The 57,671-nt window shown below is 43.0% G+C and carries 54 protein-coding genes (2 of these 54 running past the window's edge); 31 read left to right on the forward strand and 23 right to left on the reverse strand.

Going from position 1 to position 57,671, the window contains the following annotated elements; all coding sequences use genetic code 11:
• From ACVBDU_RS16100 to ACVBDU_RS16115, 4 genes are all read right to left on the reverse strand, one after another.
• Window positions 1-363, reverse strand: partial view of a hypothetical protein gene (locus ACVBDU_RS16100; protein WP_447180748.1) — the start only. The gene continues 393 nt to the left of window position 1, outside the view; the window shows 363 of its 756 coding nt (coding positions 1-363); the start codon lies at window positions 361-363; its stop codon lies off the left edge, out of view.
• A gap of 243 nt (window positions 364-606) precedes the next feature.
• Window positions 607-1,326 carry an RloB family protein gene (locus ACVBDU_RS16105; protein WP_447180749.1) on the reverse strand — a complete coding sequence of 240 codons (720 nt, stop codon included), beginning with the start codon at window positions 1,324-1,326 and terminating at the stop codon, window positions 607-609.
• Window positions 1,319-2,608, reverse strand: a complete 1,290-nt coding sequence (locus ACVBDU_RS16110; RefSeq protein ID WP_447180750.1) for an AAA family ATPase — start codon at window positions 2,606-2,608, stop codon at window positions 1,319-1,321. Before ACVBDU_RS16110 ends, ACVBDU_RS16105 begins: the two co-directional genes overlap by 8 nt.
• A 228-nt stretch (window positions 2,609-2,836) precedes the next feature.
• Window positions 2,837-3,784, reverse strand: coding sequence for a helix-turn-helix transcriptional regulator (locus ACVBDU_RS16115; protein ID WP_447180751.1), 948 nt, complete (start codon window positions 3,782-3,784; stop codon window positions 2,837-2,839).
• A 751-nt stretch (window positions 3,785-4,535) separates the two neighbouring features.
• On the opposite strand from ACVBDU_RS16115, the gene ACVBDU_RS16120 reads away from it, so the two are divergent.
• The 5 genes from ACVBDU_RS16120 (at window position 4,536) to ACVBDU_RS16140 (ending at window position 14,406) form a co-directional block, all read left to right on the forward strand.
• Window positions 4,536-5,162 carry an RNA polymerase sigma factor gene (locus ACVBDU_RS16120; protein ID WP_447180752.1) on the forward strand — a complete coding sequence of 209 codons (627 nt, stop codon included), beginning with the start codon at window positions 4,536-4,538 and terminating at the stop codon, window positions 5,160-5,162.
• A 209-nt stretch (window positions 5,163-5,371) separates the two neighbouring features.
• Window positions 5,372-6,592 (forward strand): FecR family protein, encoded by a 1,221-nt coding sequence (locus tag ACVBDU_RS16125; protein ID WP_447180753.1) that lies wholly within the window; start codon window positions 5,372-5,374, stop codon window positions 6,590-6,592.
• Window positions 6,593-6,752: 160 nt separating this feature from the next.
• On the forward strand, window positions 6,753-9,980 hold the full coding sequence (locus tag ACVBDU_RS16130; protein ID WP_447180754.1) for a SusC/RagA family TonB-linked outer membrane protein: 3,228 nt from the start codon (window positions 6,753-6,755) through the stop codon (window positions 9,978-9,980).
• Window positions 9,981-9,990: 10 nt separating this feature from the next.
• Window positions 9,991-11,382, forward strand: coding sequence for a RagB/SusD family nutrient uptake outer membrane protein (locus ACVBDU_RS16135; protein ID WP_447180755.1), 1,392 nt, complete (start codon window positions 9,991-9,993; stop codon window positions 11,380-11,382).
• 120 nt (window positions 11,383-11,502) lie between these two features.
• Window positions 11,503-14,406 carry a M16 family metallopeptidase gene (locus tag ACVBDU_RS16140; protein WP_447180756.1) on the forward strand — a complete coding sequence of 968 codons (2,904 nt, stop codon included), beginning with the start codon at window positions 11,503-11,505 and terminating at the stop codon, window positions 14,404-14,406.
• Window positions 14,407-14,459: 53 nt separating this feature from the next.
• On the opposite strand, the gene ACVBDU_RS16145 is transcribed toward ACVBDU_RS16140, so the two are convergent.
• Both ACVBDU_RS16145 and ACVBDU_RS16150 read right to left on the reverse strand, forming a co-directional pair.
• Window positions 14,460-14,729 carry a DUF6520 family protein gene (locus ACVBDU_RS16145; RefSeq protein WP_187964532.1) on the reverse strand — a complete coding sequence of 90 codons (270 nt, stop codon included), beginning with the start codon at window positions 14,727-14,729 and terminating at the stop codon, window positions 14,460-14,462.
• Between the two features lie 54 nt (window positions 14,730-14,783).
• Window positions 14,784-15,266 (reverse strand): MauE/DoxX family redox-associated membrane protein, encoded by a 483-nt coding sequence (locus ACVBDU_RS16150; protein ID WP_447180757.1) that lies wholly within the window; start codon window positions 15,264-15,266, stop codon window positions 14,784-14,786.
• A gap of 595 nt (window positions 15,267-15,861) precedes the next feature.
• On the opposite strand from ACVBDU_RS16150, the gene ACVBDU_RS16155 reads away from it, so the two are divergent.
• The 3 genes from ACVBDU_RS16155 to ACVBDU_RS16165 all read left to right on the forward strand — a co-directional run bounded on the left by ACVBDU_RS16155 (window position 15,862) and on the right by ACVBDU_RS16165 (window position 17,907).
• A complete protein-coding gene (locus ACVBDU_RS16155) occupies window positions 15,862-16,359 on the forward strand; it encodes a MauE/DoxX family redox-associated membrane protein (protein ID WP_447180758.1) in 498 nt (165 codons plus the stop codon).
• Window positions 16,360-16,468: 109 nt separating this feature from the next.
• Complete coding sequence (locus ACVBDU_RS16160; protein WP_447180759.1) at window positions 16,469-17,500, forward strand: hypothetical protein; 1,032 nt, start codon at window positions 16,469-16,471, stop codon at window positions 17,498-17,500.
• 116 nt (window positions 17,501-17,616) lie between these two features.
• Complete coding sequence (locus tag ACVBDU_RS16165; protein ID WP_447180760.1) at window positions 17,617-17,907, forward strand: DUF6520 family protein; 291 nt, start codon at window positions 17,617-17,619, stop codon at window positions 17,905-17,907.
• A 63-nt stretch (window positions 17,908-17,970) separates the two neighbouring features.
• Here ACVBDU_RS16165 and ACVBDU_RS16170 read toward each other — a convergent pair whose 3' ends face one another.
• The 7 genes from ACVBDU_RS16170 to ACVBDU_RS16200 all read right to left on the reverse strand — a co-directional run bounded on the left by ACVBDU_RS16170 (window position 17,971) and on the right by ACVBDU_RS16200 (window position 29,444).
• Complete coding sequence (locus ACVBDU_RS16170; RefSeq protein ID WP_447180761.1) at window positions 17,971-19,413, reverse strand: TlpA family protein disulfide reductase; 1,443 nt, start codon at window positions 19,411-19,413, stop codon at window positions 17,971-17,973.
• Between the two features lie 20 nt (window positions 19,414-19,433).
• Window positions 19,434-20,849: a RagB/SusD family nutrient uptake outer membrane protein gene (locus ACVBDU_RS16175; protein ID WP_447180762.1), complete on the reverse strand. Its 1,416-nt coding sequence runs from the start codon at window positions 20,847-20,849 to the stop codon at window positions 19,434-19,436.
• 21 nt (window positions 20,850-20,870) lie between these two features.
• Complete coding sequence (locus tag ACVBDU_RS16180; protein ID WP_447180763.1) at window positions 20,871-24,221, reverse strand: TonB-dependent receptor; 3,351 nt, start codon at window positions 24,219-24,221, stop codon at window positions 20,871-20,873.
• 168 nt (window positions 24,222-24,389) lie between these two features.
• Window positions 24,390-24,869: a protein-disulfide reductase DsbD domain-containing protein gene (locus ACVBDU_RS16185; RefSeq protein ID WP_447180764.1), complete on the reverse strand. Its 480-nt coding sequence runs from the start codon at window positions 24,867-24,869 to the stop codon at window positions 24,390-24,392.
• A 154-nt stretch (window positions 24,870-25,023) separates the two neighbouring features.
• Window positions 25,024-26,232: a FecR family protein gene (locus tag ACVBDU_RS16190; protein ID WP_447180765.1), complete on the reverse strand. Its 1,209-nt coding sequence runs from the start codon at window positions 26,230-26,232 to the stop codon at window positions 25,024-25,026.
• 192 nt (window positions 26,233-26,424) lie between these two features.
• Window positions 26,425-27,033 (reverse strand): RNA polymerase sigma factor, encoded by a 609-nt coding sequence (locus tag ACVBDU_RS16195; RefSeq protein WP_447180766.1) that lies wholly within the window; start codon window positions 27,031-27,033, stop codon window positions 26,425-26,427.
• Between the two features lie 713 nt (window positions 27,034-27,746).
• Window positions 27,747-29,444 (reverse strand): helix-turn-helix domain-containing protein, encoded by a 1,698-nt coding sequence (locus ACVBDU_RS16200; protein ID WP_447180767.1) that lies wholly within the window; start codon window positions 29,442-29,444, stop codon window positions 27,747-27,749.
• 342 nt (window positions 29,445-29,786) lie between these two features.
• Between ACVBDU_RS16200 and ACVBDU_RS16205 the strand changes: the two genes are divergently transcribed.
• The 13 genes from ACVBDU_RS16205 to ACVBDU_RS16265 all read left to right on the forward strand — a co-directional run bounded on the left by ACVBDU_RS16205 (window position 29,787) and on the right by ACVBDU_RS16265 (window position 39,582).
• Window positions 29,787-30,476, forward strand: coding sequence for a hypothetical protein (locus ACVBDU_RS16205; RefSeq protein WP_447180768.1), 690 nt, complete (start codon window positions 29,787-29,789; stop codon window positions 30,474-30,476).
• Window positions 30,463-30,744 (forward strand): hypothetical protein, encoded by a 282-nt coding sequence (locus tag ACVBDU_RS16210; protein ID WP_447180769.1) that lies wholly within the window; start codon window positions 30,463-30,465, stop codon window positions 30,742-30,744. Before ACVBDU_RS16205 ends, ACVBDU_RS16210 begins: the two co-directional genes overlap by 14 nt.
• Before the next feature lie 32 nt (window positions 30,745-30,776).
• Entirely contained in the window at window positions 30,777-31,613 is an 837-nt protein-coding gene (locus tag ACVBDU_RS16215; RefSeq protein ID WP_447180770.1) for a helix-turn-helix domain-containing protein, read from the forward strand.
• A gap of 28 nt (window positions 31,614-31,641) precedes the next feature.
• Window positions 31,642-32,487, forward strand: a complete 846-nt coding sequence (locus tag ACVBDU_RS16220) for an RteC domain-containing protein (RefSeq protein ID WP_447180771.1) — start codon at window positions 31,642-31,644, stop codon at window positions 32,485-32,487.
• 278 nt (window positions 32,488-32,765) lie between these two features.
• Window positions 32,766-33,041 carry a helix-turn-helix domain-containing protein gene (locus ACVBDU_RS16225; protein ID WP_447180772.1) on the forward strand — a complete coding sequence of 92 codons (276 nt, stop codon included), beginning with the start codon at window positions 32,766-32,768 and terminating at the stop codon, window positions 33,039-33,041.
• Window positions 33,041-33,580, forward strand: coding sequence for a hypothetical protein (locus ACVBDU_RS16230; protein ID WP_447180773.1), 540 nt, complete (start codon window positions 33,041-33,043; stop codon window positions 33,578-33,580). The genes ACVBDU_RS16225 and ACVBDU_RS16230 overlap by 1 nt, the downstream gene beginning before the upstream one ends.
• Window positions 33,577-34,239, forward strand: a complete 663-nt coding sequence (locus ACVBDU_RS16235; protein WP_447180774.1) for an ATPase — start codon at window positions 33,577-33,579, stop codon at window positions 34,237-34,239. Before ACVBDU_RS16230 ends, ACVBDU_RS16235 begins: the two co-directional genes overlap by 4 nt.
• Before the next feature lie 2 nt (window positions 34,240-34,241).
• A complete protein-coding gene (locus ACVBDU_RS16240; RefSeq protein ID WP_447180775.1) occupies window positions 34,242-34,556 on the forward strand; it encodes a hypothetical protein in 315 nt (104 codons plus the stop codon).
• 374 nt (window positions 34,557-34,930) lie between these two features.
• Complete coding sequence (locus tag ACVBDU_RS16245; RefSeq protein ID WP_514372384.1) at window positions 34,931-35,329, forward strand: thioredoxin family protein; 399 nt, start codon at window positions 34,931-34,933, stop codon at window positions 35,327-35,329.
• 29 nt (window positions 35,330-35,358) lie between these two features.
• Window positions 35,359-35,559: a hypothetical protein gene (locus tag ACVBDU_RS16250; RefSeq protein WP_447180777.1), complete on the forward strand. Its 201-nt coding sequence runs from the start codon at window positions 35,359-35,361 to the stop codon at window positions 35,557-35,559.
• A 73-nt stretch (window positions 35,560-35,632) separates the two neighbouring features.
• Window positions 35,633-36,334, forward strand: a complete 702-nt coding sequence (locus tag ACVBDU_RS16255) for a GLPGLI family protein (protein ID WP_447180778.1) — start codon at window positions 35,633-35,635, stop codon at window positions 36,332-36,334.
• Window positions 36,331-39,003, forward strand: coding sequence for a carboxypeptidase-like regulatory domain-containing protein (locus ACVBDU_RS16260; RefSeq protein ID WP_447180779.1), 2,673 nt, complete (start codon window positions 36,331-36,333; stop codon window positions 39,001-39,003). Before ACVBDU_RS16255 ends, ACVBDU_RS16260 begins: the two co-directional genes overlap by 4 nt.
• Before the next feature lie 432 nt (window positions 39,004-39,435).
• Complete coding sequence (locus ACVBDU_RS16265) at window positions 39,436-39,582, forward strand: hypothetical protein (RefSeq protein ID WP_447180780.1); 147 nt, start codon at window positions 39,436-39,438, stop codon at window positions 39,580-39,582.
• A gap of 69 nt (window positions 39,583-39,651) precedes the next feature.
• On the opposite strand, the gene ACVBDU_RS16270 is transcribed toward ACVBDU_RS16265, so the two are convergent.
• The 3 genes from ACVBDU_RS16270 to ACVBDU_RS16280 all read right to left on the reverse strand — a co-directional run bounded on the left by ACVBDU_RS16270 (window position 39,652) and on the right by ACVBDU_RS16280 (window position 41,967).
• The gene (locus tag ACVBDU_RS16270; protein WP_447180781.1) at window positions 39,652-39,969 is read right to left on the reverse strand and encodes a hypothetical protein; all 318 of its coding nucleotides are present in this window, start codon (window positions 39,967-39,969) and stop codon (window positions 39,652-39,654) included.
• A 99-nt stretch (window positions 39,970-40,068) separates the two neighbouring features.
• Window positions 40,069-41,118, reverse strand: a complete 1,050-nt coding sequence (locus tag ACVBDU_RS16275) for a serine hydrolase domain-containing protein (RefSeq protein WP_447180782.1) — start codon at window positions 41,116-41,118, stop codon at window positions 40,069-40,071.
• A 177-nt stretch (window positions 41,119-41,295) separates the two neighbouring features.
• Window positions 41,296-41,967, reverse strand: a complete 672-nt coding sequence (locus tag ACVBDU_RS16280; protein ID WP_447180783.1) for an N-acetylmuramoyl-L-alanine amidase family protein — start codon at window positions 41,965-41,967, stop codon at window positions 41,296-41,298.
• Between the two features lie 193 nt (window positions 41,968-42,160).
• Here ACVBDU_RS16280 and ACVBDU_RS16285 point away from each other — a divergent pair, with 193 nt between their 5' ends.
• The 8 genes from ACVBDU_RS16285 to ACVBDU_RS16320 are packed head-to-tail and all read left to right on the forward strand — an operon-like array spanning window position 42,161 to window position 48,955.
• Window positions 42,161-42,448 carry a hypothetical protein gene (locus ACVBDU_RS16285; protein ID WP_447180784.1) on the forward strand — a complete coding sequence of 96 codons (288 nt, stop codon included), beginning with the start codon at window positions 42,161-42,163 and terminating at the stop codon, window positions 42,446-42,448.
• Window positions 42,448-42,732 carry a VirB3 family type IV secretion system protein gene (locus ACVBDU_RS16290; RefSeq protein ID WP_447180785.1) on the forward strand — a complete coding sequence of 95 codons (285 nt, stop codon included), beginning with the start codon at window positions 42,448-42,450 and terminating at the stop codon, window positions 42,730-42,732. Before ACVBDU_RS16285 ends, ACVBDU_RS16290 begins: the two co-directional genes overlap by 1 nt.
• Window positions 42,719-45,133, forward strand: coding sequence for a TraG family conjugative transposon ATPase (locus ACVBDU_RS16295; RefSeq protein ID WP_447180786.1), 2,415 nt, complete (start codon window positions 42,719-42,721; stop codon window positions 45,131-45,133). The genes ACVBDU_RS16290 and ACVBDU_RS16295 overlap by 14 nt, the downstream gene beginning before the upstream one ends.
• A complete protein-coding gene (locus tag ACVBDU_RS16300) occupies window positions 45,130-45,735 on the forward strand; it encodes a TrbJ/VirB5 family protein (RefSeq protein WP_447180787.1) in 606 nt (201 codons plus the stop codon). The genes ACVBDU_RS16295 and ACVBDU_RS16300 overlap by 4 nt, the downstream gene beginning before the upstream one ends.
• Window positions 45,735-46,562: a hypothetical protein gene (locus ACVBDU_RS16305; RefSeq protein ID WP_447180788.1), complete on the forward strand. Its 828-nt coding sequence runs from the start codon at window positions 45,735-45,737 to the stop codon at window positions 46,560-46,562. The genes ACVBDU_RS16300 and ACVBDU_RS16305 overlap by 1 nt, the downstream gene beginning before the upstream one ends.
• Window positions 46,563-46,584: 22 nt before the next feature.
• Entirely contained in the window at window positions 46,585-47,214 is a 630-nt protein-coding gene (locus ACVBDU_RS16310; RefSeq protein WP_447180789.1) for a conjugal transfer protein TraK, read from the forward strand.
• Between the two features lie 11 nt (window positions 47,215-47,225).
• Window positions 47,226-48,164, forward strand: coding sequence for a conjugative transposon protein TraM (traM, locus tag ACVBDU_RS16315; protein WP_447180790.1), 939 nt, complete (start codon window positions 47,226-47,228; stop codon window positions 48,162-48,164).
• Window positions 48,161-48,955, forward strand: coding sequence for a DUF4138 domain-containing protein (locus ACVBDU_RS16320; RefSeq protein ID WP_447180791.1), 795 nt, complete (start codon window positions 48,161-48,163; stop codon window positions 48,953-48,955). Before traM ends, ACVBDU_RS16320 begins: the two co-directional genes overlap by 4 nt.
• A 129-nt stretch (window positions 48,956-49,084) precedes the next feature.
• Here ACVBDU_RS16320 and ACVBDU_RS16325 read toward each other — a convergent pair whose 3' ends face one another.
• From ACVBDU_RS16325 to ACVBDU_RS16335, 3 genes are all read right to left on the reverse strand, one after another.
• Entirely contained in the window at window positions 49,085-50,257 is a 1,173-nt protein-coding gene (locus ACVBDU_RS16325) for a hypothetical protein (protein WP_447180792.1), read from the reverse strand.
• A gap of 866 nt (window positions 50,258-51,123) precedes the next feature.
• On the reverse strand, window positions 51,124-51,516 hold the full coding sequence (locus tag ACVBDU_RS16330; protein ID WP_447180793.1) for a transposase: 393 nt from the start codon (window positions 51,514-51,516) through the stop codon (window positions 51,124-51,126).
• A 385-nt stretch (window positions 51,517-51,901) separates the two neighbouring features.
• The gene (locus tag ACVBDU_RS16335) at window positions 51,902-52,258 is read right to left on the reverse strand and encodes a winged helix-turn-helix transcriptional regulator (RefSeq protein WP_447180794.1); all 357 of its coding nucleotides are present in this window, start codon (window positions 52,256-52,258) and stop codon (window positions 51,902-51,904) included.
• Between the two features lie 106 nt (window positions 52,259-52,364).
• Between ACVBDU_RS16335 and ACVBDU_RS16340 the strand changes: the two genes are divergently transcribed.
• Together ACVBDU_RS16340 and ACVBDU_RS16345 are read left to right on the forward strand one after the other, a co-directional pair.
• A complete protein-coding gene (locus ACVBDU_RS16340) occupies window positions 52,365-52,853 on the forward strand; it encodes a dihydrofolate reductase family protein (protein WP_447180795.1) in 489 nt (162 codons plus the stop codon).
• Window positions 52,854-52,901: 48 nt separating this feature from the next.
• Window positions 52,902-53,060: an SDR family NAD(P)-dependent oxidoreductase gene (locus ACVBDU_RS16345; protein WP_447180796.1), complete on the forward strand. Its 159-nt coding sequence runs from the start codon at window positions 52,902-52,904 to the stop codon at window positions 53,058-53,060.
• A 100-nt stretch (window positions 53,061-53,160) separates the two neighbouring features.
• Here ACVBDU_RS16345 and ACVBDU_RS16350 read toward each other — a convergent pair whose 3' ends face one another.
• The 4 genes from ACVBDU_RS16350 to ACVBDU_RS16365 form a co-directional block, all read right to left on the reverse strand.
• The gene (locus ACVBDU_RS16350) at window positions 53,161-53,883 is read right to left on the reverse strand and encodes a helix-turn-helix domain-containing protein (RefSeq protein WP_447180797.1); all 723 of its coding nucleotides are present in this window, start codon (window positions 53,881-53,883) and stop codon (window positions 53,161-53,163) included.
• A gap of 89 nt (window positions 53,884-53,972) precedes the next feature.
• The gene (locus ACVBDU_RS16355) at window positions 53,973-55,904 is read right to left on the reverse strand and encodes an OmpA family protein (protein ID WP_447180798.1); all 1,932 of its coding nucleotides are present in this window, start codon (window positions 55,902-55,904) and stop codon (window positions 53,973-53,975) included.
• Between the two features lie 24 nt (window positions 55,905-55,928).
• Entirely contained in the window at window positions 55,929-56,840 is a 912-nt protein-coding gene (locus ACVBDU_RS16360; RefSeq protein WP_447180799.1) for a PorP/SprF family type IX secretion system membrane protein, read from the reverse strand.
• A gap of 310 nt (window positions 56,841-57,150) precedes the next feature.
• Window positions 57,151-57,671: the 3' end of a T9SS type B sorting domain-containing protein gene (locus tag ACVBDU_RS16365; protein WP_447180800.1), read on the reverse strand. 718 nt of this gene lie beyond the right edge of the window; only the last 521 of its 1,239 coding nucleotides appear in the window; the start codon falls outside the window, past its right edge; it ends in the stop codon at window positions 57,151-57,153.

Below are 57,671 nucleotides of genomic sequence, written 5' to 3' on the forward strand. Positions count from 1 at the left end.
ATTGGTCCATTTCAAATTGTGCTTGGTCTCTGAAAAGAAAGCTAGGGCTTCTTGCACGATGGGAATCTGCTTCAATGCTTCCTGCTTTTCTTTTTTTTGGTCGAAGTAGCCTTGTAGATCTTCGAAATCTACATCTTCAATACTTGGTGCCAGTATATTATGATAATTTTTGTAAATCGGGTGCAGGAGAAAACCCCTATATTCCTTATCATCACAAACGCTTACATAACAGAAGTTGGTCATCTTTTCCATGAATGCTCTGGCCAGCATGACAGATTCATTGGAAAATGTTTCCGTCTGCACGGCCAATTGAAGTAATGCCGCTCCGGTTTGTCCACTACTTATCAAAAGTACACTTGCCATTTTTTGCCTTTCATCCGTGATCTTGGGAACAGCTTCTTTGAGCATGCTCAACTGCGCGGCAAAAAATTGTGATGATAGCCCGTGATACCCTTTAAGATCTTCAAGTGAATATCTGGATATACTCCTATGTGTATTGTTCTTTTTCAGAAGATTGAGATTATTTGTTAGATCATGCCAGGACCAAACATTTCATATGGTCCTAAGGTTGTTCCCCAATGCCGCTGGATGTGAAAACACAAACAATTATACCTGGTGTTGCTCCGTATATTCCTCCGTCAGTTCATTCAACTCCCGGATCAACAAGTGGACCTTGGTACAGGGGTTATGATTCGCATAACTATGATCTACATAAAGAGCTTCCAGTCGTTCGGAATTTTTAATGGCCGTTTGCTGGCTCCCATACCGATTGAGGATAGAGAACATCTGTTCAGAGTTCTTCTCATATTTATAATCCGTTCGACCTGATGCCCTGTTGACCTCCTGCTCCAACTTTTCCTGGTATTGATGTCTGGAAATTCCCGTATGATAATAATTAAAATGCAACAGATACCAGAGTTCGAAAGCTTCATTGGTCCATGCGCAGTGTATTTTGGGTTTGGCGTTTTCCCCCTTTATAATGGCATTATTAAAGTTTCGGGCCGGAAAACTATCCTTGTCGAATACCGCCCAGACCTTGTCTATTGTTCGCAGATACAAGTCTTCATACCGCTTTCGCAAATTCTTGGCCTCCTCAATAATGGAAACCGTATTTTTCCCGGTTCCATCAATATCAATGTTCGTGAGCTCCAGTACCCCTTTGGGCAATGAGGCCTTTAAGGATTCAAAATAATTGGGTTCGGTTTTTTCGCCTTCACAGACAATGAGATAGAATTTCCGTTTCGTTTTGAACTCAATCCTTCTTTTTTCTTCTTTTCGTGCACGTCTTTTAAGTACGGCATTGTCTATTTTAATAATATTAGCCATTTCCCAAAAGTTCTTCAAAGTTACCGATGAAAGGAATGGCCCCATACCTGCCATGGATGTAATCCTTTTCAAAGGACCTGTCCTTGCGTACTTTGGCCGAGGAACCCTCTTCCTTATATTCAATCAGGGAATAGAGATCGGTAGCTTCCATCCTATCCTTTTCAAGAAAATATATCTGGTCCCTTCTGAACCTTCCGTAATGCAATAGGTTGGTGTCGTGGGTGGCAAAAATCAATTGTGCATTCTTGGGATTGAATTCGGGGGAATTGAACAGGTTCGTAATGGCAGCTGTCATCAAAGGATGTAATTTGGCATCCAATTCATCAATGACCAGTACACCACCGTCCAATAGGGTATCAAAAATAGGTCCCGAAATATCGATGACCTTATTCGTGCCGGAAGATTCTTGGTGACGCAATTCGAAATCCCGCAATCCCACCTGTTTCCCTTCGGCATCGTATATTTTGTGGACCGTGGTGATCCGTGCCAAGGTCTTTCCTTGGAGGTCATTAATAATATCATTGTGTCGTTCAATTGGAATGTCCTTATCCAGCAAACCTTCATGAAACTTTTCCTTTCTGAATATAAGTTGGTCGAAACCAAGATCAAGGTCCTTGAAAAAATCCAAAAGCTTGTCCTTAGAGGTCTGTTGATCCAAAAGCGAGAAGGTAACTCTTCTATAATTTTCATGGCTCAAACCGGAAATAGTTGCCCATTTGTTGAACCACTTGACCACTGCTCCTGCAATCGCACCATTAAATTGATCTACTACGGATAGAAAAAGGGCATTATCACGGGTCTTGGCTTCCAATCCCTTGCCCTCATCAAATTCCTCCGAGACACCAATGCCCTCAAGCTCCCTAATGAACAAGGGTTGCTCTTCATTGTCCTCACATTGAAAAAGCCATTCCCCGTGTACAGCATGATTATCGATCTCAAAACCATATCTGTATCGAATTCCATGCCACAGGAACACTACTTCAAAAAATGAAGGCTTTTCTTCTGTCTCCGTATTGAGAAGAAAGGGAATGACCGGAAATGTTGATGCGGAGGATTTTTCAGCCGAGGTCAGTACAATCCTCCTCATAGTGGACATCGCCTTGATCAAATTTGACTTACCACTTGAATTTGCGCCATAGAGAACCACACTCTTTAACAGTTCATAGCTACCTACCTTGAACACAGAGGCTCTCTTATGCTCCGTGATCTTGGTAGCTTCCAGCGACAACGTTTTTTTATCCTTGAAGGACAAAAAATTTCCTACTGTAAATTCGACTATCATAGATTTCTTTTATGAGAATTTTTCTCATTACTTTGCAAACATACGAATTTTATGAGAAAATATCTCACAATCACAAACATATTAATGTTGAAATGAGCAAACTGGAATGTTCCAAAACTACTAACCCCATTTAACAGGTCCAGGAAATCCAACCAAGGAGCCATTCAAGACACTTGGCTATCCTGGAGAACCAACGGACAGCCTGTCCAGCACTGCTTCCCAACAGGTCTAGGTTTCCGGGGGGCTTTCCTCCCGCTTGACTTCCCCGGGGTTCATGCCAAACTTGCGCTTAAAAGCCCTGTAAAAACCGGAGCGGCTATGGTAACCTACGGATTCACAGACCCCATCGATCCCCAGGTTGGTCGTGCGTAACAGGTTCATGGCCCGTTCCAGTTTGCAATCCATATAATAGGCGTACGGGGTCCGCCCTACCAGTTTCTTGAACTTCTTGTTCAGCTTTTTTTCATTGATGTTGAACCGGTGTGCCAATTCCTTGATGCCGGGCAAGGGTTGGGAGGCATGGTCCTCGATATACCGGACGATCTTGTTCATGCGTATCTTTTCCATGGACTCCTTATGCCCCGATTCCTCCAGTTCGGGGAACATGGACCGGATGCTTTCCGAATGCAGGGAAATCCCCATCTCCCGCATCAGCAAATGGGCCTCTTGGGAGTGGTCCTTTTCGAAACTCCTGATCCGAATGGTACCATCGGCCAACTGGGCCACATAACAAAAACAACTGTAATACAACCAACCATTGACCTTGTATTCCAATGCCGTGCCCAATTCGAACGGGGCACGCCGCAGAAAGTTCCTGCGCAATTCCTCCCAGGTCTCCACGGACCTTTTGGTCAACAACTCACCTAAGGTAAGCCCCTTGAAATAGGCCCGGTCCTTGTGCAGCAGGTCAGGGACCTTCTCACCCACGCTTTTGATCAGCAGGGACTTGGACAGGTGAATCTCCAAAAGGGGGGGTAGGGACGGATCGAAATCCCTGGGCTTCCGCTTGCTAAGTCTCGCTCTGTGCAGCTCCCCTTCCAGGTTCAAATACTTCGCCACAAGATTATAGTAGTCGTGACGCTTGGAAAGCCGTAAACGGTAGCCCCAAATTCCCTCCGTCCTAGCCTGGAGCAAATGGCAAATGTTCTCTATGTGTTTCTTTTTGAAGACAAGCATTGGTAACAGCAAATTGGTGAAGCCCCTTTCTCAATAGTACAATGGTCCGTATCCGTTTCGCCACATATAGGGAGGTCCCGGGCATTTTAAGGAATCCTTTCCACAAGGGTATCAGTTGGGTCGCTGATCCAATAGGTGTTCGTCAGGGAACCGATTGGGTATCCCCTATTGGTATATCAAACCTGCCATTACTTGGTAACCGTAGTTTTGATCGGGCTCGTTTCCTGTCAATGGACGGCGTCCCACGGCCATGTCCACAGGTCTATCTCAAGTGCACGACCGGGCTCGAAGAATTGGGTTGCCCCGGTCGGGGGGAGCCGCACGAAATTTAATAGGGCCATTAAACCTGTTCAGAGATGCCCTACCCGCTAAAAATAAATCAAATAATCCAAAAACTGACTTTCTCCATCCAATAATTAATAGGTATATTCTGTATTTTAACATTTATCTATAGTACGTACTTTAAGGAATATTCCTAACCGATTCCGTATTTTACCTGAATTTGCACAACCAGAGAGTGCCTGGAGCTCCACCGGAAAGAAAACATTTAAAGGTCCCGACAACTGCTATTGCTTCCATGAAACCGTCCAGTGATGACGGTACTTTCAGGGCTAGTCAAAGCCAATAAAAATGACCTTCCTAAAATACATGATTTGTGTATTTAACAGTTGATTTGTGTACAGGTTAAATTTAATTTCTAATTTAACCCCCTGTTAACCATTGATTAACAATCTTTTATTAAACAACTATTTTGGCTTTTTCCCTCAGGCGAAAATCATCCGCACCAGATAGGGAGCCCCGAGAAATTCCCGGGAACGGGGAATCCATAGGTCAAAATCAAACCGATGTCGAGCTCTGGCAGGCATTCCGGGAAGGCAGTGAATCTGCCTTTGCCTCCATCTATGATCGCAATTTCAATGTCCTGTTCAAATATGGCCTCAAACAGGTCAGGGACCGGGAACTGGTGGGCGATGCCATACAGGACCTTTTTGTGGAACTTTGGGAGACAAGGGACCGCCTTGGGGAGGTCCGTATCATTACCCATTACCTCCTGACCTGTATCCGGAGAAAAGTGGTGGCCCGTGCCATAAAGGCCGGAAAAAGAAGCCTGGTCCCGGTGGATGAATTGCTGGAGGATGAACCCGTTCCGTCCCTGGAACACCTCTTGGTGGAGCGACAGGCGTTTGACCAGCGCCGCAAGGAGGTCAGCCATGCGGTATCCCAACTCAATACCAACCAGCAGGAAATCATTTTTCTGAAATACCATTGCCATATCGACTACCCCGAAATCGCCGAGATCATGGATACCGATACGAAATCCGTGTACAACCTCATGGCCCGGACCATGAAACGTTTACGGGACCATTTTGGGTCATAGCCCTCCCCTCTTTCTTGCACAGCTAACCCTCATAGACGAAATCGCTGCAAAAACATTACGGAAGCGGGTGTCCCTTGCCCTTTGACTGCTCTTGATACATGCTTGACAAATTTTTTATTCAATTTTTTCATTTTTTTTGAAGTGATCCGGAAAAAAATCCACTCCACTCTATAAAGGGGCTTGTTTCCTTCCCCTCAAAAAAAACAACAGTGACCTACAAGGATTACAGTTCGGAAGATTTCGCAAGAGACCATTATTTCCAGAAATGGGTATTGGAAAAGGACGCCGTTACCGCCAGTTTCTGGAATAACTGGTTGGCACAGAACCCGGAGAAAAAGGAGGTGGTGGAAACAGCCAGGGATATGGTCCGCTTGCTTGCCCGTGATGAGGACGACCCGGCTCCGCATGAAAAGGACCGGGTTTGGATGAAGATCATCGAAAAGCGCAACATCCGGGAAAGGGGCAGGATGAACAGCCCGAAATCCATCTTCGGTAAGACGGGAAAAAGATTTTTGAAAGTGGCCGCTGTAATTATTCCCCTGGTGGCATTGGCCTATGGCGCCTACCGATTGGACTTTTTGGGAAGCAAAGGGTCAATGACCCTTGATCCCAACCAGATTACCCTGGAATTACATGACGGCACCATCAAGGTGATGGACGAGGAAGCTTCCGGACTGATCATTACCGATAAAGGCAAGGCACTGGGGAAACAGGACAAGAAAATATTGACCTACCAAAGGTCAAAGGACAACGTAACGGAGCTGGTATACAATGAGCTGACAGTACCCTATGGTAAAAATTTTGAATTAGTCTTATCCGATGGTTCTCATATTTATCTCAATGCCGGCTCCAAGTTGCGTTATCCCGTACAGTTCCCCCATGGTAAACCCCGGAACGTTTTCCTGGATGGCGAAGCGTTCTTTGACGTGGCACGGGACTCCACACGCTCCTTCACTGTAGTGACTGACATGCTGAATACCCAGGTGTACGGTACCAGGTTCAATGTTTCGAGTTACAGGGACGAGAACAACACCTTTACCGTACTGGAAGAAGGGAGCGTGGGGGTTTACCACCCCAACAGTCCAAAAAAGGAAGAACCCGTGAAGATCGTGCCTGGACAACGGGCGGTCTTTGAGGACGGCTATATCCATGTCGAGACAGTGGACATCCGCAAGTACACCGCCTGGATAGACGGCGAGCTCTATTTTCTGGATGACCGTTTTGAACTCATCCTGAAGGAACTGGAAAGGCGTTTTGACGTGAAGATAGAGAACCGTTATCCGGAACTCGCAGAGGTAAGGTTTACCGGGACTTTTAGCCGGGAACCGCTGGACCAGATCTTAAAGTTGTTCCAGTATCAGACTCCTTTTGATTACGACATGAAAAAGAAAACCATAACCATCCAAAAGCCACAGCCTATGACAGAATGAAACTCAGATAAGATCAAAAAATCGAAGGGTGCTCGCAACACCCTCCGATACGATTGATTACAAGCCAAACAAAATAACTAATAATCAACTCAAAAGTATGAAAATTATCAGGAATGCCGTAAGGCACCGGGACAGTTCCCGCCTTAAAATCACCCTACGGATGAAACTGCTGCTCTCTCTTTTCTTTGCCACCTTGTTACAGATCAATGCCGGTCTGGAAGGAAACCGCAGTCAAAATATTACCCTCGACCTCAAATCGGCCACGGTCCTGGATGTCATCCGTGAAATAGAGACCACAACCGATTACCGCTTCCTTTACCGCAAGGACCAACTCGATACCTCCCGAAAAATGGACATCCGCGCCAAGAACGAGAAACTGGAACGGGTACTGCAAAAGGTATTCGGAAACAGTGGTATCGCTTATAAAATTGAACAAAAGCAAATTGTGTTGACCCCGAACAATGACATTCCTTCGGGATCTGATGTCAACTTAACCAATCCGGTACAGGAACAGCATACTGTTACTGGGACTGTTTCCGATGCACAGGGCCCTATGCCCGGAGTAAGCATCTATATTAAGGACAGCGATAGGGGCACCTTATCAAACCGGGATGGAAGGTACCAGATCATGGCATCGCCTATGGATATTTTGGTCTTTAGCTATATTGGATACGGGACCATTGAACGTACAGTGGGAAACCAAACAATTCTAAATATAGAATTGCTGGAAAATGTTACGGAATTGAACGAAGTGGTGTTAAATGCGGGGTATTACACCACGACTGAAAAGGAGCGAACCGGGAATATAGCCAAAGTTACGTCCAAGGAGGTCGAGTTACAACCCTTGGTCAGCCCACTTCAGGCACTTCAGGGACGTGTAGCAGGAATGGAAGTCACTCCTGGCGGTGACTTGCCCGGAACTGCACCTACGATCCGGATCCGTGGGCAGAACAGCTTACGCGATGAGGGAAACTACCCTTTATACATCATTGATGGCATGCCCATCAATGCCACTCCCGTAGAAAGTAACAATAGTAATTTGACATTAAAAGGTATTGATCCTTTAAGTACCCTTAACCTTTCTAATATTGAAAGCATCGAAGTGTTAAAGGATGCTGATGCCACCGCTATTTATGGTTCCAGGGGAGCAAATGGCGTGATTTTGATTACGACTAAGAAAGGGTTTGAGGGCAAAACAGCATTTCAGGCACGAATTTACAGTGGCGTATCCACGGTTCCCAACCGACTGGATCTGCTCAATACAAAGCAATACTTACAAATCCGCAATAGGGCATTTGAAAATGATGGCGTAGAACCAACAACAAGAAATGCATATGATTTACTCTTATGGGACCAAAACCGTGAAACGGATTGGCAGGACGTATTTTGGGGTGGCAATGCCTGGGTGACCAACGCCAATCTATCAGTTTCCGGTGGTAATGCTAATACCCAGTTCCAAATGAACGGTGGATATCAGGAACAGGGCACTGTCTATCCCGGAGATTCCAAATATCAGAAAGCCACGGTTGGTCTTTCCCTTGATCATAGTTCCAAGGATCAAAAATTTTCTCTGGGGTTAAGATTAAATTATGGTGTGGACATTAATTTTTTGATGGGAGTATCTGGCAACCTAATTTCTGGCCTTTCCCCAAATGCACCCCCAATATTTAACGAAGATGGAAGCCTACATTGGGAGGAATGGACAGAAGCTAGTTTAAATAACCCTATTCAGGGATATTTCAATACCAGCAAAACAAAATCCAATAATCTCATATCTAATATAAACTTCAATTATAGAATCATAAACGACCTAACGTTTAAGACAAGCATTGGCTATACTAGCTTCCAGAGTACAGAAATCGTAAAAATTCCCAAAAGATCTTACAATCCCGCAACCTGGCAAACCAGAGATCACAGATCAACGCATTTAGAAGGAAAGCGGGATTCTTGGATCATTGAACCCCAATTGGTATATAGCCCTAATATTGGAAGTGTTCACTTCGATGTTTTGGTTGGTACCACATTTCAACAAAGCCAAAATAACCAAATGCAGGTTACAGGATCCGGATACGTTTCGGAATCAATTATTGGTAATTTGGCTGCGGCAGAGACATTGACCCAGGGAATCAATCAAACTACTGATTATCGGTATCATGCTGTTTTTGGGCGTTTGGGGCTTAACTGGAACCAGAAGTATTATCTGAACCTTACAGGAAGAAGGGATGGTTCCTCCCGTTTTGGCCCGGGAAAACGATGGGCCAATTTTGGGGCCATCGGGGCAGCCTGGATTTTCTCCGAGGAAAAATGGGTACGAAAACATCTGGAATTTTTAAGTTTTGGAAAATTGCGCGGTAGTTATGGTACCACTGGGAATGACCAGATTGGGGATTATGGTTACTTGAATGCCTATGAGGCCACAGTGGCTCCTGGTGGACTATTCCCGACTAGCTTGGCCAATCCGGATTACTCCTGGGAAGTGAATAAAAAACTGGAAACAGGGATTCAATTAGGTTTTTTAAAAGATATGGTTAACATTGGGGTAAGTTGGTACCGTAATCGTTCATCTGACCAATTGGTAGGTTATCCCTTGCCAGGGTTAACCGGATTTAATACCGTTCAAGCAAATCTTCCGGCTACGGTACAGAATACCGGATGGGAAGTGGAGTTTTCTTCATTCAATTTACGGAGAAAACATTTTAGTTGGCAAACCACTTTCAATGTGAGCCTTCCTAGTAATAAATTGGTAAGCTACCCTGGATTGGAGGATTCATCCTATGCCAATACGTATCGGGTGGGCCATCCCTTGAATATTAACCTATTATATCAATACGAAGGCGTTGACCCAGAATCTGGTTTATATACTTTTACGGACATCAATGATGATGGTAGATATGATTACCAAGATCGAGTACTTATCAAGGACCAGACCAGACAACTCTTCGGAGGCATCAACAATACCTTAACCTATAAAAATTTTTCTCTTCAATTTCTTTGGCAGTTTGTCAAGCAAGAGGGTAAATTATCCTTATTTGATGCTGGTCGATATGGTGCTAAAAGGGCAGCTGTGGTTTCTGCCTTGGAAGAGGAAAGTCCTTTTCAGGATATTTCTCAATCCTCAAGTTCCTTTCAGGCATATTTGAACGCTCAGAACACAGATCTGGCTTATACAGATGCCTCATTTATACGACTAAAAACCCTCTCTCTAAGCTACTCTTTGCCACCAAGCACCCTGCGAACTATAGGTATTAATGGATGTAAAATATTTGTCAATGGACAAAACCTATTTACTCTTACCGGTTATGAAGGACTAGACCCGGAGTTTGCTTTAAGTGGAATGAGCTTTGGCAACTTGCGCACCATTACCGCAGGGCTTCAACTTAATTTCTAAAAATTTAATAATGAAAAAAAGTATTCATAAAACAACAATTGTACTAAGCCTCATAACGCTCCTAATTATCTCATGTGAAGACTTTGTGGAAGTGGATGCTCCAGTCGATAAACTGACTGTGACAAGTGTTTTTGGCAATGATGAAACAGCACGAAGCGCCATGCAGGGCATCTATAACGAACTGTTCCGAACGGCTACATTTTGCGGAGGAAACAATAGTGTAACCGCTTTAGCGGGCTTAAGTGCCAAAGAAATTTTTACTTTGAATGAAGCTTCAGACCAGGTTTCTCTGGAATATCAGGAAAATGAAATTCAGCCCAATAATACGGCCAACCTCTCTCTATGGAGCAGTGCTTATAATGTTATCTATATGTGCAATTCTTTATTGGAAGGGGTATTGGCATCGGAACAAATATCAGAAGAGGTCGGGGATCAACTGGAAGGAGAAGCCAAGTTTATTCGGGCCTTTACCTATTTCCAATTGGTCAATCTGTATGGGGAAGTCCCTTTAATTTTAAGTACAGATTACAGGATCAATGCGCAGATGAGCAGGACAGCTATTGAAGAGGTTTATACCCAGATAGTATCCGATCTTGAAAAGGCTGTTGGTTTGTTAACCGATGAATATTTTGATAGCGAACGTACGAATGTAAACCGATTTGTGGCAGAGGCACTTTTGGCAAGGGTATATTTATTCCAGCAGGAATGGTCTTTAGCGGAGATACATAGTTCAAATGTGATTAATCAATCAGCACATTATGAACTATTAATGCAATTGGACCAGGTATTTCTGATGAATAGTAGAGAGTCCATCTGGCAAATTTCCCCTGCGGGAAGGGGCAATATTTTTACTAATACGTATGATGGTTGGCTATTTGTTTCTCCAGTACCGAGACTAGCTCTAACTAATGAGTATGCAAATTCTTTTGAAGACATCGACAAAAGGAAAAATTACTGGATTGGATATAGCCAGGATAGAGAAGCCTACTATCCCTTTAAATATAAAGATGGCCAAAGTTTTAACAATATCACCGAATACTCCATGGTGCTCCGGTTGGCCGAACAGTATCTGATCCGGGCGGAAGCACGTGCCCGACAAGGTAATCTATCAGGTGGAATCTCAGATATAGATAAAATCAAAGAAAGAGCTGGTTTGGATTTGTTGTCGGAGACCAATCCGGAAATCGATCAGGCTAGTTTGATTGAAGAAATCCTTGACGAACGTAAAAAAGAGTTGTTCACAGAATGGGGACACCGTTGGTTTGATCTCAAAAGGACCGGTGAAGCTTCCGAAATCCTGGGACGCAATAATCCATTATGGCAAGATACGGATGTACTCTACCCTATCCCGGAACAGGAACGCATGAAAAATACCAATCTCGGGCAAAACAACGGCTACTAACTGACACAACTTAGGAATAAGAGAAAGCCCTTTAATTAAATTATTCAATCAATTTCCCCAACATTTTCTGGGTTGGGGAAGTTTTTCCATGACTTAATGTTTCAAAAATTCAAACAACTCATGAAATTCAATCATATTTATTTTATTCTAATATTGATAGGTACAGCATTTTCAATGCAATGCCAAAAACAACCAAATAATGACACCGTACCACTAGATCAAAGCATCCGTTATGGGAAACTTCCTAATGGTTTTACCTATTATATTAAACCTACTTCCTCCCCGTCCGATAAGATAAACATGAGCTTGATTCTAAAAGGAGGCTCAAGTATACAGGACATGGATCAGATTGACATAGCCCATTTTATGGAACATATGGCTTTCAAGTCCAGTGAGAATTTCCCATTGGGAATTAAGGCTCCAAACCAATTGGACAGTCTAGAAATGGAGTTTCGCGATATTACTGCTTTTACCTCAAAATATTATACACAATATGTTTTTGAAATTTCTGAAAAGAATCTATATGCCCTTAAAAAAGGGATATTATGGTTCAAAGACATTGTTGGTGGAGGCCTTAAACTTACCACCAAAGAGATTGATGCGGAAAGAGGAGTCTTGATACAGGAACGAATTGGAAAGAACTCCAACGGCGCCGACCTTAGGGAGATATCAAGAATTGAACTGCAATCAAAAATAGATCCCGGGGCAAGAAACTGGCAAAATGATTTGAATTATCACTTGGAATATTACAGAACTTTTGAGCCAGACATTTTAAGACGTTACTATAACGACTGGTACCGTCCGGACCTGGGTGCACTAATGATAGTGGGTAATATAAAGGATGTGGATGGTTTGGAAGCTATGGTGAAAAAAAGATTCTCAAAAATCCCCACGCCAAGAAATCCAAGGAGATGGAAGAATACGGATTCGATATACTTTAATCAAGAACCTCAGTTTGCAAAGGTAGCTTGCACCCCGGAGAATCAGGATAACATTGACAAGCAACAAGTAATACTTCATTTAGGGTATAGGGATCCCTATACCAAGGCTAAGCTCCATACCGAAGTAGGGTTGAAACGAGAATTGCTCTGGAACATCTTATCCGAAGCCCTTCTGATTCGTACCCGCCTTGAAGAAGAACAATATAATATGGATTTCAGTACATTCAACAAGTATCTGACTTATAACAAGGCTTTTGGCATATTCCAAGCACGAAATATGTTCACTATTTTTATAGATAACAAGAACAATAGTGCAAAAAAAGGAACTGAAAATGCCACCAGGCTTTTACGTCAGCTCTATCAATACGGATTGTTGGAAGAGGAATGGAAGATGCTGAAGAAAGAAGAGCTTCAGCAAATGGATAATGGCAAAAGTAAAAGTGGGTCCTCTTGGATTAAAGAAATGAGCTCTCATTTTATTTATGGCGAAGCACTGCCAGAAGATAAGAGTACATATTTAAAAGACTGGTTCCAAGGGTTGTCCTTAGCTCAGGTAAACGAGGAAATAAAAGCCTTGATCCCTGCTATGCCCGATGATATTGGTATTGCTGCCTACGAGGGCAACAGCGTTTTATCCTTGAATGAAAACGATATACGTTCCTGGATAAAAAATGCCTGGAATGCTCCGGTTGAAGCATATCGACCACCGGAAATACCTGAAAATATCATGCAGGAAAATAAAGTATTGTCGTTGACCAAACGAAATTTTACTGATAAAGGAATAAACCAGGATACCGGTGCTCATGAATTGGTTCTGGATAATGGAATTAAGGTTGTCCTACTGCCACTAAATGAAGACTCTAGAAAAGTCAAAATACACGGTTTCAATCCACATGGGGCCCAATGTTTTGAAGGAAGAGATTATTTTTCAGCAATACACGCCGCAGACATTGTACTTAACGCAGGAATTAGTGACAAGAACAAGTTTGAAATCAACCGGTATTTATCATCAATAAAAAACAAGGTAAAAGTACGTCCATACATCGATGTAGCTGAAACGGGTATAAATGGTGAGGCTATGGCCGAAAATATGGAAGCAATGTTTCAGCTAATATATTTATATATCCGTGAACCTCGGAAGGATCCTGATGCATTTTCTGATTGGAAGCAAAGTAGCATTGAGAATTATGTAAAATGGCATATGCCTCGCAATGATATGGCCAACGCAATGAAATCATTGACCGGGGATTATAACATTAATTATAACAATACGACAGCGATGGTGGATGGACTACCCGAGGTTACTATAGACAAAAGCTACGAGCACTACAAAGATCTCTTCGGTAGGACCAGGGATTTTACCTTTACAATAACCGGAGACTATGATAAGGATGTCGTTATAAATATGGTCCAGCAATATTTGGGCAATTTACCAGACAGAGCATCTAAAAAAGAAAGTAAATCAGATTATCAAAAGAGGATAAAACTGGACAATGGACCAATATTATATAGGATTCCTGTACCGGATTATGCCGAGGGGAACGAAGGTATGGTATATGCAGAAAAATATATTGTCACTGCAAATTTTGGCTGGAAAGAGAGAATAAAAGTGGATGCCTTAATTACAATGATCAGAAATCGTCTTCTTACTGTATTGCGAAATCATGATCTTTCAGTGTACACTCCTGCGGCTTCAGGGGGATATAATTTTGAGTGTGCCAGGTACGAAATTAGTTTAAGGATAGATTTCAATGCCATGGGAACTGAAAAGGAAAAAGACAAAAAATTCCGATTGTTGCAGGAGACGATTCACCAATTGTTGGAAGAAATAAAGAATGGCACAATTAATAAGAATGAGGTTGAACGGGTCTTTAAAGAAATCGATGGTAAATATTCCACTGGCTTCTTTAATAATTCAAGAATTGACGAGAGATTATATGAATATTATAAGTATGATGCTACGTGGTTAGACAAAACAGAAGTGGAAAATTACCTTAGATCACTAGATATTGAAGATGTAATGGAGACGGCAAAAAAATATCTGAACAAGAACCACCGTTATGAATTCATAATGGGTAAGTGATAAGATGATAAGGAGGTGCCTCGATTTGGGCACCTCCTATAAGAATTGAATTTTCAAGGTAATTCAGCCTCCACTTCTCCATTTCCACTTTTTGGATCTAATTCATTTGGTGAATCAAACACCTGATAAATTAATCCATCCGATTGTGATTCTCCTAAACAAGGTTGAGCATCGGGGGTACATGTGGTAACTTCAGGAATCATTTCCCAACCGTTCCTTTGAATATAATCAAAATTCGGATCGGCATTCAGATTCGCGGTCGCAAACGACATACCTGTGGCAAATATCAGTGCCAGTACAGGCAATAAAAATTTAGTTTTCATATCAAATTGTTTTAAGTTAATAATTAAGTGCCTACTCTATTACAGGTTTTCAGCTTACTCCTGGCTTTGCTGCGCAACAAAACGGGTTTTATATGTAGAAGTTCTCTTCGTCTTTGTCTGGTATAAGATTATGGCCAGAACAGTGATCACCAGGCACCCCAGGGTCAGGTACAAATGTCCCTGCCAATCCAATGCGGAGAAAAACGTGCGGCAGGTACAGGGTATGGTTTCACTGAAATACACATTGGCCACAATATAGGTGGTTATAATCAATAGCAGGCCCAGGGCCATGAATAGGCCCAGTTGTCTGGTTTTGGGCCATAACAGGGCCATTGCCGTCAATATTTCCAGGAATGGAAAGAGCCAGGAAACTACAAGGGCCGTGGTCTCCCCGCCAAATATGGGCGAATCAATAATGTTGTGGTAAAAAAGATCACCTTCCCAGATTTTGGTAAGGCCCGTGTACATTAACAACATGGAAAGCAAAAGTGCAATAGTATATATGACCGAAGTACGGTATTTGGTCAGCCATTTCATGGGGTAGCTTTTAATGGTAAAATGCGGGTATAAATCAAGGCATCGGGAACCGGTGGTTCCTTGAAGAGGGTCGGTTGTCTGTAATTACGAAAGCTAAATTATAGGATTGTAATGGACTGGTTGTTACCTAAATCCGGCCAAACAACGTCCTAAATCCGAACTACCCATTTTTTATTGTTCCAAATACATTTTTTTGGTTTGAAATGTCACAGGATGTTGGTTTTTGAAACCATTTTTGGCAGATTACCTCATTTTCCTTCAAATTATTTTTCAATCAAAAACAGCCCAGTGTATAAAAGGTTTAATTTGATCGGATTTTGGATATAAAACAGTTGATTTTGTTCTTTTTTGGGTTGCATCGTACACAATCCAAAGAGATTTTAGGTCACATTTTTCCAGAAATGAGGACAGAAATGGCTGGATTTTAGGGCAAAATGGCCCGATTTTAATGAAAAACAGTCGTTTTTGAGTACAAAATACTCTCTATAGGTCATATATTCTTCCAATTGATTTACAGAATTTTACCAACACACGAACAGAAAACCCTATTACACTGGATGACAACATGAGGATATAACGAACAAAAAACGAACTGATGAAACCGATCCTAACAGCTTTGCCCAACTTCTTTAGACGACACAAGGGTATCGTTATCGAGGTCATCTGTTTTCTTTTTATCCTATTGTTTGTGTATGCTGCCGTTAGTAAACTCACCGACGTACAAAAATTCACGGTGCAAATAGGACAGTCTCCATTATTGACCAACATAGCGGGCTTTACGGCCTGGTTTATCCCTATCATAGAAATTTTGATTGCGCTTTTGTTGGCATGGCCAAGGCTCCGACTCTATGGGTTGTACGGGGCCTTTGCCCTTATGGTGATGTTCACTGCCTATATTATAGCCATTCTCAGTTTTAGTGAGCACATCCCCTGCTCTTGCGGCGGGGTACTGGAAAAGCTGGGATGGACAGAACATTTAATATTCAATATTGTATTTATAGCCCTTGCGGCCATAGGCATACTATTACTGACCCCTCCCCGCTACCAACGGGAAGACCTGGCACCCCTCGGAGAACAGGGATATTCGCATTGAGCTCCCTTCCGTCCGGAAGGGCATTGGCTATTGTTTTTTGAACGGCCAAAGATCCTTGCACAACTTGTAACATGCAATCTTACACCCCATGAAACGCCCATCCATCTTAATGCTAATTACTTTCCTCTTTGGGATTTTTATCGTCCTGGCACTTCATATCGCTGCACCTATAAAGGAAAACCACAAGCATACGGGGTTTGAACGGGTGTTTGCTCCAGAGGGAGTGTTGCAGCCCATAGACACCTTGAACCTCGGTAAGCATGGCTACTATTTTGCTGGGACAGACGCGGACAGGGTATTCCTGGGTAACTGGAAGTCCATAGGGTATGTATTGGAATTAAACTCAAAAAACCTGAAGGATAGTGCGTATCATATTATAAAAGCTGACAACCTAAAATACAGATCTTTGGAGGTTAAAGTGGACATTCCTTATTTCTATTTAATTGATGGCAATATGCCTTTTATATATCGAGGGAATATCAGCAATTGGGTAGCTTCACCCTATTTAGAGAACATTAACTCAACTTTTACCCATGCGCAACCTATATCGGATAGTTCTTTTGCCTTAATAAGGGTCAATAACAATTTTAAAGGCACTTTCTGCAAAATTACCAAGGGAAAAAATGGGCCTGAAGTTTACCCCGGCCTGTTGGAAACACAGGAAGAAGATAACATATTTAATACAGACGGTATGCTACATTTTGATAAAAAAATGGAGCAATTGATATACGTATATTTTTATCGTAACCAGTACTTGTGTATAGACACAAATCTTCAATTAAAACATACCAGTAAAACCATAGATACAATTAACAAAGTCAAGATAAGTGTAGACAAAATAAGCTCAGAAAACAGTATGACAATGTCCTCACCTCCGTTGAGGGTCAATAAAAAAAACAGTATCAGTAATGGCCTTCTCTTCAACAACTCCAATATTCTGGCAGGAAATGAAAATGTGAAAAATTTTGAAAGTGCTTCGGTAATCGATGTGTATCGTCTTAAGGATGGCTCATATCAATTTAGCTTTTATATCCAACCCTATGAGAAAAAAAAAGCTGAAGCATTTATGGTCCTAGAAAACAATACCATATTGGTTTTATACGGCCACGATATGGTTAGTTATAGCTATTATCCAATTTAAATTAAAACAGAAACCTTACGGTAATTAAAAATATCATTGCGCGATGACCAGGGGTAAAGACCGAAAACCTGTAGAAAAGAGTAGGCGTCTTTCATTAATTTTTAAAATACAATATTATGAAAAAATTTAAAATTATTATGCCCGTTTTAGTATTTGTTATGGCAATTACCCTAGCATTTGCTATACCAGTTGAGTCTGAGAATTCTTCAGTAGCCGAAATCTCTGAATTCATGCAAGCTGAACCAACAGCAGATGTCCCAGGTCAAGGATGTAAGGCATGTACCTTTGTAGAAAATTGTTCCGGAGGTTCAGAAGTATGTAGATGTGATGTAATTGACTTCGGAGAATTTGATGCCCGGGAAGATAACTGTGGCATGGTTATTAAAAAGAGGAGTGTTTCTCATTAATCTAATCTTTTAAAGATAGATAGGGAATTCATTATCAGAATCCAAAAAAAGGAGGCCATCTTTCTAAAAAGAAAAGACGGCCTCTTTTTTCTTGGACACCTCCGACTCATATAGAATCAACACATCCACATCTCTTTCTTCTAAGGTTAACCGCATACCATATTTCTTAGATAATGCTTTATCCAATTCTTTGTGATTAAACACATCGGCCTCCACTTCGATAGAAACCGGCCCTTTTATTCCGGTTTCATCTATAATAGGCCACTTTTTATTATTATAATCATAAGCAGAAACATAATAAGCAGTAACCGATACCTCCATCCAATCTATAATCTCCGACATAAAACTACGACCTGATGGACCGCTGACTTTAAAGTCAACGTCATTGATCTCAAATAATGATTTTCCCAATCCATTATAGCTTATTCTCGTAGTATCTTTTACAGAAAACACTAAACATTGCCGCTTGCGCTTTTCCCATCTTGCTTTCAATCCAAAATACTTTTCAAGGTCCAATCGCATCATTTTCTGTAACTCTCCTAATGAAGTCGGCTGGTTTATCGTTAGTTGATAACTATAGTAATTGTTGTATTTTGTGGTATCTTTTACCTTAAATACTACTCGATTTCCCGGTCTATTTTCTAAAAGTGTTCTACTATGACCAGATATCATATTTTTTGCTCTCTGTTCATAAGCAAATGCAAATAGCCCTTTTACTGAAGCTCGTTCAGCAACAAGCCCCCTAAGATTTTCAATGTCATAAATAAACCTGCTATTATTCTTACGCTTTTCAACTTTTACACGTGGAAAAAAGCTGAAAAAACCGAAAAAATCATAATCTGCTTCGGTAAGTACCGATTGTGTAATTAGTTTTTTGGCCAAATCTTCCTGTCCATTTCCATTGACAAAAAATGGTTCTCGTAAATTATATCCTCTTTTTGTTTTCATTCCCGAGCTACCATTTTGAGTTATCATAATAGCATTTCCATCAAAGAATGCCTGAATATTTTCTTTTTTTAATTCACTTCCTACTGTAATGGAACGAACTTCTCTATTCTGGTCAATCCACACTATATGTGGAACCCCATTATGTGGAAATAGCTGTTTAGGAACGGAATCCCCACAAGCTATCGGGAATAGAGACATATTAATGCCTAAAACTCGCTCTCTTTTTTCTACCAATGGCTTAACAATAGAATCTCCTTGAAAAGAATTTACAAGGACAATTTGTATTTTGTCTTTAAACATTTCCTGCAAGGAAACTAACTTGGGCCATGATTCAATACATGAAATACAACCTGTGCTCCAAAAATCCAAAATAAGTAGTTTACCTTTAAAATCCGATAATTTTGCTGTTTCCGTGGGATAATTAATCAAGTTGGATAAAGTAATATCAGGAACTGTGTCCCCGATTTCCATAGGTTCATATCCAGCGTCCATTTGTTGTGCAAAAGAAAAGTTGAATATCCATATCAAGAAAACGACTTTTAAATTCGATTGTCTCATAATTGTTTTGTTTTTTTTTATCAGTATCCTGTGTTTTGAATGAGGTTGGGGTTATTATCTATTTCTGTTTGGGGAATGGGCCATAATACATCAGTATTCTCCCAACCGGATTTTATTGGACCAAGTACTTCCCCGGAGTTCTCTGTCCGTTTTAGATCCAGCCAACGATGGCCCCATTCTGTAAAGAGCTCGACATGTCTTTCTTGTAGAATAGCATCCAGTAGTTCTGCTTGTGTACCTGCCGTAGTATTTTCCAAGCCTGCACGGTTTCGAATGCTATTTAGGTCTTCTTGAGCTCCGCTAATTTTCCCTTGTTGAACCCTCGCTTCCGCACGGATAAAGTATTGCTCAGCTAAACGTAATATCATGGAATATTCTGTAACATTGTCGGGGTTAGGCTCCGAACTTATTTTATATTTAAAAGGGTAATTCCATGTTCCTGTATCGTTTGTAAAATTTCCCGTCCAATTGATTTTCCGCTCATCTTCTAATTCAAAAGCATCCATCACATGGTCAGATAAAGCTGCAAAACCTGCACCAGTGGTAAGAATAAAAATCCCGCCTTCATTGGTATTTCCGCTTGATGGTTTTAATTGCCATATGGCTTCATTACTATTTTTTAGAAATACATTATTTAAATCATCCTCCAGAAAATAGTTAGAGTTCTCAATAACTTCTGTTGCGTGGATTTCAGCATTGTCCCATTCTCCAAGATAGAGATAACACCTTGCCAATAATGCGAAAGCTACACTTTTATTAACCCTTGTACGTTCACCTCCAGCATGTGCATAGTTCTCCGGAAGCAATTCTTCAGCATCCTTTAGGTCTTTGACTATCAATTCATAAACCTCAGAAATTGAAGTACGGAGAGCAAATCGATTTTCTTCAAGATTTGTACTGGTTATCAAAGGCACATCATGCCATAGATTTGCCAAATAGAAGTAACAAAATGCCCTTAGAAATTTTGCTTCGCCTTCTAACCGCATACTTACTTCTGTACTGATAGCTGTTGAATTATCCAGGCCTTCCAATACAGCATTTGTTTGATAAATGATATTATAAAAAGACCCCCAAATACTATTTACTCTTCCATTCTCGGGAGTTAGTTCATTGGTATAAAAACCTAAGAGATCAGCTGTTTGCGAGAACTCATCCAATTCATCCGCCGATACTCCTCCTAAAAAAGTAATGCTTGAAAGACCTCCACTGGCAAATCCTGTAAGTAACCCGCTGTAAATACCTCTTATAGCAGCCTCAGCATTTTCATCATTTGTATATACCGTTTCACTAACCAATTCGCTTATCGGTGGGTCAATTTCAACAAAATCTTCACAAGAAGGGACTGTGCAAAGAACTAAAATGGATAGAAAAGAAATCCATAAAAATCTGAAATTAAAACGTCCTGTCTGCCTTTTATATTTAATATTGACTTTCATTGTTCAAAGATTTATTATATTCTAAAAAGTTATCTGTAAACCGGTTGTGAGCATACGTAAAGGTGGTAGCCGCTCAGATACAGCGGATTCCGGATCTAAGCCCTTATAATTGGTTATGGTCCATAGGTTTTGTCCCTGGAAAGTTATTCGGACCTGCTGTAACTTTAACTTTTGTAAGAAATCTGTTGGAAAATCCCAGGAAAGAGAAATATTCTTTAACCGGATAAAGGAAGCATCTACAAACGATTGATCACTTACTCTCCAATTGTTAAGATGTGAATAGTAATATGAAACATCAGTTGCCGAAAACTTTGGAACATCTGTACCATCCCCAGACTGCTGCCAACGATCCATTACATCTACCGGTTGATTTCCCACTCTTGAATCAAAACCAGGAGCTACAAAAGGAAAGCCCCGGTGACTTTTTCCAATCTGTTTTACAAATTGAAAAAAGAAATTCAGTTGCAGGCCTTTATAACTAAAAGAATTATTGATTCCCCCATAATACCGCTGCCCGGCTTCGACAACCGTTTGGGCATCATTTGGAAAGGAAATAAGCCCATCCCCATCTACATCCTGAAATTGGTACCCTCCTGTCTCCACCTCTGCCCCAAGATACTGATATGTCTTTGCTATACTTAAGGGTTTTCCTACAACATATCTATTTGCATATGGAGAACCTTCCAAACTGGGAAACGCTATCAATTTATTCTGAGGAATAGTCAAATTTACAGAAGTGGTCCAACTAAAATCTTTGGATTGCATGTTTCTCGTAGTCAATTCCAATTCCCAACCCATATTCTGTAGTGTAGCGGGTAAATTGGCCTGTACCGAGGTAAAGCCTGTAATTGCAGGAAGTGATAACCCTACCAATTGATTGGAAGAGCGATTTCGGTAATAACTTGTGGATAAAGACAACCTGTCCTTAAATAGACCCAATTCCAATCCCACCTCAAACTTTTTGTTCACTTCCCAACTATAATTAGGATTTGCTACGCGGGCAGGGGTCAATGTGGTTCCTCCTAGGTAAGATTGTATAGAACTATAAGCATCTAAATATCCATAGTCCGGTATTTGATCATTCCCCGTAGTACCATAACTGGCACGTAACTTTCCAAAACTTAAAAAATTATTTTCTTTTAAAAATTTTTCATTGGAAAATACCCAGGCACCTCCTATGGCCGAAAAGTTGCCAAAACGGTTGCCCGGACCAAAACGGGATGAACCATCCCGACGACCGGTCAGGTTGATCATATACCTATTATCCCAATTATAATGGATACGTCCAAAAATGGCATGATATCGGTATTCAGAAAAATTATTGGAAGTTATAACTGTTGTTGCAGCACTTAAATTCTTCAACAGAGCATCACTCCCTATTCCTCGTGCAATTATCTCTTGTGATTCCCTGATATTTTCCTGAAAAGTTGTTCCTACTAATATGCTTAACTGCCCCTTACCTATTTCTCGATGGAAATCTATTTGTGGCTCTGCAATCCAAGTACGGCTATTACTATCTGCAAATCGTGCTTCTCCAGTAGTTATAGATCCAGTGGGATTTCTTGTACTTATTGGTGTCAATACACTTTCCTTATACCGGGTCGTCGTATACCCCACACTAGTTTTTAAATTTAACCCCGGTAACAATGTATAATTAAACAACCCATTGGTTATTAGATTTTCTGTATTATTATCATAAGGTGTTTTTAATTCTAAAAAGGGAGAACCTGCAAAACCCCAAGTACCATCTGCCCAATTGATATTACCATTTTCATCAAAAGGTTCTGGAGCATTAGGAGCTAATGATATAGCTCTATATGTGAAATCTTGATTTGGTAAATTATTTTTGTCCTTTGTAAAACCTACTGTTATGTTTACCTTCAATTTCCTGTTTTCTGACCTATGATTTACATCAAGAAGTCCAGATCCCCTTTCATAAGAAAAGTCTCCGGGAAATACTGTAGATTCACGGTAGTAGCCCCCATTAAATCGATATTGAGTGTTCTCATTTCCCCCTGATATAGATAGTTGGGCATTTGTAGTTTCCGCCGTCCCCCCTAGCAACCGTTTCTGCCAATCGACATCCCGGTTCGTATCCCAGATACCGTTCACGTCATAATCCCTTGCCCTAGGTTCTATTCCATCATTAGAAAAGGCCTCTCGCCTCATCTCCAAATATTGCTGCGTGTTTAATAAATCCATAAAATGGGACACCTTACCAATACCGTGTTGAAAGTTCACATCGACTTGGGTCCTGCCTACACTTCCTCTTTTGGTGGTGATCAATACGACACCATTTGCGCCTCTAGAACCATAAATAGCCGTGGCATCCGCATCTTTTAAAATTTCAATACTTTCAATATCATTTGGATTGATTGCATTTAATGGACTTACCGCATTCGAATTTCTAAAGGCAACGGCCGATAAACCTGTCGCTAAAGAAGTAGACGAAAAAGGTACCCCATCAATAATATATAAAGGTTCGTTGGCATCAGACCTCAAACTATTTTGTCCCCTAATCCTTATAGTGAAATTTCCGCCTGGGAGACCGGTGTTTTGTTGAATATTCACCCCGGGCATCCGTCCTATGGCCGCTGCCATCACATTGGGAACAGGTTGGTTGGCAATTTCATCCGAGGTTAGACGGCTTATGTTTCCGGTGCGTTCTCGGTCCTTTACCTTCCAGTATCCTGCGTTCAATTCCACGCCTTCCAGGGACGTCACATCCTCTTCCATTTGTATGTCTATATTATCAGGTCCTTTTACAGGAAGCTCAACCTTTTTAAACCCTACATAGGAAAAGGTAAGGATGTCATCAACACTGACTCGAATAGTATATTTCCCGTCCGGGTCTGACATGGTGCCCTGCTTCGTACCCTTTATGATAATATTCACCCCGGGCAAAGGGTTTCCTTCGGGGTCGGTAATCGTTCCATTCACTTCAAATTGTTGTTGGTTTTCCCTTGAATTTTCATTGGGTTTCGGGTCAGTGCTATTGTTTGGGACACTCCCACTTTTGGTCAGGATAATGAGTTTATCACTGATGTTATAGCTTACCGGACTATCCTTAAATAAGGTTCCAAGGATGTCCTCAATTCCCTTTTTCCTTGCTTTGACACTAACCTTCCACTCCAGGTCCAAATCCTTTTCGCTGTAAAGGAAACCAAAGTCGGAAATCGCTTCGATTTCTTCAATGACTTCCAATACGGATACCCCCTGCATGTTGAGGGTAATCTTTGTTTTCTGGGCATAGCTTGCGGCTGCACGCAGCTGGAACAACGAAATGACCAAAAGGAGTACAGTGAGTTTCATCTTCAAGTCTGGTTTGGGGACAAGAAAAGGCCCGTCCCAGGGTTTGGTAAAAAATTTCATAAATTTGTTTGGTTTTGGTTAACGCTAAAATCTTAATCAACAACTTCGGGGAGTGTGAGCGCACTTCCCGTTGTGCTTTCCGTTACTTTCCACTTGGGGCTGGGTTCACAGCCTTTCTTTAATATATCCTTGTATTCGAGGTTGAATTTTGGAATCCAACCTCCTTATTCACCCTTGTTTGTGGTCCGGGTCAAGGGTCACTTTAAATTTTCTTTCCTGTGGGGTCAGGCATTGTTCGTCGGAACAGGCCATAAACAAGACCGTGCCTTTCACGATTACTGGAGTTTTGGTACCCGTTTTTACTTTTACGGTCTGTACAAAATGGACCACGCCCTCATAATAGCGGGTATCCAGCATAAAGACATCTTCGTACTTTTCTATGGGAATACCGTCTTCTTTGGCTTCCCCTATCAATTGGATGGCAGGGTTCTCGGTAAAGGTGATGGTTGTGGGGACAGGACCTCCGTCTTCCATATACTGGGAATAGATATGCCATGGATGCTCCATGTTGGCGGTCATATATACCTCATAGGTATCCTTGTCCACTGCTTTGGTAGAAAACTCCCATTCCACAGGGTCTCCACTTTGCGCTTCCATACGAAGCGATAACAGCAAAACCATGACCAGTATGTACCTGATATTTTTCATACAATCGAATTACTATTGAACAATCGTTTACAATACCATAGCGGTTTGTTTGTAATTGACAGGTTCGTTTTGGGGTGGGTTTGCCCTGCCCTACCTTTGGATAGGGCTGTTTTGAGGCATTCCGATATGGGGGTAGTGGGTTTTTGCTCGTTGTCTAATGCGGCGGGGTAATGGTTATGGTGTTGCCTTCCTTGACATAGTTGAATGGGGTGTGTTTCCGGTAAACGTCCAGAACTTCTCCTACTTCTACGGTCTTGTCCTTAAAGGTGGCGGTAAATTCCAAGGGGTTCAGTTTGGGATATCGGTTTTCGATTTCCACATTATAGTGCCGTTCTAGTTTCTTTAGAATCAAGGCAAAGGAATCATTCTTAAAGTAGAGCTCGCCCCGTGTCCAGGCCACATACTTTTCCACCCGCACTTCTTCCACGGCTATGCTGCCGTTTTCCATCACCGCCCGTTGGCCTGGAACAATTTTTACAGGTTCGGATTCTTCTGCTTCGGGCGGGTACACCCCCACGCTCCCCTCTTCCAGTACGGTATAAGTATTGCCTTCGTTCTTATAACTGGTGACATTGAACCTGGTGCCATACACCCTGGTGTTCATTTTGTTGGTAACTACCCTAAAGGGTCTTTCCTTATCCGTAGTCACCTCAAAAAAGGCTTCCCCGTCCAGGTACACGTCCCTGGGTTGGTCCGGCAGGAACTGTACAGGAAAACGCAACGTAGAGCCGGCATTCAAATATATGTGAGAACTGTCAGATAACACTAATTCAAAATTTTTCCCATAAGGCACCTTAAGCTCATTATATGCCAGCTCTTTTGTTGCGTCCTGTTGTGTATTGTTGTATTTCAGTATGTTCTTATCCTGGTTGCCCAGTGTCTGACCTTCCTTGGTGGTAATGGTCCGGGTATCACTTTCATTGATCAGCTGTTGGCTACCGTCCTGCAATTGCAGGGTAATTTGGGGAGGGCCCGCCACCTTATGGTCTGTAAATACCCCAAAAGTGTACATCCCCAGTATGGCGAGGCCCATTACAACTATTAACCCTGATACCATATACAAAGGCCGGAACCCTGTATCCTTCTTTAGTCTGCGCACACCGTGTTGTGCTTCCGTCTCCACCGTCTGTTCCCGTATGGTGTCCCATATCCTGCCCTTGGCCTGTCGCACCTGGGGCTCGTTTTTCCTTTTGGTCAGCAACAGGACCATTTCCCTGGCCCTGTCCATAACCGCTCGTTGTTCCGGGTATTTTTCCTGAAAATCCATCCAGTAGGAGGTACTATCCTCATCGGGTTCCCGGACCCATTGTAAAAAGTAGTCGTCCCGGATAAAATCCTCTTCGTTATAATGCTGATATTCCATAACCATATTACTTCTGATAAAAAGAACGCCTCTTTAACTATATAGAGGGGAAATCGCTAAATGTTTAGAAAAAAAATGACAGTATTTTTAGAAATATTTCCTAAATCACTTTTTATCAATGATTTACACAACTTGATTTTGTATCTTCCAAAGTCCTCTGGAGCATGTGTAGTTACTTTGCCCAGGTTGGTCTCACGGCTGAAATCGCTTTAAATTGCCGTAAAGCTGCTCTATAGCGGTTTTCAGATGGTAGCAAACCTGGCTGTACGGTATTTTGGTGATACGGGCGATTTCCCTGTTGTTCATTTGACCGTGGTACTTAAGGTGGAGAAGCTCCTGTTGTTTATGGCTCAGGGTTTGCATTGCGGACTCTAAGGCTCTGGACAGTTCTTCGCTTTCCTCCTGCCCCATCGGTTCCTCGGGTGCGGTCTCCTTTGTCAATTGACGCTCATTGCCATCCACCAGGGAAAGCATCTTGCCCCGCTTCCGGGCTTCCTCGAAGATGTTCCGGCGCAATACAGTATAGAGATAGCCACGGATGGTCTTGGCCTTGCCCAATCGTTCCCTTTTGTCCCACAACAGGATAAAAAGCTCCTGGATACAGTCTTCCACAAGGGCCACGTCGGGCACCAGTTTCAGGCCATAGTAATACAACGCCTCAAAGTTTTGGGAATAAATGGTCTCGAAGGCTCTGGCACTTCCGGACAGGAATGCCGCCCAGAGTTCCGCATCGCTGTCCGATTGGTGCTCCCGGGGTTTCCCGGTTCCGGACATACTGTTGTTCCATACAATATCTTCCATGGCTCTCCTATTAATGGGTGAAACAAGCATTGTTCCCTGCGCCTTTCAACGCAGGAATGACCAGGTGTGCCGTGGTACAGAGCGGTAGGTGGAATAAGATGGAAGCGAAACGGTGTTGATCAATGTTGGCACATCTTGGCACGGCAGTGCTGCTGCCGGTTCACATTTTTTGCAAAGGGAAAGGATTTGGGTAGGTACCAATAGGACATACTCCGGTTCCTCACATTGCAAAAACAAGAAGCGTCTTTATATAGATACATGGTCCCATGACTGTATCCACTGTTCGCGGATTTCCCTTTGGGGAAGGGCCTCTTCCCCGTTCCAATGATGGACCGGAAAAACAATTTGGTCATGGACTCCGATGGATTTCAACCCTTGGGGCCCAAAATCATTAATATGGTATGGAATAGTTCAAAGTTATGAATATTAATCAAAATTAATGGCATATTGTATGACAATAGGGACAAAATCCAAGGGGGTAGTGCGAATTCCAAAAACCTTACACACTGTAAAACAAAAGGTTATCCCATTCTCACAATACCCAAGAATGTTGTAGCGACCTGGTTGCCAGTTTCACCACTTTTGTGGAATGCCTTTGAAATTTGTTTTTTCTTACGTAGCAGGGAAAGATAATACATAATCTGATATTGGTATTTTCAACCTTTTGACGGGTGGACTTCCTTAATAGTTCCTCGAACCCACCTAAACCACGATTAAGCATTGCTCAGGGCCTCACTGCCCCCTTCCTGGTATGCTTCCTGCTCATCCAAGACCCTGCAAAAATAGGCCGGGGAACTGCCGGTACGGTGTTTAAAGGCCCGTACAAAACGCTGGACACTACTGAACCCGACTTCTTTTGCCATGGCATTATAGTTGTATTTCCGGTATATCTTTTGGTGCGTGAACAGGTCGATGATGTGTTCTATCTTCAGGTCATTGATGTACTCCACGATTCCCTTGCCCTTATAATGGGTAATGATCTTGGATAGGTATTTGTTGTTGGCATTGAAAGAGGCGGCCAGTTTGACCAGGTTCAGGTCTTCCTTCAAAAAACCTTTGCCCTCTTCAAACTTCTGGAGCTGTTTCAATATGTCCTTTGCAACTACTGGGTTGATGTCAAGGGCTTCCGGTCTGGCATCCTCTACCTTCGGTCTGGGGCCGCCTTCCTTGATCTCCTGCATCAATTTTTTGAATTTCCGTTTGTCCATGAGACGGCGATAGGCCAAAATGAAGGCGGCAATAACCAACAAGCCGGTGGCCATGCCCCAACGCAGGTCGCTGGTCTTATTGTCGGCCAGGAGTGCTTCTATTTCACTTTCTTTTTGCAGGAGTTCCCGCTCGGTATATTCCTTATGGATCTGCCCGGATAGGTAACGGTAGGTCTTGCCCAGGGACTTATCGGCCCTTAGGAGCTGCTTGATATAGTACAATTGGGTTTCGTTGTTGCCCAGTTCCCCATAATGGTCAATGAGGAGTTCATAGTTTTCCCGGAGGTCCGGCCGCAGATAGTCCCGTTCGTTATAGATCTGGTCCACCTTTTTGAAATACGGTATTGCCCGATCCGGTTGTTTCAGGGCCCAATAGCTCCGGCCTATATAAAAGTACCCTACCGATTCGTTGGCAAAGTCGCCCTTGTCCGCTATTTGGGGCACGACTTCTTCCAGGGTCTCAACGGCCAGTTTGTAATTTTCCCTGAAATAGTGGTTGACCCCTTCGGAATGTTTGAAATAGACATCCATGCTATGGTTGCCCGAACGGTCGGCCTCCTCCAATCCCCTGGCGTTGGTCTCGGTGGACAGCCCATAATTGCCCATCCGGTTATAGCACAGGCCAAGGGAGTGCAGGCTGTTCAGGTACGGACGGGTATTGTGCTTTTCATAATACGCAATACAGTCCTGGAACAGCCGGATGGCATCGCCATAGTATCCCAGATAGTACTTGATATGGCCTATCATGTACTGCACCTTATGTTTTTGGTAGGCATCCTCGGTATGCTTCAGGTAATCATAGGCCATGATATAATGGTCCAGGGCCCTGGTATGGTCCTTTTCCCCATAATAAACGAAACCTTTGGTGAGGTAGGCGGCCCCGATCAGGGCGGAATCCCTTGATTTCCGGGCCACAGAAATCATGCTGTCCGCATAGGTATGCCGTAATCGCTCTTCGGAATGGTGCAGGTAGTTCTTGTAGCCGTTGACGATCTCCTCAACATTGTTCTCCTTTTGGGCCTTATGTAAAAAAGCCTGGAGATAGCGCTTTTCACGTGCCCGGTCCTTAGTGGTCCTGATGGTGTCAAAAAGCACGTCATAGCTTTTGTCCATTATGGAGTCGGTTCCTTTTTCTGTCCGTTGTAGTGGCAATACCGCAAAAAGGGAAAAAACATATACGGCCACATAGGTTGATACATACATAGCTAGGGGTGTTAGGTTGGTTGCTGGCAATGTAAGGCAGGAAATTTTGATTGCCAGTAAACTAATCCATTGACCGATAGGATCTGAAAACCAGATACATCCATCTTAAGGCTAACCTCAAATTTAGCAAAATCTGTCCAAAATACGTGTTGTTTTAACATAAAAAACCCACACTATTATTTTCGGAAAATGTAGGTATCATTTTCGGAAAACGCACTATCACTGCCTTGCAGCGCCCGTATGCTGCACATAGTTTTGTCCAAGGATTCCAAGAGTCTGGTTCTGCTTACCCGGGTGGAATGAACCGATTGAAACCAAAATCGGACATAACACAATTACACCATGAAAACTTTGGCAATCTTTTGTATAGGTATGGTATGCCTTACCGTATCCTGTAGCCCTGACCATGAAATGAACACCGAACCCCATGCCCTGCGCATGGAACCTTCCCCTACCGATTCCGCCCGTGCTACGAACAGCAACGGACTGGCCGGACAGCTATACCGGGAATTTTTGGCCCATCATGAGACCGAAGATATTTCACTCTGGAGTTTTGACGATATAGACCGGGAAGTACGGTCCTTGTTCATCGACCATGGGCATAAACTATCCGCTTCCGTGGATGTACCTCCCGGGGCGGCCATGCCCACCAGTGATGAACGCATTGAAACCGTTTTGGAAGGTTTTACCCTTTCAGAACCTGCAAGAGAAAGTCTTTTGGCCTTTCTCAATACCCTTACCGGTTTCCCCCCCGACAATTCCGGGGATCGGCAGGACTATGTTCAGGCCTACGGTTTTGAAGTGGCCCAACAGACCACCTGGACCAAGGAAGACCGGAGGGTCATCCTGACCACCATCTCCCTCATAAGCCATATTGACCTAACGCTCTATGCGGATGATGGCGACCGTGAGGACGAGGACTGGGACATAGGGGTCGGAAACAAGTCACCCGTTGTCGCCCAATCTTTGGAAAATACAGTGACCGTAGTTGCCCTGGCCGTCTATTACACCTCGCGCTATGAGCCTTTTTGATCGGTTTTACACCGAACCCTATATAAAATTGGGGAACAGGCTGCTCAACGTCCTAATCGTTTTGCTCATGGCCTTCAATGTGGTACTGGCCCTTCTCGCGTTCAAAGTACACTCCTATCTGATGGTGGTCGCCCATCTGTTCGACGGTGGCACAGAGATCCACGGGACCAGGGGGCCGGCCATCCTGCTCTACCTGATCGCACTGGCCAATATCCTGATGCTATTTATACACCTTATGGCCAGGATATACCGGACGGACAGCTATTAATCCAACATCCCATATCTAACCAAATAACCGCCATGGAACAGGATCTACCCCGTCCCTATTCCGTTGTTCATATAGACCTTAAGGATCCTATCCGGAAGCTGGAAAGCATGCTGGAGGAAAACCGTTTTAACCTTTTGATGGTGGACAACGGCTACCTGGACATCGAAATTGATAGGGACAGGGTCACCCTTAATTCCAAAGATCTCTGCTTGTTGATCGGTATCCCGCCCAAAAAGGTACAAATCAGCAACCACACGGCAGCCCTCTGGGTGTTGTCCCTGGACCCTGCCCACGTTTATGGAAAAGGCTTGTTCCGGAACAACCCGGCTTTGCTCTGCTTTCTGGAAAACCTGGGATTTTCGAAGATTTCCTTGAAGGCCATGGATGCAACCCTGCTGCTACAACGGCTCAGGTTTTTGGAGGCCTTGCATCACAATTCACGGCATTGCAATCAATGGCATCGGGAGATTCGGTCCTTTTTGCAGGAACTGTGGGAAATCCATGTGAAGTACCTTCCGGAAACGGTAAGCGAATGGCAACATCATCAAGTCCTTGCGTTTCGGTTTTTACAATTGCTCGAAACCCATTTCAGAAGACACCATACCGTGCACTTCTATGCGGATGCCCTTTATGTGAGCCCGGATTACCTGACCAAAGTGGTCCGGGACATCACTGGGAAAACGGCAAAACAATGTATTGAGGAACGTTTGGTTGTTGCCTCCTTAAAAATGCTGCGGAAAAAAAGCCCCATTACCAGGATCTGGAATGTATTGGGATTCAAGACATCCTCGCATTTCAGCTTTTTTTTCAAAAAACACACTTCCCTTACACCTTCGGATTTTCGACAACAGGAACTTGGGGAGAAATAGCTATGGGGCCAAAAAATCGTAAAGAGAAATGGACACCCATAAATACATATTGCAAAAACTCAATGAGGACCTGGACCTTTTGGAACAGGAAACGGAAGATGTGCTGGTAAAGGCCGAAAAAGGGATCAAGTATTCCAGGATGGCCATGCGCAACATGCGGAAACAGGTTCTGGAAAACGCATTTGCTTCCGTTCCGGATGAAATTGCCTTTTTCAAGAAGATCAAACCAAGGTTGTGCAGTAAACTCATTTATTACGCCAAACTCTTCAACATTGAGAGCAAACGGCCCAGGGGCAGCAACAAATCCCAGGTCAAATACTTCTATAACCATATCCGCAAATTACAGGACTACTTTAATGACAACCTGGAATTCTATCATTACTACCGCCGTAACAGCACCTATCTGGACCAGCAGTACTTCCTCCGTGGTAAAACGGATGTCCGCCTTGGTCTGGACACCCATTTTTGTTTCTCCGATGAAGAATTCTCCACCAGTCACGATAGTACGGTGGCTACCATCCTGGCATACGATATGCTCATCGTGTACCTGAAGTCCGAAATCGACAAATTGGAAAATTACAATGGCATGGAAACAAACGGCCCTACTTTCGATAAATTCACCAAACTCTTTTGGACGGCCAACAAGGTCGATCTGATAGAACTAATCTATGCCCTCCACAGTATTGGGGCCATCAATCACGGCCTGGCAGACATCAAGGAACTCGCCTATATTTCAGAGCAGCTCTTTAGGATCGATCTGGGCGACTACTACCACACCTTTTTGGAAATCCGTTCCCGGAAGATCAACCCGACTAAATTCCTTGATGGTCTCAAAGTTTCCCTTCTTCAGAAAATGCGTGAACTGGACGAGTAAAAACACCCAACTTGGGTACATCTTGGGTATTTTGGAAAATGAAGGTCCATCCATAAAATCTGTTATGTTTTAGCAAGGTGCCAACCTTTGCCAGGTGCCATAACCCCCCAAACAAATGCAGATAAAATGCGAGGAAAAAAACACCCAAGTTGGGTGCGTCTTGGGAAAAAAATCCATCAAATCCCATCAAGTTTGTACAACGAAAGTCAAATCAGCTGAGGGGCCACTAAAGTAGGTGACAGTACAGCAGTGGTCCCTTATCACAAAACCGTTTTATTATGGGAGCATCAATCGTTACAACAGAAGACCTGATGGAATTCAAACTAGAACTCCTGGACGACATCAAGCAACTATTGCAAAACCACAACGGCCATCCAGTCAAAAAATGGCTCAAATCCCCGGAAGTCATGAAGCTGTTGGGCATTTCGTCCGGAACCCTACAGAATTTGAGGATCAACGGTACCCTTCCCTATACCAAGGTCGGGGGTACGCTCTATTATGATTATGAAGATATAGCGCAATTGATGCAAAACAACAGGGTAGCCAAGTTTTGATGGAGGATGTCAACTATATCAAACATCTGAACGGGGTATTTGAACAGTTTGCCAAGGACGGCCGACTGAACCCCACCCATATCAGTCTCTATGTGGCCCTGTTCCAATTGTGGAATATCAACTTCTTTAAGGACGGGTTCTATATCAACCGGGAGGAAGTCATGGAACTTGCCAAGATCGGTTCCAAGTCCACATACCACCGCTGCATCAAGGAACTGAGCCATTGGGACTATATCCTGTACACGCCCTCACATAATCCCTATAAGGGAAGCCGCATCAAGATGTTCGATTTTGGGACAAGTACTGGACAAGTAGTGGACCAAAGCCGTACCAAAATCGGGACAAGCAATGGACAAGCAGTGGTACCTATAATAAAACATATTCAAACTATAGAAAACAAAACAAACCATAACAAACCACCGTTCTTTAAAAAAAGGCACTTCAATGGCTCGAAAATAAATGGCAAACCGGGCTCCAGTGTCCCATATCCGGACAACCTGGGAACCAATTCCGATAAAACCTACGACGATCCCCTATGAGCAACAAGAACCCACATATCATCATCGAAGGCGCTGTGCAATACCCCCTTGGAACACTTAAAGGGAACTGTATCCAATACGATTTTGACAAGATGCTCATTTACCTGGATGCCAAGGGGAAACTCTTGTTCGGCAGGAACTTCAAGATCCACGAGGAAGACCGGGAGACCCTCTTTAAGCTTTGCTCCTACTTTATCGGGGATCGGGGTGTCTGTGGCAAATTCGGGATTGATACCAACAAAGGGCTCCTGCTCACAGGACCGGTGGGCTGCGGCAAGACTTCCCTGATGCGCTTGCTCCGGCACATGGTGCCCCACAAACGGCCCTATGAGGTCATCCCCACACGGAACATCGTGTTTGGATTCAACAACATCGGATATACCGTCATCGAACATTATGGCGACCGAAGGTTCTATTGTCTGGACGACCTGGGGGTAGAACCCGCCGGGCGGCATTTCGGCAAGGACTGCAATGTCATCGGGGAAATATTACTCTCCCGCTACGATCTCTTTATTAAGCATAAGGTGAGGACACATGCCACTTCCAATCTCAATGCGGAGGAACTGGAAGAACGTTACGGCAACCGGGTACGGAGCAGGATGCGGGAGCTCTTCAACCTGGTGGCCTTTAGTGCAAAGACCAAGGATAAAAGAAAGTGACCATGGACCGAAATGGATTATTGAACATCTACGAACAATATTATCGGAACGGCAAAAAGTATGGCTTTTACCTGCGGGAAAGCACCTGGCTATCCATCGGACAGGTACTCTTTATCGTAGGCGTCCGGGAAGGTGATGACCTAAGGGGAAACCCGCCCTTTTTCAACAATCCCAAAGTCTATGTAAAACTCCATTACGCCAATTCCATCGGGGAAATTGACGACTCCACCAAATACAGGGTCATCAGGATCATGGACGGAGGCACATACAGGTACCAGCCCGTGGATGAGGATTTTAAAATGCCACCAAAACCGTGACACCTTCATTGAGGTTATGTTTTCTAATTCCCTATCAAAAAATCATAAAATCACTTATTGCCGATAAATACCACATATACAAGTTTCAATACCACATATACATTATACTTGTTTATTTATTGAATATTTTTCCTACTTTCAAATAAGTATTAATCGAGTTTTCTACGTACGAATTTAGACACTAAAATTTGAAAATTTTGAGTGATTATCCAGAATTCTTTTTTGCCACCAATATCATAAACCAAAGTGAAAAAACCATTTTTTTTACCGTTAAAAGACATTTTTTCAATTTATTGATTTTTACTTTTCTTCTGGTTCCATTCACATCAACTTCCCAAAAAGACATCAATGTTGGATTAATCGACAACACTGAAATGGAGATCCTGTACAATCTGAAGTGGTTCTCGAAGAAGTATGTTGATTTTGCTCCGACTTATAAATTTACTGACAAAATGGTCAGGGACTTGGAGCATAGTCATTTTTTGGTGTTTATGGGTACCTGGTGCCACGATACCAAAATGTTCCTTCCGAAATTTTTGAAGCTGATGGATAGTCTGGAAATATCCAAAGACCGAACAACCTTGTATAATGTCGATAAAAAAAAACGACATCCCAGGGCTCCCATAAAAAAATACGGGATCAAATATGTACCCACGGTCATTTTTATCAAAGATGGTGAGGAAGTCGGAAGAATTGTGGAGTTTCCTTTCTATTCCATAGAAGAGGATATTTCAAAAATGTATGCAAATTTAGACAAAGACACTAAAGAGTAACTTATTTATTAACCATTAATTTTTTAACTATGAAGAATGCTTTTGTATTATTGGCCGTAGCATTTATGGCCTATCCCATGATGGCCGGTACGGCAATGGAAAACCCGGCACCACCACAGGATTGTCATGCCTATGCCTGTGCAATGGCCGAGCATGGCGCCGCACAAGGTGGGGATGTCAATGAATTTTATGAAATGGCCTACGATCAGTGTATGGAGGACCAGCAGTAAAAAGGGGATTTCTATCAAAGTACGGGACTATCCAGTTTTTGGGCAGTCCCGTATTCTTAATATATTTAGAATTATGATAAAAAATTTAATCACCATCCTAGTTTTCCTAACTGTAGGATTACATACTTATGCCCAGGAAGGGTTGGTTGAGTACCATAGCATTTATTATGATATGCCCAATGTAGAGAAGGATAAGGATTTTAAGAGAAAAACGGCACTTGAGATCAATGACATGAGATATGCACTCCGATACAATGGCCATCAATCCTATTTTGAAGAACTGCCCAGAGTGCCCCATGACGAGTTTATGGGAAAAGCCGCCTCCATAATAGCCTATTCAGATAGGCCCTGGCACCAAGACGCCAAGAAGAACACCCCGTTTAGAAACAAAAAAATAAAGGACTCTATGTACATTGTCTCCCATAAGGACAGGATGGAGGGATGGACCTTACAAAACGAGTCCAAGGACATCGATGGATATACCTGTTACAAGGCCACAAAACACCATGTCCAATACTATACGGAGATTGAATTCATCATTGAAGCTTGGTACACTCCCGAGATTCCGGTACCCTATGGTCCTGCCGGGTTTGGGGGCTTGCCAGGACTTATCCTGCAATTGGAACGTAGCCATGTCATATTTGTAGCGGATAAGGTAACATTGAACCCTAAAGGGGGTATCAAACCGATAAAAGCAATGGCACCGGGACGGGTGATCACCAACGAAGAAAAGGGTAATTTGATGAGAAGAGCACGAAAAGTAACCGAAGATTGATACAGCATTTTAATAGGCAAAACCATTTTATCATACAAATATCAGCACTGTTGGTAGCTGTAGGCAGTTTCGCCCAAATAAAACCCTCTTTTTCCGGAATTGTCAAGGATATTACGGGCCATGGGCTGGAAGGGTCCAATATAGTCCTCTATCCTACCAATAAGGCCATTCCTCCCTCTTTTGCCGTGTCGGGTAAGGACGGGACATTCAAAGTAAACGTGGTAAGGGACGAAGCCTATACCCTGAACATAACCTTTATAGGGTTTGAGCCTGTAAAAGAGAGCATCGTTTTTACGCAGATGGCCACTACCAAAGACTATGTGCTCCAGGAAGCCCTGAATGAACTGGAGGAGGTGGTAATCAATTACACCCCGCCGATAGAGTTCAAAAAAGATACGACTACCTATCAAGTGGACGCCTTTGTCAACGGTAAGGAAAGGAAGCTCGGGGCCGTTCTCAAAAAACTTCCCGGAGTCTCCGTAAACCGGGACGGAGAGGTCTTTTTCAAGGACAAGAAAGTGGAGGCGGTCCTGGTGGAGAACAAGACATTTTTTACGGGACAGCCCAAAATGGCCACCAAGAACATCCCGGCCGATGTGGTAAGTGAGGTTCAAATGATAGAGGACTACAGCGAAACCCCTTTTTTAAAGGAGTTTGAAAACTCGGACAACCTTGTCATGAACATCAAGCTGAAAGAAGGAAAGAAAAACTTTCTTTTTGGCGATATAGAATCCGGTTTGGGACACAAGGACAGGTACCGGTTCCATCCCAGCGTCTTCAAATATTCCCCGACCACAGTACATAATTTTATAGGTGACATGAACAATACCCCGTCCAGGTCCTTTACCCTGTCCGACTATATTTCCATGGAGGGGGACAAAGATGTCCATGGCATCATTGATGCCTACAATTCACCCATTGGCAAATTTTTACAGAACACAGATTATTACAAAAACAACCACTATTTCGGGGGATATAATTTTCAGTATAACCCGGACAAGGTCAATGAATTGAGGATATTTGCCCTGGGTATGTTGGATAGGTCCTCTAATCAGGATGTATATGACTATACGTACCAACCCTCACAGGCAACAGAGCTCAGATCGAACGATCTCACCAACAAGAATAGAATGTTTTACGGAAAAGTAAAGTACAAATACACTCCGGACCTGTACACTGTTGTGAAGCTGGACTTTGCCTATGACAGGACAAACCTTGAGCGTGACGGCCTGAACATATCCAACAACAATGAGGGGCAGCGGGACTATACCACTTCAAATAACCATGATGGGGAGCGTTTTTCGATGAATGCCATGATGGACAAATGGTTCTCGGGAAATAATGTATCCACGGCCAAACTGGGTTTCTCCGGTGCCAAAGAGTCCTATACCAACTCCTGGAACAGTCCTTTTAATATTTTTTCACCTTCCATACCCTTGTCCGAATCGGACACCTATGAAGTAAGCGATTTAGGAGAACGAAAATACTCAAATCTCGACCTGGACCTAAAGCACCATTACCGACCGTTCAGGACAAGCATGATCAGTTTTGGGTTCAATGCCAAAATACAGAAAAGCAGTTTGGAGAATCAGGCCATTCAGGATATTGACCAATCACAGGCCGTCAATCTTGATGGATTTGCCAATGATCTCAGCAGTCTTTTGACCGAGGTGAACACCTCTTTGACACATAAATGGTATATAAGCAGGCCATTTATCGTTGATTTTGGAGTAGTGTTCCAGAATATTTCCTGGAAAGATCGGAATCTCCTGAATGATCATTCGTATACTGACAACAATATCCTTCCGGTTGCCAAAATGGAATGGAACCTTGATGAGAAAAAAAGCCTCGAACTCTCCTACAATATGTCCGTGACCAATCCCCAACCCGACTCCAGACTCGTCGGACGCACCATTTCAGATTTTAACCGGATATTGGAAGGGGACCCTTTATTGACACAGCCTACAACTGAGAGAGTACTGTTGTCCTTTTCAATGGCAAAAACGTATGGCTTTAGTCTGTACACAAAGCTGGGTTATAGAAAACATAACAGGTCCATAGTTCAGAACATTGTATCCGATGGCATCGATGGAGAGATATCACCCTACCAACTGGACCATGGCCTGGACTCTTATGATGTATCTGTACGGGGCAAGTACAACCGTAAATATTGGAGGGTTTCCTTGGAAAACACATACTTTTCCAGGAACAGTATTTCCGTTTTCAATGGGGAGGAGCGGTTCAACAATTCAACAAATCTGAACAACGACCTGAGATTCAGCACGACTTTTGAAGAAGCACCCAATGTGGAGCTCGATATCAACAACTCATTTTATAAATATTCCAACCCCTTTTTTGTGAACAGGACCATTACCACGGATATCGATCTTTCTGGAATATATGATTATAAGGATTGGAAATTCGAGGCATCCTTTTTCCAAAATTTTTATAGCAACAGGAGCCAATCCAACAGTTCATATTTTAATTTGATCGGTGCCAAGGTGTTCTACCACAAGGAAGATTCCCCGTTTGAGATCGGGCTTGAAATTTATAACTTGGGCAACAATGTCAGCCAAATTTCCAACCAATATAATTCGATGTATTTTATGGAACACAGAAGACGTGTATTTCCAAGGACCCTTATGGTCAATTTGAATTATAAGTTATAATGGTTCTTTTCCTGTAGCCTTTCCCTGGAAACTTTTTGCCGGGAGAAAACCTCACCCCCCCCTTCCAAGGCAAATGATTTCCAATGCAATTAATGGGATGTTCATGTTACATGAACATTTCAATACAATGAACATTGTAATTGGAATTCAATTATAGTAGTATGGAAAATGTATGTTGTTGATACACCAATAAGGGTGGTTAAAAGGAAATCATCTGTACTGAAACTGATATTTTACCGCCATGCCGGTAATTAGAAGGTTAAAATTGCTGATTGCACCTTCTTCCGCTCTTCCATCTTTCGTTTTACCGCTATAACAGTAAAAAATTCGATTGTCATAAAAATCCCGATGAAGAAAGTGAGTTGACACTTAAAGAAAAGGAAACCAAAAGTTTAAGACTAAACAGACTTCTAGGCTAAAGAACGATTGCAATTGAACGAAAAAATAATGGCAGTGATTCTGGAGCAGATGCAAGAAGCAGTACCAAAATGGAAGGAGTTGATAGATATCTCTTTCCTTTCAGAGGAAATGAAAGAGAAGTATTTCAACTTGCTGGAAACCAGATTAAAAATGTTTTAATAAAATTGTAGTGTAGTTATCGGTAGCAGCCATTTTAAGCTAACAGAACAATCGGCGTGGACAAATCCATTACAGGGAATCGTCCTCCGCCCTTAACGATACTATCCTTCTTCTTTTTCGAATTTCCTTCCGGTGCTTTTTACAAAGGTCAAGATGCAATATTCTGTAAGTCCCCTCATCAATCTCCATATTGACGTCCCACTGCATTATATCATCCAAATCCCCTTTATTTACGGATTTGAGGTCATAGACCATATAATCCGAACATTCCGATCCGGTCAGTGAATCTATAGAATTCTGATAGAGATCGTTTGCCTTGTCATTAGCACATAGAACATATTTGTTTTCCATGGTTGCCATTGCTTTTACATTTTCCAATGGCAACATAATGAATTATTTACGTAGTTGGGCGGAAAGCTCCACGTCGTTCCCGTTTTCTTGGATAAAGTGTCCAAACCTCCGTAAGTATGCTATCCCAATCGATGATCATCTTTGTCCATCGGCCATAAGCTCAAAAATTTCCTTTCCGATCTTGGTAAGATCCCCCGTATCCGTATTGGCAAGGATCATGACCATGTCCTGAAAGGTTTTGTCCGTTAAGATCAGGGAATTGAACCCATCGATGTTGCCACTTCTACCAAGCAGGCCGTCTGCATTGATAAAGAAACCATAGGTAGGTTTTCCGTCCAACCAGTCCACATAATGGTCCATCTGGGCCCTAATGACCAATTCCTCCCTAGTCTTTTCAGAGATCAATATATTTTGTTGAAGGGCTTTGAGAAGTTTAAAGATATCTTCGGTAGTCGAGTATAGTGCCCCTGCTCCATAATAGTTGGACAAATATCTTCTGTCATTATACAGGGGATCGCTTGCATGCCCTGTTCCGAAAGTATAATTGTGGTATCCATAGGCCAACTGTTCAATGATACCGGACTCTTCCACCATTCCGGTATTTTTCAACCCTAGTGGATCTATTATGTTGGATTGGATATGTTGCGCAAAGGTCTTTCCCGTAACAGTTTCCAAAATCCTCGTCAGGAGGACATAATCCACATTGTTGTAATTGAAGGTTCCCGGCCCTTGGTCCCCTTCGGATAAAAAAGTGCCCAAATAATCATCCAGACCGTACATGGAGATATAGGCCTTGATAGGTTCATTCGCCAGTCCCGATACATGGAGCAAAAGGTCCGATACAGTAATGTTCCGCAAAAAGGAGGGCAGGTCATCCAAGAACCTGGATATGCTATCATTCAGGGCCAGCTTGTTCTCTTCCTGTAACCGTAAAATGGCAAGGGTGGTGAACAGTTTGGTCGAAGAGGCTATCGGAAACCGTGTTTCGGAATCTATGGGCACCTTGAACTGGAAATTGGCTAATCCCTTATAGATCTTATGGGTTACTTTACCATCTTTTACGACCAAAACAGAACCATTAAAATGCCCTTGGGAATGTTCGGAGTCGATTAAACTATCAATTGTGGACTGGCCCAGGCCCGACATCGGGACAATCAAGAGTAAGGTGAGCAACACTATTTTCATAAGTGATTTTCTGAATACAATAGAAAGATGTAGCTACACTTACTTTGTTACACCCTAACCAGACCTTTGCCAGGTTTTGTCATCCTAAACTTGTCTCCAAGAGGAAAAAATTATGGTAGAGGCTGTGGACATTCCACAAAGGATATACGTTAAGCAATATTGCGCGCAACACCTGAATTATTTAGGTTCAATTACATATGGCGCGGCTTTGGTACCATAATAATCCTCGACCCCAATTAAAATGGCCAGAGCCACAGCCCTGATATTTCCATAACCTAACAAATATCCGGCCTCATCCCCTTGGGACAAGAACCCCAGTTCCACCAAGACTGCCGGACAGACGCTCGCAGTTTCCCGCAGTACCTGAAAATCGGCAAACTTTACCCCACGGCTCTTAAAACCCAATTTCCGATTCAGTTCCTTTTGTAACCCATAGCCCAACCAAACCGAAGTATTGGAAAAAGAGGTTTTTCCTTTATAAGCATATACTTCCACCCCACTGGCATTGGGGTTATTGGAATGGTTGCAGTGCAGGGAAATGAACAGATCCGCTTTGAGCTCCTTGGCCAATTTGGCCCTGTCCGAAAGAGAAACCAAGGTATCCCTGTACCGGGTCAGGTAGATATCCACTTTATCATTTAGAAATACCTTGTTCAACCGTACCATCTCACGGGCCACTTGCAGTGCAATGTCCTTTTCCATCATTCCATTTAAACCTATGGCCCCGGAATCCATTCCGCCATGTCCTGGGTCTATGACAACAATTTTTCCTTCGGTCAGATTTTGCCCAAAAACGAAGCTGAATTTCAGGACCAATAGGAGGAAAATGACGTTTTTGGTAGTTTCCATACGTTACGATTTTTAGGTTATCAACAAGGGCCTTCCGGATTTCCATAGGATTTGATACCAATCCGCACCAAAAAAAACCAATCCGTTTCAAATAATATTTTATCCACAAATACCTGATTACCCGCTATTTACATAGATTAATATAGTACTTTTTTCAAAGCAAAAAACCAGTTGAACCTTTAATTGTTTTGACATGAAAAAAGCACTGTTTCTTTCCCTGACATCATTTTTTGTCTCCGGAACCCTTTTGGCCCAGATCGGGGGCATTGAGGATTCGGTCAATGACATTTCCAGTACCATCCGGACCATATTCCCCATCATTTTGGCCGTCATTTTTTTAGTGGGCTTCCTGTTCAATGCCGGTCATTTCTTCGGGGAGAACGCCGACCTTAAAAAAGGGATTACCCGGGTTTTGGTCTTTGTACTGATTGCGGGTGCCGTGGTCGGCATATTCACTTATCTAATGGGCATTGTGGTCTAATGAAAAAGTTCGCACCCTATAAGAACATCCGGAAACAAGCAATGGTCCTGGGACTTCCCCTGCCCTATTTCGCCCTACAGATGATCTCGGTAATAAGCTCCCTTTTGGTCATCATATTTTCCTTTAGCCTTGGGGCCATTGCATCCGTATTGATCTGGAACGGCATATTATATGTTATCCTGTCCAGGCTTAGCCAAGACCCTGGAATGTTCCATCGGCAAAACGTATTTCCGCAGACCATCAGCAACAAAAAAACTAGCTATATGTTTTATGAAGAAGATTAATTTTTCAGCACACCATCCCATTCTGGATATCCAGGGCCATACCGTATTTGCCTCCAATGGCAATATTGTCCAATGTTATAAGGTTTCCCTACCAGAAATCTATTCCCAGTCCGAAACGGACTTTGAGGAATTGCACGGAAGCTGGTTCCAGGCTTTCAAGTCCCTTCCATCCGGAACCGTGGTCCATAAGCAGGACATCTATCGGAAAAACTGTTATACTGCCGATCAGCTGCCCAACGATACCTTTCTCCAGAAGGCCACGCACGACCATTTCAAAGAGAGGCATCATATGCAGCACCAAAGCTATCTGTTCTTTATGCTGCCCTTGGACAAGACCCTGAAAGCCTCCAAGTATGTCAATCCGTTCCGAAGGGTCGAAAACGGTATCCATAGAAAACTGGACCACCGGGTACTCGAATTTGTCGGGGCCGTGAACGATGCCGTTTCCTTTATCAACAACAGCAGAAAAGTGTCCATCGAACCCATTGGGGAGGACGCAATACTGGGATTGACCCATTCTTATTTCAACGGCTTCAACGAGGGTTTTGATACAGATATCCAACTGACCAAAAAAGGGGTGTCCATTGGCGAACACCATTTTGATGTCCTGGCCATCAACAGTGAGCGCTGTTTTGGGGAATCCCTTCAAAGCAGCAAGGTCAATGACAAATTCACCTCGGATGATTTTACTTTCCACCAAGGTTTTATCGACGGACTGGGCCTCGACCTTAACGAAGACCATATTGTAAACCATATCCTGTACCTGGATGACAAGCACAAATGGCGCAAGTTATTGGAGAAGAAGATCGAGGAACTCAGCAAGAGCTCCAACTTCGGAACACAGAACAAAGTAGTGCTGAAAAAAATCCGGCATATCGTGGACCGGATCAATGAAGATGACAGCTCCCGTATCATAAGGGGGCATCTCAATGTGGTCTTTTGGGCCGATGAAGCCGCACAACTGGGCAGGATTGCCTCAAAGATCAAAACAGAGTTCAAGGAACTGGATATGCTCCCCTATTATCCCAAGGGGGAAGAACGCAAACATTATTTCCTCAACTCCTATCCCTGCTTTGCCTCCAACTTTTCGGATGGAGACCTGTATGTGACCGACCTGAAGCACGCCCTCTGCTTGTACATCAACAACACGAATTACCGTTCCGATACAACGGGTATCATCTTCAATGACCGCCAGCACAACGTTCCCGTTCTCAAGGATGTATGGGATGAAAAAAAGAAACGCATCAAGGCCCGGAACTTTGCCATATTTGCCCCCACCGGGGAGGGCAAGTCCTTTTTGGCCAACAACATCCTGCGCCAGTATTTCGAGGCCGGTGTCCGTTTGGTCATCATCGACCTGGGCGGCTCCTATGCCAAGTTTGCCAAACTATATCCCGAGAAACATACCATACTCCGCTACGAACAGGGGAAGAACCTGGGCATCAACCCTTTTTACATTTCAGGGGAAGCCGACCTGACCCCGGAGCGCTTGGAGGACCTGGCTGTATTCCTGTTGGAACTCTTGGCCGAGGGCAAGCAAGTGTCCAAGGGCAAGGAAGTGGCCATGAAAAAAGTGTTGTTGCACTATTACCGGCAGGTCAGGACGTCCCATTCCCTGGCTTCCCTCTATGCCTTCGTGGATGTCAACAAGGAAACCCTTGTCCGGGAACTGGGCATTCAGGAGGCTCATTTTAGTATTTATGACTTTCTACATATCCTATCGGAATATGTGGAGGGCGGACTGTACAGTTTCTTGTTCAATGTGGGCGAAGACCAAACCTATAAGATCGAGGATAAAAGGCTTATCGTCTTTGAACTGGACGAGGTCAGGGACAATAAGGAAATCCTCTCTGTCATGCTCAAATTGATCAAATCGGCCATCCAGCGTACCATATGGCGGAACCGCTCCGAACGGGGCATCATTCTCTTCGACGAGTTTGCCAAACAATTGAAGTTCGGAAATGTCCTTGAATCCGTGGAATTCTATTACCAGGCCATCCGGAAACAGAACGGGGCCATCGGCATCATCCTACAGTCCATCAACCAGCTGCCCCAAAACAGTACCTCGGCCAGTATTCTGGAGAACACCCAGGTTATCTATAGCCTTAAAAATGAAAAGGGCTATGACGAACTGCAAAAAAGGCTCAATCTCTCCAAACACGACCTGAACCAACTGCGCTCCATCCGCAACAACCTGACCGGGGACCGGAAATACACGGAGATCTTCATCAAGATCGGAAAGGAGAGCAACATCTTCCGATTGGAAGTGCCGCCCGAGGTCTATGCTGCCTATCTCACCGATGGTGCCGAAAATGAGGCCATCATGCGGATTTATGAAAAGACCCGGGATATGGAACGGGCCATCCAAGAATTTTTAAATCAAAAAAACACTACAACATGAAAGTCTTAAAAGAGCATACCATTGGTAATTATGCCCTGACCTTGATATTGTCCCTGACCTTGGCTATATACCTGCCCGGCCGTGCCACGGCCCAGGGGATGCCCGTGTATGACAACACCAATTTTGTCAGCCTGGCCAAACAGCTGATCGAATCCGCCAAACAGACCTCCGAACTGCTAAAGACCGTGGAATTCTTGAAACAGCAAAAGGAACGCATCGAACAGGTCAGCAATGTCATCCAACAACTCGATGCGGTGGCCCAACTGATCCGGAACAACCAACAGCTGTTCCAAATGGTACAGGGGGACCTACGGGACATCCTCAACTCCCCCTATATCAGACCGGACGAAGTAGACCGGGTAACGGAATCCTTTGAAGAGATTCTGGAACGGTCTATGGAAAGTGTGGACTACATCGAAAGGATATTGACCAGCGACTACCTGAAAATGACCGATGCGGAACGCGCCATGGTACTTAAGGACCATGAGGCCCGATCGGATGAAATGGTCGCCGAGGTGTCCAGCAGGACACGGCGGTACAAAGAAATCATTTCCTTTCGGAAAATGCAGGACAGGATCAACAACCGCGAAACAGGATTCTGATGAGCATCGGATTGGAATATGTGGACACGGTCTTCCAGACCATCAAGAACAGTGACTTCTCCCAGTATACCATCACGGGGATGAAAGCACTGGCCGTGCTCTTTTTCCTGATCAACATCCTCAAAAAATACAATGAGGGCGTGGCCACCACCGACGGACATACCTGGGGCCTGACCCCAACGGAACTTGCCAAGAACTTTGCCATCGTCCTATTGGTCATTTTTTCCACCCAGGTCCTGGGCGTCTTTGACTCCATTCTGGTGGCCATTGAGGCCCAGTACAGGGACACGGCCCCGGCACTCCTCCCGTTACAGTTACAGGACGTGGACCTGGAACAGGATGTGGGTGCCCTGGAGGCCACCAAAAAGGCCATGGCCATCCTATACGAGGCCCTGGTCACTCCCCTTTATGGGTTGAAGATGCTGGCCTTTATAACAGGGGTCGTCCTTTGGCTCCTGGATCTATACATCTATCCCCTTTTCCTGGCGGAACGGTATTTTTTACTTGGTATCATGCAGGCCTTTTTCCCCTTAGTCATCAGTCTTGCAGTGTTTGAAAAGTTCCGTACCCTGGCCTATACCTTTTTTAAGCTCTATGCCGGGGTATATATGTTGGTCCCGGCATTTTTCCTGGTCAATGTCTTTGTAAATAACCTCTATACGGAGATCAATACCCACTTCTATGAAGACCTATTAGGGACGGATTGGGGCAGCGAGTTCTTTGCCCCCGTCGTCGAATGTGCCTCCATCGGATTTATAGTAATGCTAAAATTCAAGCTCTACCGAAAGGCCAGCACCTTTGTGCTCAGGCTCTTTTCAGGTGGGTAAAACGTGCAAAACCCTTATGAAAATGAAGATTCCCTATAAAAATATCTATGATGTATTAAAGACAAACCGATTTATCGTCCTGTCCGTGGTCATTACTTCGGCACTGACCTGTGTGGTGTCCGTCCTCTTGGTCATCAAACTCCACCGGGAGAGCACCGACAGTGCCTTTGTGGTCAATGGTGATGGTTCCGTGGTGCCCCTCCAACTGGTCTTCCAACGGGAAAACCTCGCCGTGGAGGCCAAGGCACACCTGGAGCTCTTCCACCGCTATTTCTACGGCATCGATGCCAGCAACTATGAAAGGAACCTGGAAAAGGCCCTTTGGCTGGGGGATGTTTCCGTCACCGACCTCTACCGGCAGAAGCAGGCCGAAGGGGTCTATAACCGATTGCTGCAATATTCACTCGTACAGGAAGTGGTCCGGGTGGAAAGCCAGTTGGAAGTTCAAAGGCAGCCGTACCCGTTCAGGTCGGTGACCCTCTTCAAGATCAACCGCGGTTCGGTCACCGATACCTATGAACTGACCACTACCGGAAACCTGGTGCACGTGGACCGGAATTTTCCCCACAACACCCATGGGCTATTGATCACCGATTTTTTTGAGAACTCCTTAAGAAGGATACAGACCGATGACAACCAAAAAAGAAATTAAACATCAATAGGATGAAACTACAGAAAAACAAGCTCATAGCAGTACTGACCATAGTTGGAGTGGTCCTCTTCATCGTGGGGTATTCCATACTGACCTTTAGAAAAAAAGAAGATCCAGAAGTCAAGGACAACCAAGTACCTGTCCCCAAACTGGGCGACGGCCAAAAGCAGTATAAGAGCAAACTGGAGGCTTTGGATGCCCTGAAGGAGGAACGGGAGGTCGATGCCCCCAGTGTCTATGACGAACGCTTGCTGGACTCCACTGGAACCTATGACCCCGATCTTCCCGATAAGGAAAAGATGCGGATCATTGACAGCATTTATGCCCAGGGAAAGATCGACTACACCGAAAAGACCTATCGCCATGCCCCGTCCATATCCGGTACAGCACCAAAACCCATCCCAAAGGACACGGTCCCCAAAAAAGTAAAGAATAAACAGAGCGAGGTTGCTGCCAAGGAAATCGGGCTGGAGCACCAACTCTTCTTTGCTTCTGATCCCACGGAAAATCCAATGGCAATTAGCTTAAACACGGACAGCCAATTATATGTCCGGGTGGATGGTACCCAGACCGTCAAACAACATTATCGCCTCCGGATGCGGTTAAACCGCCCGGCAAAGATCGGTGGAAAGATGGTCCCAAGGAACACCCTTCTTTATGGTTTTGTCAGTTTCAAGCCCAATCGGACCCTGATCACCATTGAACATATCGATAACCGCCCCATATCCTTTGGGGCCTATGACCTGGCCGATGGAAGTGAGGGCATCTATATCGAAAACAGTTTCCGGGAAGAAGTCCAAAGACAAGTGGTGGGTGATGTGGTGGACGATGTCAATGTCCCCGGGGTACCACAGGTCAGCGGCATCAAACAACTTTTTAGAAGGAGCAACCGACAGGTCAAGGTAACCGTTTTGGATGACTATCAAATCTTATTAAAACTAGAACCATGAGAACAATACTTCTACTATTGGCCCTGATGTTTTGTAGGGACCTGCAAGCCCAACAAAAGTTGGACACCCTTTACGCCAATGACAAAAAGAACGTGGCCCTGTTCTTTCCCGAGGCTATCCGTCAGGCTGTTACCGGGGCAACGCATTTTGTATTTACCTATAACCGGGAAAAAGAACAATACTTTGGTTTGTTACAGGCCCAGCCCGGAGTGGAAAGTAATCTCCTGGTGGTCACCGAGGACGGAAGTGTATTCTCCTATATCCTGAAATACTCCGAAAGGCTTCCCAAACTGAACTATTTTATCCCGCAATCAGAGCGTATCGGAAATGAAATGCCGATCAAGGCCACTCCCGAACCCTCCAAAAAAGTGAAGGATAGTACAACCTTGCGTTTGGAATATTTTGAACGGTTTGCCGAACATCTTTTGAAATCAAAGCGGAAACGTCTCAAAACCAAAAACAAAAAGGGCATCAAGCTCCAGTTGCAAGGGTTGGTCTATAACGGTCAGGAAACCTATCTGATCATGGAACTTTCCAATACCTCGGGGATTTCATTTGATATCGATTTTTTAAAAGTGTACAGGGTAAGCGGGAACAAAAAGCGGAAAGCCTCCTTCCAACAGCTGGAAATAGAACCCATCTATACCTATAAAATGCCATCAAGGATACGGAACAGCCAATCTTTTCGGTTTGTCTATGCTTTACCCAAGTTTGTACTGGGGGATAAGGAAAAATTGCAGTTGAAAATACAGGAACGCAAGGGAAGCAGGAAGGTTGTTTTGAAGTACTAAGGTGGTTGTTATAAGACATCCCAATATGTTCTATAAGGATAATAAAACCGCAAAGTAATTTAACGGAATTGACACTGAAGGAAGGTAATTTGAATATGTATCCGCACCGGTCTGATCTATAGGGTTTAATCACTCATCTTCAACACGTTCAATAAAATCCTCAAATACAACTCTTTTATTTTCGTCCAAAAGCAATGGTGAATCATCCGGCACCGGTACTCGATTGTAATCATATTCGGGCTCAATAAGAACTTTCAAAATGCCTTCCTCCTTAAAATGCTTTGAGACCAATTTCCAAGAAATTTCTATAGTGTTTTCTTTGGCCCGCGGCTTAAAGAAGATTGGTGTTGAAAGAAAGAAGTCATCCCCTACCAAAATTTTCTTTCTTGGTTCTATTTCCACTAACAGGCTTTCATTGTCGATCGTCGTATCATAGTTGATGTTTCGGTGTTGTAGAGCACCAAAATTACTTTTTATTTCTTTGTTCTCTTCTGATAACTCCACTATTTCATTTGGAAACTGCATCATAAGTTTCCAGTGTTCCAAAGGTTCGGAACCATTATTTTTTACCAACATTTTAAATTCAACAAAACTTCTATTGAATTCGGCATAATTTGTAATTGAAAATCCTCCAACATCCAATATTCCATGATTCCTCCACATTTTTTCCTGCCATTTTAATTGATTTTTCAAAACGGGTGGTATAAACTTTTCTGCGGTCCTTTGCATTTCTTCGTATCTGCTACTGGCAATATGGGTCTTTTTAAAGAACTTTGGTCGTCCTGTCATTTCAACCTTCCCATTTTCAAATGTTACCCTTACAGAATAATTTTTCTTGAAATTTTCACTATTGAGGTAATAACTATATGTGGATTTATTTTCAAAGATCAGATCCACAATATCCTCCCAGCAATAGATATGTACCTCGAACAAATCGTTATTTAGATGTTCAATATTCTTTTTTCGAATAAAGGCCTCGACCTTACTATCTTTAAGGGCAGTAGTGGCAAAGTACATTTTCTTCAGTTTCGGTTCAAAATGTTTTGCCTTTTCAATTTCCTCAATGATTTCCTTTTCTGTTAATTGATAGTTGCTATACTCACTTATGCCTTTACACTGTATCCCATAATAAAATTTCTCACCGGATGGCATACCATAAATATCAATGCCGGATTGGCTTTGACCGGAACGTCCGTTTTTCTTTATCTCGGGGCAATCCCATATCTCTCCCCATAATTTTTTACAGAGACTTTCAAAATCCTGCCAATTTTCTGGTCGGGGCAATGATTGGGACGCTTTCATAATATTTAAGGTATTATTATTGATCCTTCAGAACATCACTGGAAATCCATGCTCCTCAGACCGAATGGCATTAAGGGTAAGGTTAAAATTAATGTTGGTTTTACCAGTGTTCTTTCTTCAAGTAAGGAATATTGATCCTATTTCTGAAATATATTCCCCTTTCTCAGCAACCGCCTAAATCGCACTAGAAACACCAAACGGTATAAAATTAAAAATTTCTGCTCAAAAAAGACAAAATGTTTTACACGAGTAAAAAATAAGCAAACAACTGGTCCTGATTTTAACTAAAAACGAATATTTGACTTCTCCTTTTCGTGCGGCTGAAAGGTCCCACACCTTGCGGAGTCAGTTCCTGCGTCAAGTGTCTTTATAGATTATGGAATTACATCGCGTCCTTATGTCTAATTGTTCACCCTACTAAACATAACATTATTATTTTTGTATAACCAAATAATCAAAATGTCTTTTTCCATTAAGCAATTTCAAAAAAATTAAAACTCTATCAGAATTTTGTAATTTTGTTTGACACGAAATGCTGGATTAGAACACATCCTATTGATTCCAGTTCACAAATCGTCAACATTAAACATAGAATTTATTGCGACCCCAACAAATATGAGGGTTTCGGTAACGGGTTTGAATCCTGCCGAGGTCACAAATACAAATTTAAGGCGAATAGGTATATCAGTTTAAACACTGGTAACCTATTCGCCTTTAATATTTTATACCTATCATCCAAAATTGAAATTAAAATGAGCCAAGACTTTCGATTTACCGATTTTTTCCCATAGAAAATGAATGGGAAACTACACTCCAAAATTCGTATAAAAACAGACTACAAACGGATCAATCCTAAAGGTTAAGGACTACATAAAAATTGTAGTTAATCTGTATAGGAAGAATTGAATATTTTTCACACCTTCGAGCTGACTTCTAAAGGTTTTTATTTTTGCATTAAAAGATTCTGCTGAAACGTTTGTACTTCTGTTTTTGAAGTAATTCAAGATATATATAGTCACTAACGTTTCGATGTTATTAAACAAATAGTTAAATATTTGTATACGTATAAAATGAATAGGCATTTCAAAAGAACCTGACTTTGTGGGCTTTGTGAAAAACTTTGAGCCCTTTGTGGTTTTCCCTGTCACGGGTCTTATTTTATCACTGAGATTCATAAAGTAGGCACAGACCTGCCTGCCCCATCCTATTTTTTTATCCAGCCCCTGGAAGATTCGGAAATTTTGGAAGTGAACTACCATAAGTGGCTTCAGCTACAAAATAACAACCCTTTTTGGGATAAGTTCCTGATCCATGCCCTTGAAAAAGGTTACTGCACCAAAGAAAAAAGAGAACGGGAGTTCCTTTTATCCGATGTCGAAACCCGGTATCGGGTTTTCCTTTTGGAGTTTCCGGATTTAGAACACCGGGTTCCACAACGGATGATTGCTTCATACCTGGGCATACAGCCCGAATCCCTCAGCCGCATACGAAAAAAAATGGCCGGTTAACATAGGTTGTTTCATCTACACATAAATCATAATCCATTGATTTATATCATTCCGATATCCCTAAAGCTTTCGGGACGGAAGGCATTGGTCTTTGCTTGTTAAACCTGCCGCCATGCAGGTGCCCATTATGAGGTTTTCATATAATCTTTTTATGACGGTCTCCCCAAGCTTCCAGTTCTTTTACAATGGGGTCGAGTTCCCGGGTAATTGGCGTTAGTTCGTACTCTACTTTTGGGGGCACTTCGGCATGGACCATACGTGTTATCAGTTTGTTAGCTTCCATCTTCCGCAATTGATAACTGAGCATTCGTTCCGTAATATCGGGAATACTTTTTTTTAACTCGCTGAAACGCAGCTTTCCATTCTCCAAAGCGCAACAGATCGCCAGCGTCCACTGACCACTAAGAAGCTGAGTGGCATAGATGATGGAACAGCAGGAAGACAGGTTTTGCTTGTTCTCATAGTTGGTAGAGCTTTCTTTTATTTTAGTCATAACTTACATTAATGTTAGTACCATACAATGGGTTGTTAATATACAAAATTGTCGGCGTTTTTTTAGTTTTACAATAAAAATAATCAGTAATCAAAAAACAGGACAAATGAAAACAATTCTCTATGCCGGACTAACGGCAAACGGTAACTATGGTAGTAGCGATTCCGGTCAAATGCCAAAGCAAGAAGAGTTAGATGACCTCTTTTCACACGCAATGGAAGCAGGTAATATCGTTTTGGGCCGCAGATCGTATGAGATATTTGGTGAGGAAGTTAATCAAAACGGTCTCGATGTAGTTGTGGTATCTACAAGTAAGATGTTCGAAGGAATAAAAACAGTCGGATCGCCCCAAGAAATGTTGGATTATTTGAATAAAAAGGGATATCAGCAAGCCTTTGTGGTAGGAGGTGTCAGTTTACACAATTCCCTGCTTACCGACAACTTGGTGGATGAAATGTATATTAACATTAATCCATACATAGCAGAGGGGTTAGATTTAAGGCCAACTGACGGAAAGTACCAAGACCTTGAGTTGCTCGGTCATAAGCACATTGGCGGAAATATTATACAGATTCAGTATAAAATGAACAGTTAACATAGGTCAATGCAGGCCTGCCACAAGCGATCTAATTTTACGCCATAAATGTTTGATAAAAACCATTATGGCAACACAACAATAAATACCATACTTATCACCGGCGGCAGCTCGGGATTCGGGCTTGAAATGGCCAAACGGTATGCCGAACAGGGAAATACGGTAATCCTGATTATTATACGCCCCCGCGTCATGAAGATTATTTAGAGACTAAGTTTTATCCTTTGGTTCTTTTATGCGCCTTTTTTCACAGATATCCCCTAGTTTTCCCTACGGTTTCAAGACTTTATTTACTTTCCGGATTTTTTTACAGCTTACCGAAAATAATGCTGTTCACTTTCCATATTTCCACAACATCTCCGGCGCAGATACTTATTTTATTCCCGGTTCCTTTATTTTGATCGTTTACGACATACAAAGTATCCGGGTTACTATTGTAATGTTCTATCTTACCTACGGAAATTCCGCTTACTTTATTTACAATAATGTAAACGGTATCTTCAATTATATTTCCGATGTCATTTACCAATTCTCCAACGGCAAAGAAATTTCCTTTAAAAGAAGAAAATGAAGTGATATTATCTATCTGAAATATCCTTATTTTACCTCCTCCGGTGTCAAAAGAAAATTTGTGCCGGGGCATCTTATTCAGAAATTCTTTTTTACCGAAACCGGTTACGTACTGGTATTGAAACTCCCGGGGCACAACAATAACATTTTCCTTGCACGGATCTTTCTTTACATTATTCGAGAACAAGCGATTAAGGTCTATTTTAAGCGATTTACCAATAGCTATCAACCGACTATAATCCATGCTATTCCTTTTTTTCCAGGTAGATATGGTATTAGGGCGGACATTGAGGACTTCCGAAAGCTCCACATTTGTTTTAACCCCGAGATCCAGTTTTAAATTCTTTAAGATTTCCTCAACCTCAAGTTCTTTTCCTTTCTTGTCCCTGTCCTCATCCGAACTATTACCAGTATCATTAATATAGTCCGGTTCTACCATTATTTCATAAATACTTTCCATAGTTGGTACTGTTTTAGCGTTTTCAATAAAAATCCTACCAGATGCCGCCCGGGAATTAAAAAAATGCTATTTTCCGGACCGTGAATTCATTACATTTTTAGGATAACAAATTCACTTCTCCTGTTTAACTGATGTTGTTCTGTCGTACATGGTACACCATTACTGCAATTATTTACCAATCGGGTTTCTCCATAACCTTTCCCGTTTATCCTGTCACGCGATATTCCTCCTGTATTCACTATATAATCTACCGTAGCTTTGGCCCTTCTTTCGGACAATTGCAGGTTATAGGAATCACTTCCCCTGCTGTCGGTATGCGAACGTACATCTATGGATATCTCAGGATATTGTTGCATTACGTCTATGACTTTGCCCAGTTCTATTTTTGATACTTCCCGTATCTTGTAACCATCAAAGTCAAAATAAATGGGTTTTAACCCGAGTTTTGCTGTCAGGTCATCCCCTGTAGTCACTATAATATCTTCCCGGTTCAGTTCTATTAATAATTCCCGCTTCTCCCCGTTTTCCAGGCCGGCAATAAACTCCTCATGGATTTGGTATTCTTCTTTCTCAGCCCGGAGGTTGTAATTTTTACGGGGAGGGATTTCCAGGCAAAAGTCACCCGAGTTATCGGTTTGAAACGTTTTAAGTTTCTCGCCGTTTTCATCGTATAGGGTTAGCTGTGTCCCCCCCAGCGGTACCCTGGTAAGACTGTCTCTGACATGCCCGCAAAGTTCTGCAACAAGGGCTATAGGTTCCTTTTCCACAAGGGAATATATATTGTCAAAACCGCTATCCTGGTCGCGATTGGAGGAAAAGAACCCTCTTTTGCTTTCCTCGTTGATGATATACGCAAAATCATCAGCCGTAGAATTGACAGGCTTTCCTATATTGACAACCTGATCATTGCCAAAAGCGTCTTTGCGTACTGTAAATATGTCCAATCCTCCAAGGCCGGGATGCCCGTCGGAAGCAAAGTACAGTTCTCCCGAACTGCTTACATAGGGAAAGGTCTCCCTTCCCGACGTATTTATTTCATCGCCCAGGTTTTGAACCGGACCAAAACTACCGTCAGCCCTGATATCTGCAACAAACAGGTCGGAGTTCCCTCTTGTTCCGTGCCTGTCGGAAACAAAATAAAGCTGTTTCCCATCGGGGCTCAGGGCAGGGTGTGCCGTGGAGTATTCATCGCTGTTAATACTCAGATCTTCTATATTTTCCCATTTCCCGTCCCGGTATGTTGCCCGGTATATTTTCAGGTGATTGGTACCGTTCTTCGCTTTTGTGTATTTCCCTTTCAGAAAATTGTTCCGGGTAAAGTACATGGTCTTACCGTCTTTGGTCACGGCCGGCGTACTTTGATGGTACTTTTTGTTTACCTCCCCCTCCACCTTTACAGGCTCCTCCAGGTTTCCTTCACTGTTTACAGTAGCGGAATACAGTTTTAAAAAAGGATTTTTGTTCCACACGTGGGTACGCCTTACAAATATGCCGGTATCCCTTGCCGTAGCAAAAAGCACTTCACCGTCTCCCATAAAAGCCGTACCGAAATCGGCATATTCTGTATTTATTCCCGCATCGGTTACGTCATATCTCCCGGAAAGAGCTTCTATCTCCGCGATATGATCAGACAATGATTCTGCGGGACCTCCGGGCTGGCCGATAAGGGTATAAAATTCTTCCAGGACTTTTTCGGCTTCCTTATATTTCCCTTCCGATTTCAGGCACTGGGCATACCGGTAATAATATGCCGGTCTTACTTCTCCTGAATAGGACAGCATTTTCTCGTAATGGGGCAGGGCATCCCCGTAACGGGAGTTAAAATAATAAGTGTCGGCAAGTTTTCCATACAGGTCCTGGGATTCATATCCTTTCTCTACCAGTCTTTGGTACAATTCACTCGCTTTGATATAGGCAAATTTGGCATAGCTTTTATCCCCCCGCTCTTTTCTTGCTTCCTGGCCGAAAATAAAACTTCCGGTAAGAACAGATAATATCGTTAAGCATACATATTTTTTCATAATAAGTGGCTTTAGATGGTTACATCAGAAAAATCTTGGTGTTCGCAACCTGTTTCCGGACGAGGATATGAATTCATACCTGATGAATATTTCATGGCTCCCCGAATTATAATTTCCCAAACGGTTGGTATCAAAGTCATAGGCGTAGCCTATTTGCAGGTTCCGGTTGATATTAAACCCTGCCATTCCGCTTACTGCGGCATCCCATCGATAGGCAGCGCCAATAGTAAAATTCTCGTTGAACAGGAAATTGGCAGATATGTCCACCGCCAATGGTGCACCGCTTACTGCTTTTATCAAGGTGGCAGGTTTAAATTGAATGCCGGGGCTCAAATCAAAGACATAGCCGCCGATCAGGTAAAAGTGCATTCTTTCTTTAGCTACGGATTGCTGGATATCGTCGTAAAACCTGGTTTCCAGGAGTGCCGGTACCGAAAGGCCTATGTACCAATTATCCGAATGTAAATAGGCGCCCACGCCCACATTTGGTGAGAATTTGTTCAGTTTTCCGGACAATTGAGGATCTCCCGGGTCATCCACATTCAATTTATCGTAGTCCACTTCCAGGAAACTTCCCCCCGCCATCAGTCCCAGATTCAGCCAGGTATCGTAATCCAGTTGTAACTTATAGGAATAACTCACGTTGATATAGGTATCCCTGGCAGGACCTATTTCATCGTTGATAATGGACAATCCCAGTCCATGTCCCTGGTAACTTATGGGAGAGTGTATGGAAAACTGTGCCGTTTTCGGCGCTCCGTCCAGACCAACCCATTGCGACCTGTATAATCCGAAAATACTTGCCACGCCGCGAGTACCGGCATAACCGGGGTTAACACTTATGGTATTGTACATATACTGGGTGTATTGAGGCTCTTGTTGCCCGTACATCAGCAGCGAAATCAGCAGCGTAAATATTAAAGTAATTTTTTTCATCTGTTCTTTTTTATTTGTTTTTAAGAGGTCAGATGGAAATCGAAGATTCACGAGTTCCAATGACAAAATAACAACTGACTATACGAGTAATGCCCCTAAGAACATTATGATCCCGATAACGATCGGAAGGTTTGTCGTTTTGTTAATGGCATTTCATATGCTTAGTTTTTCTACGTGCAACTCTATGTGATAAAATCTCTTTTCATTTTTTTAAATAACCGGTACCGGGAACCAATCAGCGGGACTATGGGTTTCCGTATCCTGGTAATATGTGTTCCCGGATACCGGTCATTGATCAAACCATAACTAATCAATTGAGATACAGGTACCCCGACCTGTCTACCATAGTCCCGTTTTCTGCCCTGTATTTCAAAATGTAGAAATACGTTCCTGTGGGTAATCGTTTGTTTTTGTTTATTGTGGCACGTCCTTCGGAATATCCCCGGAAAACCCTGTCACTGCTGTTATAGCCCCGGGTTTCAAACACTTTTATTCCCCAACGGTTATATATTTCCACGGTATTCTCCGGGTAGTTTTCTATCCCCTTGATATAAAAGAAATCATTCCTCCCGTCCCCGTCCGGGGAAAGACCGTTATAGATCACCAATCCTTCGTCAGGAGTTTCTTCGGCTACCTTTCCAAAAGTAAAAATGCCATAACCGGATACTGCTGTGGTTACGGTCTTGTTGCTTATATTTACACTTCCACCTTCATCTACCCACATGTTGCTGTTTTCGTCCCAGCGAACAATATGTATAGCCATACCTTCTTCATTACTCAGGATTTCAGAAGGAGTAGTTTCTTCGTTCCAGGTCAGGGTCAGCACAATAT

The organism is Sinomicrobium endophyticum (assembly GCF_052983315.1).

Coding starts and splice junctions, on each gene's coding strand:
- ACVBDU_RS16160 (WP_447180759.1), top strand. CDS start 16,469: ATGCTAATTACTTTCCTCTTTGGGATTTTTATCGTCCTGGCACTTCAT.
- ACVBDU_RS16360 (WP_447180799.1), bottom strand. CDS start 56,840: ATGAAAAAAATTACTTTAATATTTACGCTGCTGATTTCGCTGCTGATG.
- ACVBDU_RS16210 (WP_447180769.1), top strand. CDS start 30,463: ATGAGCCTTTTTGATCGGTTTTACACCGAACCCTATATAAAATTGGGG.
- ACVBDU_RS16155 (WP_447180758.1), top strand. CDS start 15,862: ATGAAACCGATCCTAACAGCTTTGCCCAACTTCTTTAGACGACACAAG.
- ACVBDU_RS16345 (WP_447180796.1), top strand. CDS start 52,902: ATGTTTGATAAAAACCATTATGGCAACACAACAATAAATACCATACTT.
- traM (WP_447180790.1), top strand. CDS start 47,226: ATGAAACTACAGAAAAACAAGCTCATAGCAGTACTGACCATAGTTGGA.
- ACVBDU_RS16330 (WP_447180793.1), bottom strand. CDS start 51,516: ATGGTAGTTCACTTCCAAAATTTCCGAATCTTCCAGGGGCTGGATAAA.
- ACVBDU_RS16145 (WP_187964532.1), bottom strand. CDS start 14,729: ATGAAAACTAAATTTTTATTGCCTGTACTGGCACTGATATTTGCCACA.
- ACVBDU_RS16325 (WP_447180792.1), bottom strand. CDS start 50,257: ATGAAAGCGTCCCAATCATTGCCCCGACCAGAAAATTGGCAGGATTTT.
- ACVBDU_RS16225 (WP_447180772.1), top strand. CDS start 32,766: ATGGGAGCATCAATCGTTACAACAGAAGACCTGATGGAATTCAAACTA.
- ACVBDU_RS16190 (WP_447180765.1), bottom strand. CDS start 26,232: ATGGAATATCAGCATTATAACGAAGAGGATTTTATCCGGGACGACTAC.
- ACVBDU_RS16130 (WP_447180754.1), top strand. CDS start 6,753: ATGAAACTGCTGCTCTCTCTTTTCTTTGCCACCTTGTTACAGATCAAT.
- ACVBDU_RS16140 (WP_447180756.1), top strand. CDS start 11,503: ATGAAATTCAATCATATTTATTTTATTCTAATATTGATAGGTACAGCA.
- ACVBDU_RS16215 (WP_447180770.1), top strand. CDS start 30,777: ATGGAACAGGATCTACCCCGTCCCTATTCCGTTGTTCATATAGACCTT.
- ACVBDU_RS16235 (WP_447180774.1), top strand. CDS start 33,577: ATGAGCAACAAGAACCCACATATCATCATCGAAGGCGCTGTGCAATAC.
- ACVBDU_RS16195 (WP_447180766.1), bottom strand. CDS start 27,033: ATGGAAGATATTGTATGGAACAACAGTATGTCCGGAACCGGGAAACCC.
- ACVBDU_RS16115 (WP_447180751.1), bottom strand. CDS start 3,784: ATGCTTGTCTTCAAAAAGAAACACATAGAGAACATTTGCCATTTGCTC.
- ACVBDU_RS16105 (WP_447180749.1), bottom strand. CDS start 1,326: ATGGCTAATATTATTAAAATAGACAATGCCGTACTTAAAAGACGTGCA.
- ACVBDU_RS16150 (WP_447180757.1), bottom strand. CDS start 15,266: ATGAAATGGCTGACCAAATACCGTACTTCGGTCATATATACTATTGCA.
- ACVBDU_RS16245 (WP_514372384.1), top strand. CDS start 34,931: ATGGAGATCCTGTACAATCTGAAGTGGTTCTCGAAGAAGTATGTTGAT.
- ACVBDU_RS16205 (WP_447180768.1), top strand. CDS start 29,787: ATGAAAACTTTGGCAATCTTTTGTATAGGTATGGTATGCCTTACCGTA.
- ACVBDU_RS16250 (WP_447180777.1), top strand. CDS start 35,359: ATGAAGAATGCTTTTGTATTATTGGCCGTAGCATTTATGGCCTATCCC.
- ACVBDU_RS16335 (WP_447180794.1), bottom strand. CDS start 52,258: ATGACTAAAATAAAAGAAAGCTCTACCAACTATGAGAACAAGCAAAAC.
- ACVBDU_RS16300 (WP_447180787.1), top strand. CDS start 45,130: ATGAAAGTCTTAAAAGAGCATACCATTGGTAATTATGCCCTGACCTTG.
- ACVBDU_RS16110 (WP_447180750.1), bottom strand. CDS start 2,608: ATGATAGTCGAATTTACAGTAGGAAATTTTTTGTCCTTCAAGGATAAA.
- ACVBDU_RS16135 (WP_447180755.1), top strand. CDS start 9,991: ATGAAAAAAAGTATTCATAAAACAACAATTGTACTAAGCCTCATAACG.
- ACVBDU_RS16180 (WP_447180763.1), bottom strand. CDS start 24,221: ATGAAATTTTTTACCAAACCCTGGGACGGGCCTTTTCTTGTCCCCAAA.
- ACVBDU_RS16165 (WP_447180760.1), top strand. CDS start 17,617: ATGAAAAAATTTAAAATTATTATGCCCGTTTTAGTATTTGTTATGGCA.
- ACVBDU_RS16295 (WP_447180786.1), top strand. CDS start 42,719: ATGAAGAAGATTAATTTTTCAGCACACCATCCCATTCTGGATATCCAG.
- ACVBDU_RS16285 (WP_447180784.1), top strand. CDS start 42,161: ATGAAAAAAGCACTGTTTCTTTCCCTGACATCATTTTTTGTCTCCGGA.
- ACVBDU_RS16270 (WP_447180781.1), bottom strand. CDS start 39,969: ATGTTGCCATTGGAAAATGTAAAAGCAATGGCAACCATGGAAAACAAA.
- ACVBDU_RS16290 (WP_447180785.1), top strand. CDS start 42,448: ATGAAAAAGTTCGCACCCTATAAGAACATCCGGAAACAAGCAATGGTC.
- ACVBDU_RS16240 (WP_447180775.1), top strand. CDS start 34,242: ATGGACCGAAATGGATTATTGAACATCTACGAACAATATTATCGGAAC.
- ACVBDU_RS16340 (WP_447180795.1), top strand. CDS start 52,365: ATGAAAACAATTCTCTATGCCGGACTAACGGCAAACGGTAACTATGGT.
- ACVBDU_RS16305 (WP_447180788.1), top strand. CDS start 45,735: ATGAGCATCGGATTGGAATATGTGGACACGGTCTTCCAGACCATCAAG.
- ACVBDU_RS16230 (WP_447180773.1), top strand. CDS start 33,041: ATGGAGGATGTCAACTATATCAAACATCTGAACGGGGTATTTGAACAG.
- ACVBDU_RS16200 (WP_447180767.1), bottom strand. CDS start 29,444: ATGTATGTATCAACCTATGTGGCCGTATATGTTTTTTCCCTTTTTGCG.
- ACVBDU_RS16310 (WP_447180789.1), top strand. CDS start 46,585: ATGAAGATTCCCTATAAAAATATCTATGATGTATTAAAGACAAACCGA.
- ACVBDU_RS16170 (WP_447180761.1), bottom strand. CDS start 19,413: ATGAGACAATCGAATTTAAAAGTCGTTTTCTTGATATGGATATTCAAC.
- ACVBDU_RS16275 (WP_447180782.1), bottom strand. CDS start 41,118: ATGAAAATAGTGTTGCTCACCTTACTCTTGATTGTCCCGATGTCGGGC.
- ACVBDU_RS16255 (WP_447180778.1), top strand. CDS start 35,633: ATGATAAAAAATTTAATCACCATCCTAGTTTTCCTAACTGTAGGATTA.
- ACVBDU_RS16185 (WP_447180764.1), bottom strand. CDS start 24,869: ATGAAAAATATCAGGTACATACTGGTCATGGTTTTGCTGTTATCGCTT.
- ACVBDU_RS16355 (WP_447180798.1), bottom strand. CDS start 55,904: ATGAAAAAATATGTATGCTTAACGATATTATCTGTTCTTACCGGAAGT.
- ACVBDU_RS16175 (WP_447180762.1), bottom strand. CDS start 20,849: ATGAAAGTCAATATTAAATATAAAAGGCAGACAGGACGTTTTAATTTC.
- ACVBDU_RS16320 (WP_447180791.1), top strand. CDS start 48,161: ATGAGAACAATACTTCTACTATTGGCCCTGATGTTTTGTAGGGACCTG.
- ACVBDU_RS16350 (WP_447180797.1), bottom strand. CDS start 53,883: ATGGAAAGTATTTATGAAATAATGGTAGAACCGGACTATATTAATGAT.
- ACVBDU_RS16280 (WP_447180783.1), bottom strand. CDS start 41,967: ATGGAAACTACCAAAAACGTCATTTTCCTCCTATTGGTCCTGAAATTC.
- ACVBDU_RS16220 (WP_447180771.1), top strand. CDS start 31,642: ATGGACACCCATAAATACATATTGCAAAAACTCAATGAGGACCTGGAC.